Source organism: Cupriavidus sp. FW305-3-2-15-C-LB2 (genome assembly GCF_058787575.1).
Window position 1 is genome coordinate 1 of the sequence record NZ_JBYSZW010000060.1, and the last position, 48,803, is coordinate 48,803.

37 protein-coding genes and 1 pseudogene are annotated in these 48,803 nt (G+C 67.7%); 27 read left to right on the top strand and 11 right to left on the bottom strand.

Annotated features, from left to right (window positions below):
* Positions 1 to 486, bottom strand: a pseudogene (locus tag AC3WRR_RS30605) (carbohydrate porin); the annotation flags it as partial.
* A 415-nt stretch (positions 487 to 901) separates the two neighbouring features.
* On the opposite strand from AC3WRR_RS30605, the gene AC3WRR_RS30610 reads away from it, so the two are divergent.
* From AC3WRR_RS30610 to dinB, 3 genes are all read left to right on the top strand, one after another.
* Positions 902 to 2,038, top strand: coding sequence for a TRAP transporter substrate-binding protein (locus tag AC3WRR_RS30610; protein WP_010811313.1), 1,137 nt, complete (start codon positions 902 to 904; stop codon positions 2,036 to 2,038).
* 151 nt (positions 2,039 to 2,189) lie between these two features.
* Positions 2,190 to 3,095: an EamA family transporter RarD gene (gene rarD, locus AC3WRR_RS30615; RefSeq protein ID WP_010811312.1), complete on the top strand. Its 906-nt coding sequence runs from the start codon at positions 2,190 to 2,192 to the stop codon at positions 3,093 to 3,095.
* A gap of 53 nt (positions 3,096 to 3,148) precedes the next feature.
* The gene (gene dinB / locus AC3WRR_RS30620) at positions 3,149 to 4,228 is read left to right on the top strand and encodes a DNA polymerase IV (RefSeq protein WP_010811311.1); all 1,080 of its coding nucleotides are present in this window, start codon (positions 3,149 to 3,151) and stop codon (positions 4,226 to 4,228) included.
* A gap of 74 nt (positions 4,229 to 4,302) precedes the next feature.
* On the opposite strand, the gene AC3WRR_RS30625 is transcribed toward dinB, so the two are convergent.
* Together AC3WRR_RS30625 and AC3WRR_RS30630 are read right to left on the bottom strand one after the other, a co-directional pair.
* A complete protein-coding gene (locus AC3WRR_RS30625; RefSeq protein ID WP_011616254.1) occupies positions 4,303 to 5,319 on the bottom strand; it encodes a DUF2272 domain-containing protein in 1,017 nt (338 codons plus the stop codon).
* Between the two features lie 239 nt (positions 5,320 to 5,558).
* Entirely contained in the window at positions 5,559 to 5,837 is a 279-nt protein-coding gene (locus tag AC3WRR_RS30630) for an HU family DNA-binding protein (RefSeq protein WP_010811309.1), read from the bottom strand.
* 1,183 nt (positions 5,838 to 7,020) lie between these two features.
* Here AC3WRR_RS30630 and AC3WRR_RS30635 point away from each other — a divergent pair.
* Complete coding sequence (locus AC3WRR_RS30635) at positions 7,021 to 7,536, top strand: SET domain-containing protein (protein WP_010811308.1); 516 nt, start codon at positions 7,021 to 7,023, stop codon at positions 7,534 to 7,536.
* A 43-nt stretch (positions 7,537 to 7,579) separates the two neighbouring features.
* On the opposite strand, the gene AC3WRR_RS30640 is transcribed toward AC3WRR_RS30635, so the two are convergent.
* The 4 genes from AC3WRR_RS30640 to phhA all read right to left on the bottom strand — a co-directional run bounded on the left by AC3WRR_RS30640 (position 7,580) and on the right by phhA (position 11,561).
* Positions 7,580 to 9,190 carry a sensor histidine kinase N-terminal domain-containing protein gene (locus AC3WRR_RS30640; RefSeq protein ID WP_492298949.1) on the bottom strand — a complete coding sequence of 537 codons (1,611 nt, stop codon included), beginning with the start codon at positions 9,188 to 9,190 and terminating at the stop codon, positions 7,580 to 7,582.
* Between the two features lie 128 nt (positions 9,191 to 9,318).
* Positions 9,319 to 10,023 carry a response regulator transcription factor gene (locus AC3WRR_RS30645; protein WP_011616251.1) on the bottom strand — a complete coding sequence of 235 codons (705 nt, stop codon included), beginning with the start codon at positions 10,021 to 10,023 and terminating at the stop codon, positions 9,319 to 9,321.
* A gap of 158 nt (positions 10,024 to 10,181) precedes the next feature.
* Positions 10,182 to 10,481 carry a 4a-hydroxytetrahydrobiopterin dehydratase gene (locus AC3WRR_RS30650; protein ID WP_010811305.1) on the bottom strand — a complete coding sequence of 100 codons (300 nt, stop codon included), beginning with the start codon at positions 10,479 to 10,481 and terminating at the stop codon, positions 10,182 to 10,184.
* Between the two features lie 150 nt (positions 10,482 to 10,631).
* Complete coding sequence (gene phhA, locus AC3WRR_RS30655; protein WP_010811304.1) at positions 10,632 to 11,561, bottom strand: phenylalanine 4-monooxygenase; 930 nt, start codon at positions 11,559 to 11,561, stop codon at positions 10,632 to 10,634.
* Positions 11,562 to 11,731: 170 nt separating this feature from the next.
* Here phhA and AC3WRR_RS30660 point away from each other — a divergent pair, with 170 nt between their 5' ends.
* The 5 genes from AC3WRR_RS30660 to AC3WRR_RS30680 all read left to right on the top strand — a co-directional run bounded on the left by AC3WRR_RS30660 (position 11,732) and on the right by AC3WRR_RS30680 (position 22,340).
* On the top strand, positions 11,732 to 12,217 hold the full coding sequence (locus tag AC3WRR_RS30660; protein WP_010811303.1) for an Lrp/AsnC family transcriptional regulator: 486 nt from the start codon (positions 11,732 to 11,734) through the stop codon (positions 12,215 to 12,217).
* A 109-nt stretch (positions 12,218 to 12,326) separates the two neighbouring features.
* Positions 12,327 to 18,398, top strand: a complete 6,072-nt coding sequence (locus AC3WRR_RS30665; RefSeq protein WP_492298952.1) for an alpha-2-macroglobulin family protein — start codon at positions 12,327 to 12,329, stop codon at positions 18,396 to 18,398.
* Positions 18,395 to 19,099, top strand: a complete 705-nt coding sequence (locus tag AC3WRR_RS30670) for a lysoplasmalogenase (protein WP_011616248.1) — start codon at positions 18,395 to 18,397, stop codon at positions 19,097 to 19,099. The genes AC3WRR_RS30665 and AC3WRR_RS30670 overlap by 4 nt, the downstream gene beginning before the upstream one ends.
* Positions 19,096 to 21,327 (top strand): penicillin-binding protein 1C, encoded by a 2,232-nt coding sequence (pbpC, locus tag AC3WRR_RS30675; RefSeq protein WP_058697416.1) that lies wholly within the window; start codon positions 19,096 to 19,098, stop codon positions 21,325 to 21,327. Before AC3WRR_RS30670 ends, pbpC begins: the two co-directional genes overlap by 4 nt.
* Positions 21,328 to 21,386: 59 nt before the next feature.
* A complete protein-coding gene (locus AC3WRR_RS30680) occupies positions 21,387 to 22,340 on the top strand; it encodes a delta(1)-pyrroline-2-carboxylate reductase family protein (RefSeq protein ID WP_492298954.1) in 954 nt (317 codons plus the stop codon).
* Here the strand turns inward: AC3WRR_RS30680 and AC3WRR_RS30685 are convergent, their stop codons facing one another.
* Positions 22,341 to 22,973, bottom strand: coding sequence for a TetR/AcrR family transcriptional regulator (locus AC3WRR_RS30685; protein ID WP_492298956.1), 633 nt, complete (start codon positions 22,971 to 22,973; stop codon positions 22,341 to 22,343). It lies immediately after the preceding gene.
* 179 nt (positions 22,974 to 23,152) lie between these two features.
* Here AC3WRR_RS30685 and AC3WRR_RS30690 point away from each other — a divergent pair, with 179 nt between their 5' ends.
* Both AC3WRR_RS30690 and AC3WRR_RS30695 read left to right on the top strand, forming a co-directional pair.
* Entirely contained in the window at positions 23,153 to 25,141 is a 1,989-nt protein-coding gene (locus AC3WRR_RS30690) for an alkyl/aryl-sulfatase (protein ID WP_058697415.1), read from the top strand.
* Between the two features lie 270 nt (positions 25,142 to 25,411).
* Complete coding sequence (locus tag AC3WRR_RS30695; RefSeq protein WP_010811296.1) at positions 25,412 to 26,134, top strand: OmpW/AlkL family protein; 723 nt, start codon at positions 25,412 to 25,414, stop codon at positions 26,132 to 26,134.
* Between the two features lie 72 nt (positions 26,135 to 26,206).
* Here AC3WRR_RS30695 and AC3WRR_RS30700 read toward each other — a convergent pair whose 3' ends face one another.
* Entirely contained in the window at positions 26,207 to 26,407 is a 201-nt protein-coding gene (locus tag AC3WRR_RS30700; RefSeq protein WP_010811295.1) for a heavy-metal-associated domain-containing protein, read from the bottom strand.
* A gap of 197 nt (positions 26,408 to 26,604) precedes the next feature.
* On the opposite strand from AC3WRR_RS30700, the gene AC3WRR_RS30705 reads away from it, so the two are divergent.
* From AC3WRR_RS30705 to AC3WRR_RS30715, 3 genes are all read left to right on the top strand, one after another.
* Positions 26,605 to 29,082: a heavy metal translocating P-type ATPase gene (locus tag AC3WRR_RS30705; protein WP_454750763.1), complete on the top strand. Its 2,478-nt coding sequence runs from the start codon at positions 26,605 to 26,607 to the stop codon at positions 29,080 to 29,082.
* A complete protein-coding gene (gene cueR / locus AC3WRR_RS30710; protein WP_010811293.1) occupies positions 29,079 to 29,498 on the top strand; it encodes a Cu(I)-responsive transcriptional regulator in 420 nt (139 codons plus the stop codon). The genes AC3WRR_RS30705 and cueR overlap by 4 nt, the downstream gene beginning before the upstream one ends.
* A gap of 103 nt (positions 29,499 to 29,601) precedes the next feature.
* Positions 29,602 to 30,534 (top strand): alpha/beta hydrolase, encoded by a 933-nt coding sequence (locus AC3WRR_RS30715; RefSeq protein WP_492298959.1) that lies wholly within the window; start codon positions 29,602 to 29,604, stop codon positions 30,532 to 30,534.
* On the opposite strand, the gene AC3WRR_RS30720 is transcribed toward AC3WRR_RS30715, so the two are convergent.
* Positions 30,531 to 31,418: a LysR family transcriptional regulator gene (locus tag AC3WRR_RS30720; RefSeq protein ID WP_010811291.1), complete on the bottom strand. Its 888-nt coding sequence runs from the start codon at positions 31,416 to 31,418 to the stop codon at positions 30,531 to 30,533. The two genes, AC3WRR_RS30715 and AC3WRR_RS30720, sit on opposite strands and share 4 nt — an antisense overlap.
* A gap of 230 nt (positions 31,419 to 31,648) precedes the next feature.
* Between AC3WRR_RS30720 and AC3WRR_RS30725 the strand changes: the two genes are divergently transcribed.
* The 13 genes from AC3WRR_RS30725 to AC3WRR_RS30785 all read left to right on the top strand — a co-directional run bounded on the left by AC3WRR_RS30725 (position 31,649) and on the right by AC3WRR_RS30785 (position 47,592).
* Positions 31,649 to 33,208: a CoA-acylating methylmalonate-semialdehyde dehydrogenase gene (locus tag AC3WRR_RS30725; protein WP_492298961.1), complete on the top strand. Its 1,560-nt coding sequence runs from the start codon at positions 31,649 to 31,651 to the stop codon at positions 33,206 to 33,208.
* A gap of 27 nt (positions 33,209 to 33,235) precedes the next feature.
* Positions 33,236 to 34,903, top strand: coding sequence for a GMC family oxidoreductase (locus tag AC3WRR_RS30730; protein ID WP_492298963.1), 1,668 nt, complete (start codon positions 33,236 to 33,238; stop codon positions 34,901 to 34,903).
* 353 nt (positions 34,904 to 35,256) lie between these two features.
* On the top strand, positions 35,257 to 36,033 hold the full coding sequence (locus AC3WRR_RS30735) for an ABC transporter ATP-binding protein (RefSeq protein ID WP_010811288.1): 777 nt from the start codon (positions 35,257 to 35,259) through the stop codon (positions 36,031 to 36,033).
* Positions 36,034 to 36,049: 16 nt separating this feature from the next.
* Positions 36,050 to 36,775 (top strand): ABC transporter ATP-binding protein, encoded by a 726-nt coding sequence (locus AC3WRR_RS30740; RefSeq protein WP_492298966.1) that lies wholly within the window; start codon positions 36,050 to 36,052, stop codon positions 36,773 to 36,775.
* A 74-nt stretch (positions 36,776 to 36,849) separates the two neighbouring features.
* Positions 36,850 to 38,058 (top strand): ABC transporter substrate-binding protein, encoded by a 1,209-nt coding sequence (locus tag AC3WRR_RS30745; protein WP_010811286.1) that lies wholly within the window; start codon positions 36,850 to 36,852, stop codon positions 38,056 to 38,058.
* Between the two features lie 164 nt (positions 38,059 to 38,222).
* On the top strand, positions 38,223 to 39,107 hold the full coding sequence (locus AC3WRR_RS30750; protein WP_010811285.1) for a branched-chain amino acid ABC transporter permease: 885 nt from the start codon (positions 38,223 to 38,225) through the stop codon (positions 39,105 to 39,107).
* Positions 39,107 to 40,162 (top strand): branched-chain amino acid ABC transporter permease, encoded by a 1,056-nt coding sequence (locus AC3WRR_RS30755; protein ID WP_010811284.1) that lies wholly within the window; start codon positions 39,107 to 39,109, stop codon positions 40,160 to 40,162. Before AC3WRR_RS30750 ends, AC3WRR_RS30755 begins: the two co-directional genes overlap by 1 nt.
* 403 nt (positions 40,163 to 40,565) lie before the next feature.
* Positions 40,566 to 41,030: a hypothetical protein gene (locus AC3WRR_RS30760; protein WP_492298968.1), complete on the top strand. Its 465-nt coding sequence runs from the start codon at positions 40,566 to 40,568 to the stop codon at positions 41,028 to 41,030.
* A gap of 82 nt (positions 41,031 to 41,112) precedes the next feature.
* On the top strand, positions 41,113 to 41,874 hold the full coding sequence (locus AC3WRR_RS30765) for a sulfite exporter TauE/SafE family protein (protein ID WP_010811282.1): 762 nt from the start codon (positions 41,113 to 41,115) through the stop codon (positions 41,872 to 41,874).
* A gap of 349 nt (positions 41,875 to 42,223) precedes the next feature.
* Positions 42,224 to 43,375 (top strand): ABC transporter substrate-binding protein, encoded by a 1,152-nt coding sequence (locus AC3WRR_RS30770; protein ID WP_010811281.1) that lies wholly within the window; start codon positions 42,224 to 42,226, stop codon positions 43,373 to 43,375.
* Between the two features lie 566 nt (positions 43,376 to 43,941).
* The gene (locus AC3WRR_RS30775; protein WP_010811280.1) at positions 43,942 to 44,994 is read left to right on the top strand and encodes a branched-chain amino acid ABC transporter permease; all 1,053 of its coding nucleotides are present in this window, start codon (positions 43,942 to 43,944) and stop codon (positions 44,992 to 44,994) included.
* A 3-nt stretch (positions 44,995 to 44,997) separates the two neighbouring features.
* Positions 44,998 to 46,839 carry a branched-chain amino acid ABC transporter ATP-binding protein/permease gene (locus AC3WRR_RS30780; protein ID WP_010811279.1) on the top strand — a complete coding sequence of 614 codons (1,842 nt, stop codon included), beginning with the start codon at positions 44,998 to 45,000 and terminating at the stop codon, positions 46,837 to 46,839.
* Positions 46,840 to 46,848: 9 nt separating this feature from the next.
* Positions 46,849 to 47,592, top strand: a complete 744-nt coding sequence (locus AC3WRR_RS30785; RefSeq protein ID WP_010811278.1) for an ABC transporter ATP-binding protein — start codon at positions 46,849 to 46,851, stop codon at positions 47,590 to 47,592.
* A 260-nt stretch (positions 47,593 to 47,852) separates the two neighbouring features.
* Here the strand turns inward: AC3WRR_RS30785 and AC3WRR_RS30790 are convergent, their stop codons facing one another.
* Positions 47,853 to 48,788 (bottom strand): LysR substrate-binding domain-containing protein, encoded by a 936-nt coding sequence (locus AC3WRR_RS30790; RefSeq protein ID WP_492298971.1) that lies wholly within the window; start codon positions 48,786 to 48,788, stop codon positions 47,853 to 47,855.
* Between the last annotated feature and the right edge of the window lie 15 nt (positions 48,789 to 48,803).

Consider the following 48,803-nt stretch of genomic DNA (forward strand, 5'->3'; position numbering starts at 1 on the left):
CGGCTGGGGTGGCGGTTCAGGCGGTCCGACGAAGCTCGGGTCGACAGCGGAGCTGGTGCCGGCCAGGGTTGCCGGCGCGCTGCCGTCAGGCTGCACGCCGGGCTGGGCAGCCGGCTCGCCCGTGGTACCTGGCGCCGGTGCCGCTGGCACGGTCACGCTGGCCGCGGGTGCCGCTTCGCCGGCGATCAGCGCCGCCAGTGGATCCTCCGTGCTTGCCGTGGCCGGCGTGGCAGGCTCGGCGGCTTGCGCCGAACCAGCGGTCACCACCGGCGGCACCGCCGGACGCGGTTCGATGCGGGGCGGCGGGGTGGTCGCGCTGGTCGTCGCATCCCCGGTCTGCGCGCACGCGACCAGGCCCCACGCGGCCAGCACGGCAAAACCGAGGCGGCGCAGGGGCAGGCCACCGCGTCCGGCAGGGCCGGGACAAAGCGGGATGGCGGGAATCCGACGAGAGACTGGCGGCAATTCGGACAGCAATTCAGTCAAGCAACATCGATGGCCGGAGCAGGCAAGGGCTCCGGAGGCGGGACTGTTTTTTATCAGCCGACCCATTTGACCGCAAGCCGGGTTACAAAATCCATCACACTGTGCGCCGTCTCACAATGCGAAAAACCCCCGGATATGGCGCGATTGACTAGCGAAAACCCGCACTTGCGCGATACCCCGTGGCGAAAGAGCCACCGCTATAATCGGCTGGCTTGTCTTTCGGGTAAGACAGCCCTTTGCCGTGGCCCGCGTCCGGCGCCAGGCATGCTGGGCACGCCGCCGTGCCCGTTCGCAACAGGCACAGCGTTGCGCAAGCCGCTGTACCCCGGCGGCTGGTGCGTCACGGTCCGGCGCGCGGCATCATGCAAGCCGCGAGCCTGCATCCGAATCAATATCTATAAGAGGAGAAGTGGAGATGGAACGTCGTTCCTTTCTGTTGAAAGCGTCGGCCGTGGCCGCCACCGGGGCACTGGCCGCGTGCGGCAAGGGTGAAGAGAAGGCTGCACCTGCCGCCGCCAGCGGGCCGGCAGCGCCGGCCGTGGTCGGCAGCAACCCGGCCGTGGAATGGCGCCTGGCCTCGAGCTTCCCCAAGTCGCTCGACACCATCTTCGGCGGTTCCGAACTGCTGTCGGCCCGCGTCAAGGAACTGACCGACGGCAAGTTCAACATCAAGGTCTTTGCCGCCGGTGAAATCGTGCCGGGCCTGCAGGTGCTGGACGCGGTGCAGAACAACACCGTGCAGATAGGCCACACCGCCGGCTACTACTACTTCGGCAAGAACCCGACGCTGTGCTTCGACACCACGGTGCCGTTCGGCCTGACCGCACGCCAGCAGAACGCCTGGATGATGCAGGGCAACGGCATGAAGCTGATGCGCGAGTTCTTCAAGGAATACAACGTCGTCAATTTCCTGGGCGGCAACACCAATGCACAGATGGGCGGCTGGTTCCGCAAGGAAATCAAGACCGTGGCCGACCTGCAGGGCCTGAAGTACCGCATCGCCGGCTTTGCCGGCGTGGTGCTGTCGCGCCTGGGCGTGGTGCCGCAGCAGATCGCCGGCGGCGACATCTACCCTGCGCTGGAAAAGGGCACCATCGATGCAGCCGAGTGGGTGGGCCCGTACGATGACGAGAAGCTGGGCTTCTACAAGGTGGCGCCGTACTACTACTACCCGGGCTGGTGGGAAGGCAGCGCGCAGCTGTCGTTCTACGCCTCGGCCACCGAGTACGAGAAGCTGCCGGCGCTGTACAAGCGCGCGCTGGAAACCGCCACCATCGAGGCGCACACCAACATGATGGCCAAGTACGACACGGTCAACCCGCAGGCGCTGGCCCGCCTGCTGGAAAACGGCGTCAAGCTGCGCCCGTTCTCCAAGGAGATCATGGAGGCCTGCTTCAAGGCGACCCAGGAATCCTACGCCGACGAAACCGCCAAGAACCCGTCGTTCAAGAAGATCTACGACGACTGGCGCGTGTTCCGCAACAACCAGGCCGCCTGGTTCAACGTGGCCGAGCAGGGCTTCGCGCAGTTCAGCTTCGCGCGCAAGCTGTAAGCGGCACACTGCCCCGGGCCGCACGGGGCTTGCCGCAAACCCCATGTTCCCTCGGGAGCATGGGGTTTTTTGTTGGCCACGGCAGGCGGGCGCCCGCCGGGCGGGGATCGCGCGGCGCCGGTAGAATCGCCGGCATCTACCGGAAATCCCTATGCAACTCGGCATTCTCTACGCCCTCCTGGCCTACATCATCTGGGGGCTGCTCCCGCTCTATATCAAATCGCTGCCCGGCATTGCGCCGCTGGAGATCCTGCTGCACCGGATGGTGTGGTCGCTGGTATTCCTCGGCCTGATCCTGACCTGGCGGCACCAGTGGGCGTGGCTCGGCCGGGTGCTCAGGGACCGGCGCCTGCTGCTGTCGTTCGGCGCCAGCGCGGCGCTGCTGTGCGCCAACTGGTTCCTCTACATCTGGGCGGTGTCGGCCAACCGCGTGGTCGATGCCAGCCTGGGCTACTTCATCAACCCGCTGTTCAGCGTGCTGCTGGGCGTGGTCTTCCTGCACGAGCGGCTGCGCCTGGTGCAATGGCTGTCGATCGCGGTAGCCGCGGCCGGTGTGGCCTGGCTGACGGTGGCGGCAGGCCAGCTGCCGTGGATCGCGCTGGGGCTGGCGGCCAGCTTCGGCGGCTATGGCCTGCTGCGCAAGACCGGCGCGCTGGGTGCGCTGGAAGGGCTGTCGCTGGAGACGCTGCTGCTGTTCCCGCTGGCCGCGGCGGCACTGGCCTGGCTGTTCGCGACCGGCCAGGACAGCTTCACCCACGCAGCGCCGGGTACGCAGTGGCTGCTGCTGCTGGCCGGGCCGGTCACGGCGGTGCCGCTGCTGTTCTTTGCGGCCGGCGCGCGGCGCATTCCGCTGTCGTTGCTGGGCCTGCTGCAGTACACCGGGCCGACGCTGCAGCTGCTGCTGGGCGTGTGGCTGTGGAACGAGCCGTTCCCGGCGCAGAAGCAGGTCGGCTACGCGCTGATCTGGCTATCGCTGGCCTTGTATGCAGCCGAGGGGCTATGGATGAATACGCGGCAGAAGCCCGCTATCATCCAGTCGATCAATGAAACCAACTAGAAATCAACTCATTTCATTTGTCACACGCATAACTGATACGGTGCCTGGCCACCATGTCTGCCCCGCCTGATGCCACCCCCGCAGTCCAGCGCAAGATCATCCATTGCGACTGCGACTGTTTCTACGCCTCGGTCGAGATGCGCGACGACCCCTCGCTGCGCGGCCGCCCGATGGCCGTGGGCGGCTCGCCCGACCGGCGCGGGGTGATTGCCACCTGCAACTATGAAGCGCGCGCCTTTGGCGTGCGTTCGGCGATGCCGTCGGCGCAGGCGCTCAAGCGTTGCCCGGACCTGCTGATCGTGCGCCCGGCGATGGACAAGTACCGCGAGGTCTCGCGCCGGATCTTCGCGATCTATCGCGAATACACCACGCTGGTCGAACCGCTGTCGCTGGACGAAGCCTACCTGGACGTGAGCCTTTGCACCCGCCACGCCGGCAGCGCCACCCGCATCGCCGAGGAAATCCGCCAGCGTGTGCGCGATGAAGTGGGCGTGACGGTATCGGCCGGGGTGGGGCCGAGCAAGTTCGTGGCCAAGATCGCCAGCGACTGGAACAAGCCCGACGGGCTGTTCGTGGTCAAGCCGGCGGCGGTCGATGGCTTTGTCGCCGCGCTGCCGGTGGAACGCATCCACGGCGTAGGCAAGGTCACCGCGGCCAAGCTGCGGCGCCTGGGTGCCGGGACCTGCGGCGACCTGCGGCCGTGGTCGCCGGACCGGCTGCACCGCGAGTTCGGCGTTTTCGGGGCGCGGCTCTACAAGCTGTGCCGCGGGGTCGACGAGCGCGAGGTCACGCCCGAGCGCGAGCGCAAGTCGATCAGCGTGGAAGAGACCTATGCCGACGACCTGCCCGACCTGCAGGCCTGCATGGCCGAGCTGGAACCGCTCATCGCCATGCTGGAAGCCCGCATTGAGCGGGCTCAGGCACACGACACCATCGACAAGCTGACCGTGAAGCTGCGCTTCTCTGACTTCCGCCAGACCACGGTGGAATGCCGCGGCCACGCGCCGGACCGCACCGTCTACGCGCGCCTGCTGGCCGAGGGCCATGCGCGCCGGGGCTTGCCAGTGCGGCTGCTGGGGGTGGGGGTAGGGACCAGCGACCGGGATACGTCGCAGCTGGAACTGTTCGACTGAGCGCAGGATTATTCTAGCGAATAATCAACACCCCTTAAATCATGGTGTATTGATAAATCGCATCAATAGCCAAGCTATTGCAGGTCGTTGCGCATCACCAGCAGCCACGGCATATGCGAATTGGTGACGCCGTCGAGCCGGCCCGAATCGCCCAGCTCGATCTCCTCCATCGACACCGACTGCTGGACATTGCCGCCGATGGCACGCACCACGCGCGTGGCCGGATCCACGCCGACCACGATGTCGCAGTGCATAGGGGTGGTGCCGAAGCCGATTTCGGCGATGTCCTCCAGATAGCGGTCGCGTCCGCGCCCGGCGCAGATGATGTCGCCGGGCCGGGGCATGGCGGGGACGGGCTCGATATGGAAGGCTGGCCTGGGCAGGATGCCGTCGCGGGCATCGACCACGTACATCGAGTGCGACTGCCCGGTCAGGAACTGGCGCTCGTCCAGCCCCGCCTTGCGCAGCACCCATGAGATAAACACCGCCGACCAGGCCCAGGATCCCTGCGTCACCTGCCGGCAGCCGGGCGCTTCGCCGACGATGCCCCAGTAGCGGCGCGCCAGCGAGCAGCCCAGGGGCGTGGCTTCCATGCCGGTGCCGTCCGGAAAGGACAGGCAGCTGGCGGCCGGTGGCGGATTGCCGTTGGTCTTGGATTCGGTATCGGTGGTGGCGGCAGCGGGTGCCCCGGCCTCCGCGGGGGACGGTGGCTGGGCCTCCGGGATCTCTGGCAGTGGCGCAGGCAGTTCCGGTGCGGGCACCGGGCTGTAGGTGACGCAGGAGGTGTCGTCCCGGCCCAGCCGCACCACCTGCCCGCCCCAGCGGGCCCATTCCTGCGTGGCGATCTCGACGATGCGTTCGCGCGGCGTGGCGCCCGGGCGCGTCACCGGCCTTTCGGTGTCGGGCAGCGCGCGCGCCTGCGGCCGCACTGGCTCGCTGACGGTGGTGCAGGCACTCAGCAGTGCCAGCGCCACGGCAACACAGGCCGCGCGCATGGTGCCTGCAGCCTGTGGAGAAAGCTGTGGAACCGGCTGTGGAAAGCGCTGTGCATAACGCTGTGGAGATCTGCGGCGCGGCGGACGGGCAAGCATGGAGGCCCCATGTGGCACGGCACCCGGTCCGGCCTGTCACGGCCACGGCTGGACGCCTGTTGGAAGACTTCGCGCGCGATCGCTCCGGCGACGGATTCAGCGATGCGGCGGATACTGCAGAAAATCAGCTTACCGCTGTGGATAACGTCCCCCGCCTGGCGCTCGCCAGCGCCCTCGGGCACCGGGCGGCGGCATGGCGGGGTCTGACAATTCGGGCCCTGCAGTGCAGCCCGTCAGGCTCACTGGTTGACAGCGTCCTTGAACTTCTGGCCAGCCTTGAACTTCACGGTCTTGGCTGCTTCGACCTTGATTTCTTCGCCGGTACGCGGGTTGCGCGCCATGCGCTCGCCACGCTCGCCCTTGCTGAACGTGCCAAAGCCGATGAGGCTCAGCGTTTCGCCCTTGGCCACGGCGTCCATGATGGCCGACAGGGTCACGTTCAGTGCCTGTTCCGCCTTGGACTTGGTCAGACCGTCCACCCCGGCTGCGATAGCGTCGATCAGTTCGGTTTTCGTCATGCTTCACTCCGTATCGAGTTGATAAAACACAGGCGTCCGCATGCCGGGCGGCCTGACTGGCACCGCTCCGGCAAAGACACCGCGGGCCACATGATACCGTGTCGGACAAGGCGCACCGGGAACAGATTGTTACCTGGCAGTTTCCGCGAGGCCGCGCCAGGCTGGGCTTCGCGGCAAATCGACGCAGCTGGGTACAGCCATCGCAAGCCGCGGAAGGTGACGAAAGCGTCCTAAGCTGACAGGCAGGGCCCCCAGGTCGCGCAGGCGAGATAGCGGGCGGGCCGCGTACCTAGCCTCTCACCCATCCCTCGCCAGAGGCCCTCAGAGGCCCTCTGCGCACGCGCAGGCGCATTGGACAGGGCTGGAGAGCGAGTGACGGCCAGAAACGCTTGCAGGCGCTCTGGCAGCCTCGGAGGCGCAGACTGCACTATGTTGCATGTTGTCGGATCATTGGGCTGGCGGCGAACCGAGCCGCTATTCGGCGCATGCATGGCACCTTGCCGGGGCGGTTTACGGACCGGCTCCAGATCCTGCGGGCGGCGTATACGCGCAAGTCGGTGTGGTTCGGCGTATACGCCCGAGGTATACGCCGAATCTTCAAATCCAAAACCACAAAGCTTCGCGCTATCGCGACGTTTACAGTCCCGGCCATTTGGATGATGCCTTGGGGGCATTCTTTTGCTGACGCCGTTGGTTCGTTCTTTCGGTTTACCTTTTTCTTTCATGTATACAAATAGTAGTAGTAAGTAAACACCCGCCCCCGCTGTGGAAAACCACGTAAACGTCTTTCGGTTCAACGGTTTACGTAAACGAGAAGTGGTCGTATCCAATGTTGGTCGAGGTGGATGACTCAGCCATCCGGAGGAGGCCAGTGCCGCAAGCCCTCCGACTTATGCCTGAGGCATCCCCATGCCAGCCCCAGGCAGCCCACATCCAATCCGCGTGCTTGTCCACAGTTTGAGGCGGGGTTATCCACACGCGGGGACGTAAACGGGCGTCGCGGCTGAGGCGGAAATGGGGTGCCGTATACGTGTCAATCGCAACCAGGGCGTATACGGTGAGGTCGCCGGAAAGGGGGGTTACGTATACGTGTCACGGTTGCACCGGTATCATCCCCGATCGCGCCGGAACGGCCGGCACAGCGGGCCACTCAGGCAAACAGGCGACGAGCACGGAAAGGCAAATGGCGGACAAGGCAAAGCGCAAGGCAGCGGACGAGGGCAAGAAGAAGACGGCGAGCGACCGGATCGAGGTGCGCCAGTCAGGCGTGCACGGCAAGGGCGTCTATGCGATCGGCCAGATCGCCGAAGGCGAACGCGTGATCGAGTACAAGGGCGAGCACATTTCGTGGAAGAAGGCGCTGGAGCGCCATCCGCACGATCCCAGCGATCCCAACCACACTTTCTACTTCAGCCTGGACGACGGCAGCGTCATCGACGCCAAGTACGGCGGCAACCGCGCGCGCTGGATCAACCACGCCTGCGAACCCAATTGCGAAGCGCGCGAGAAAAAGGGCCGCGTCTTCATCCACGCGCTGCGCGACATTGCCGAGGGCGAGGAGTTGTTCTACGACTACGGCCTGGTCATCGACGCGCGCTATACCGCCAAGCTGAAGAAGGAGTTCGAGTGCCGCTGCGGCAGCCCGCAATGCCGCGGCACCATGCTGGCACCGAAGGAAAAGAAGAAGAAGGCCAAGTAAGGCGCGCGTCCCAACCCGCGCCTCCGCCAGCGCAGCGGCGGGTTCAGGCCACCGATCCTGGCGGTTCGCAGGGGATCCGGATCACGAAGCGCATGGTCGGCCGCCGTTCGGGCGCGCCGTCCGCGGCCGGGGCATCGCCGGCCGCACCTGGAACCGGCGGCACGTCCTCGATGCGGATGGTGCCCTGGTGCAGCGTCACGATCTCATGGACGATGGCCAGCCCCAGCCCGGCGCCGCCGCTATGGGCTGCCCGCCCGCCGCCCGGCTCAGGGGCGCGGTCGCCGCGGAAGAAGCGCTTGAAGACTTCCTCGCGCCGCTGCGGCGGGATGCCGGGGCCGTTGTCTTCCACCATCACCACCGCCATGCCGCGGTGACCCATGGCCTCGCCGCCGGCGCGCACCGTGATGCGCCCGCCCGCGGGCACGTACTTCACCGCGTTGTCGATCAGGTTGGACAGGGCCTCGCGCATCAGCAGCCGGTTGCCGCGCACCACCGCGGGCGCGCTGCCGGTGAAGGTGGGGCCGGGCAGGATCTCGAAGCCCAGGTCGATGCGTTGCGCCAGCGCCTGCGGCACCCACTCGGCGCCGATCTCGAAGGCCAGCTCGGCCAGGTCGAAGTGTTCCACCGGCCCGAGACGCTCCAGCGACAGCCCCGGCTCGGCGCGCGCCAGCGACAGCAGCTGGTTGGACAGCCGCACCGCGCGGTCGGCGGCGGTCTGCACCTCGCGCAGCGCATGCCGGGCAACTTCCAGCGAATCGGCTTCCTGGGCCCGGTCGGCATGCAGCTTGACCGCGGTCAGCGGGGTGCGCAGCTGGTGCGCGGCATCGGCAATGAACTTGCGTTGCGCGTCGAGCGCGTCGCGCAGCCGCGCCAGCAGCGCATTGAGGCCGCGGATCAGCGGCGCCACCTCGGCCGGCACCTGGGTCTCGTCGAGCGCGGCGAGTGAGCGGGCAGTCTGCCGGTTGAGCTTGTCGGCCAGGATCTGCAGCGGCACCAGCTCTTCCTTGAGCACGTGCGACAGGATCAGGCTGCCGACCAGCAGCAGCAGGATCAGCGGCACCGACACCGACAGCAGGATCTCGTTGGCGGCGGTCTCGCGCCGGTCCAGCAGCTCCGCCACCTCCACCACGATCGGCCCGCGCGCGGGTTTGCCGGCCTCGCTGGTGCCGAGTTCGTCCACCGCGGCGCTGGGCAGCATCACCGGCAGCCGCACCGCGCGCACCTGGCGTCCGCTGAACCAGGCGTAGAACAGGCGCGCATCGTGCAGCGTGGTCTGGCCGGTGCCGTAGCCCAGCCAGGTGTCCATGCCGCCGATCAGCCCGTCGGGGCCATGGATGCGCCAGTAGATGCGGTCGGTGCCCTCGGCCTCGACCAGCGTCTGCGCGATCATCGGGATGTCGTGCTCCAGGCGCGGGCCGGCAATGCGGATCTGCTGGGCGATGTTGTTGGCCACGCCATACAGCGCGCGGTCGAACACCTGCGTGGTGTAGTGCGCCGCCAGCCAGTACGACAGCGAGCCGCTGGTCAGCACCAGTGCAAACAGCGGCGTGGCCAGAGCGCGCAGCAGGTGCGCGCGCAGGCTGATGTTGGAGCCGGGGCGGGACGCCTGGCGCGTCGCCGCGGGGGTGTCGCCGGCGGCGGAGGCCGGGGGCACGTTCCGCGTTGCGATGCGGGAGGCCGTGCGCCAGGAAACCCGGGAGGAGGTGCGGGAGCGAGGCCACATTGCCGGCTAGGCCGAAGGGCAGGGCCGCGTGTCGGATGACCGTGGCGGCCGGAGCGGTTTCATTGTCCGGCGCGGATCTGCAGCAGGTAGCCGAAGCCGCGCACGGTGACGATCTCGACATCGCTGTCCTCGAGCTTCTTGCGCACGCGGTGCACATAGACCTCGATCGCGGTGTCGCCCACGGTGTCGCCGCCTTCGCCGGCGGGGTGGGCAAAGGTGGCCAGGTGGTCCTGCAGCTGCGCCTTGCTGACCACGCGGCCCTGGCGCTGCAGCAGCAGTTCCAGCACCGCGAACTCGCGCGGCGACAGCTCCAGCGGGCGGGCGTCGATAAACATGCGGCGGTCGTTGCCCGACAGCCGCAGGCGCCCCAGGCGCACGTCGCGCTCGGGGGCGGCCTCACCGTGCTGGCTGCGGCGCAGCAGCACGCGCACGCGCGCTTCCAGCTCGGGCAGGGCGAACGGTTTGATCAGGTAGTCGTCGGCGCCGGCGTTCAGGCCTGAGAGCTTGTCTTCCAGCTCGTCGCGCGCGGTCAGGATGATGACCGGGGTGGTGCGGTTGCGGGCGCGGTAGCGCGCCAGCAGGGTCATGCCGTCGATGCCGGGCAGGCCCAGGTCGAGGATGACCAGGTCGTGCTGCTCGCGCAGCAGGTGTTCGGTGGCATAGACGCCGTCGTGGACGACGCGCATCTGGTGGCCAGCGCGGGACAGGCCGGCTTCGACGCCGCTGGCAATCTGGCGGTCGTCCTCGATCAGCAGGATACGCATGGCGGCAGCTCGGGCAGGAAGTTGGGCATGGCTGGAGGGAAGGCCTCTTGGCGCACACGGGAGGTGCGGGCCTGCCGCAGATTGTACTAGGCGCGGGCCTCCGCTTCCTTACGGATTGCCTACAGCGGCCCGATCCGGCGCTGCCGCCGCGCCCGCGCTTAGTCGGTCACCGCGTCGGCGGCGCGCTCGATGAAGTGGGCCAGGTCGATATCGCGCTGGGTCAGGCCGTTGGCATCGTGCGTGGACAGCGTGATGTCGACCCGGTTGTAGACGTTGAACCATTCCGGGTGGTGGTCGGCCTTCTCGGCCTGGATCGCCACGCGGGTCATGAAGCCGAAGGCGGCATTGAAGTCATGGAAGGTGAAGCGCTTGAAGATCGCGTCGCGGTCCGGGACGGTGGTCCAGCCGGGCAGGTCTGCCAGCAGCGTGGCACGGGCTTGCGGGGAAAGCGGAGTCATAGGGGGCTCGATCTGGTCGTAACGAAAACGAAGGCCGCAAATCAATGCGGACAGCCGGCCCGCCCGCGCCGTAGCGGCGGGCATGCCGGCATTGTTTCACAAAGCGGGAAGCGGGGCAGGGCGCCCCGGGTTTGCCGGCAAGGGGCCGGATCAGATGTCTTCGGTATCGGCCCAGCCTTCGCGGGTGCCGACATTGAGCACCTGGTCGCCCGGGGCCACGTCGCCCGCGCCCAGCGTCGGCTGCGCGCGCAGTTCTTCGTACAGCGGCGCAAAGTCCGGCCGGGTGGCGTCGAACAGCTGTTCGAAGCTGTCGATCACGAAGTAGGTCTTCTGGAAGGTGTCGATGCGGTAGCGCGTGCGCATGATGCGGCGCACATCGAAGCCGATCCGGTTGGGGCTGGCCGAATCCAGGCTGTAGATCGACTCGCCCTGGCTCGACAGGATGCCCGCTCCGTAGATGCGCAGGCCCTGCGCGGTGCGGATCAGACCGAATTCAACCGTGTACCAGTACAGCCGCGACAGCATGTCCAGCGCGCCCAGCCCGTTCGCCTTCAGGCCGCCCTTGCCGTAGGCCTCCATATAGTCGGCAAAGACCGGGTTGATCAGCAGCGGCACATGGCCGAACACGTCGTGGAAGCAGTCCGGCTCCTGCAGGTAGTCCAGCTGCTCGGGCTTGCGCATCCACCAGCTGGCCGGGAAGCGGCGGTTGGCCAGGTGCTCGAAGAACACCTGGTCCGGCACCAGGCCGGGCACGGCCACGACCTGCCAGCCGGTGGCGCGCATCAGGGTTTCATTGAGCTGGTCGAAATCGGGGACGCGGTCCTTGTCCATGCCCAGCGTGGCCAGGCCCTGCAGGAATTCATCGCTGACACGGCCCTGCAGCATCGCGGCCTGGCGCTCGTACAGCTTGCGCCAGATGGCGTGGTCGGTGCTGGTGTAGCGGTGCACCGGCTGGGCGATGGTGAAGTCCGGGCGCAGTTCCTGGCCGGACAGCAGGCCGGCGTCGAACTGTTCCTTGAGCTTGTCGGTCAGGGTGCCCTGGAAGGCGCCGGGGGCTTCGGTGGCCGTGGCGATGGACATAGGTACGCGTCTCCTTGTAATGCGTGCTTGCTGCATCGGTGGCAGCATCAATGCGGATTTACTGCGTAGTTTAGACACCCAGGCGCGCAGAAAGGCCGCAAAATCCGCTTGTATTGGTCTTGTGACGCATATAATGTGCATTATTCAACTGAAGAATGCGGGATTTGTGTATGACTGCCTCCGGCGTCTCCCTGGACCCCTTCGACCTCGCGCTGCTGGCCGTCCTGCAGGCCGACGGCCGCACCACCCACCAGCAACTGGCCGAACGCGTGCACCTGTCGCCCAGCCAGGTCGGGCGTCGGCTGGCGCGGCTGGAAGCCGACGGCGTCATCACCGGCTACCGCGTCAACCTGTCATCGCAGGCGCTGGGCCTGGGGGTGATGGTCTTTATCAGCGTCAAGCTGGCCCACCATGCCGACACCATCATCGAACGCTTCCGCGAAGAGATCCTGCTGCTGGAAGAGGTGCAGGAGTGCTATTCGGTGGCCGGCGAGGCTGACTACCTGATCCGCGTGGTCGTGCCCGACCTGCCCACGCTGGCCGAATTCACCATGAAGCGGCTGATGCGGGTGCCGGGCGTGGAAAGCGTGCGTTCGAACATCGTGCTGACCGCGATCAAGTGCGACGGCCCGCTGCCGCTGTCGCACCTGCGCTGAATCTTTTCCTGCGGCGCGTTGCAGGTTTGCGTGCCGGTCTTGCGCTCCTGTGGCGTGCGTGTCACCCTCGCCGGGTGCCGCAAACGTGGCGGGAACGGAGGATGGCAGGATGAAGGGAATCGTCGCCCGAGCCGATCGGGGTCTTGGCAGGATGCCAATGCAATTGCATGCGCGGCGCGCAGTCCTGGCCCTGGTGGCCACGCTTGGAATCTTGGCAGCGGGCGGCGCGCAGGCCGCGCAGGTGACGCGCTTCTCCCCTGAAGGCACGGTCGGGCAGGTGCGGCAGGTGGCGATCCGCTTTGACGAGGCCATGGTGCCGATGGGCGACGTCCAGGCCACCGCGCCCGCGGCGGTTTCCTGCACCGGTGCCGGCACCGGCGGGCAGGCCCGCTGGATCGATGCGAAGAACTGGGTCTATGACTTTGCCAGCGACCTGCCGCCGGGCGTGCGCTGCACCGTGCGCATGCGCACCGGCCTGCGCAGCGTGGCCGGCACCGCCTATGCCGGCAAGCCGGAGTACCGTTTCGAGACCGGCGGCCCGACGGTCGTGTCCAGCCGGCCTGCGGGCGGCGAGATCGAGGAAGACCAGGTCTTTGCGCTGCGCTTCAATGGCGCCGCCACCGCGGCCTCGGTGCGCGAGCACGCCTGGTGCCAGGCGCAGGGGCTGGGCGAGCGCATCCCGGTGCGCTTGCTCGCCGGCAAGGAGCGCGATGCCGTGCTCGACGCCATCCACTGGGAGCGCATCGCCAAGCAGGCGCCCGATGCCGTGCACCTGCTTGCCTGCCAGCAGCGGCTGCCGGCCGCGGCGCGGGTGCAGCTGGTGCTGGGCGCGGGCATTGCCACGCCCTCCGGCGTGGCCACGCGCGACGAGCGCCGCTTCGACTACACCGTGCGCGAACCCTTCACCGCCAGCTTCAGCTGCGAGCGTGAACACGCGCAGTCGCCGTGCACGCCGCTGCGGCCGATGTCGGTCAGCTTCTCCTCGCCGGTGCCGCGCAAGCTGGCCGAGAGCGTGGTGCTGAAGACGCCGTCCGGCCCGCGCGCGCCGCAGTTCGGTCCCGACCTGGCGCCGGACGCCAGCGTCAGCGCGCTGACCTTTGCCGCGCCGTTCGCGGAGAAGGCCCAGTTCACCATCGAAGTGCCGCGCAACCTGAAGGACGACAGCGGCCGCACGCTGGCCAATGCCGACCTGTTCCCGCTCAAGGTGGCCACGGCATCGATGCCGCCGCTGGCCAAGTTTGCCGCGGCGCCGTTTGGCGTGGTGGAACGCTTCGGCGAGCTGCCGCGCGGCAAGGCGCCGGCCGACTACCCGCCGCTGCTGCCGGTGACGCTGCGCAACGTCGAGGCCGACCTCGCCGTGCGCGGCGTGCAGGCCAGGGCCGGCACCGTGATGAAGCTGCGCGTGGACGACGACACGGCCGTGATGCAGTGGTTTGGCCTGGTGCGCCGCATGCATGAGGCCAGCTATACCCGGGCCGAGCTCGACGCCGTGCTGGCGGGCCGCTCCCCGTATCGCGTCAACAACCCGCGCAATGCGGTGTCGATCGAGACGCGCTCGGTGTCTCTGCTCGAGCGCGCCCCCGGCGTGCAGAAGCTGGCCGTGCCCAAGCCTTCGGGCGATGCGCCGCGGCCGTTCGAGGTGGTGGGCATCCCGCTGCCGGAACCGGGCTTCCATGTGGTGGAGATCGCCTCGCCGATGCTGGGCGAGTCGCTGCTGGGCAAGCGTGCGCCGATGTACGTGCGCACCGCGGCGCTGGTCACCAACCTGGGCGTGCATTTCAAGCTCGGCCGCAGCGCCGGCAATGAAGACGATGGCAGCCGCAGCGGGCTGGCCTGGGTCACCGCACTGGACGACGGCAAGCCGGTTGCCGATGCCGCCGTGGCGGTGCGCGACTGCAGCGGCCGCCTGCTGGGCGAAGGGCGTACCGATGCCAGCGGCGTGGTGCGCTTTGCCAGGCTGGCTGCCGCGCCCGAGGGCGCCTGCGAGCAGAACGGGCTGTCGGGCTATTTCGTCTCGGCCCGCATCGGCGTCGGCCACCCGCAGGCACGCGGCAAGGCCGACATGGCCTTCGTGATGTCGGACTGGAACCGCGGCATCGAGAGCTGGCGCTTCAATGTGCCGACCGACACCGGCACCGCACCCACGGTGCGCGCCCACACCATCTTCGACCGCACGCTGCTGCGCGCCGGCGAGACCGTGTCGATGAAGCACGTGATCCGCGCCGAGACCGCGCAGGGCTTTGCCCTGCCGCCGGCCAGCCGACCGCTCCCCACGCGCGTGGTGATCCGCCATGAAGGCAGTGGCCAGACCTACGAGCTGCCGCTGCAATGGCGCCAGACCGCGACCGGCGGGCGCAGCGCGGAAAGCAGCTTCCAGGTGCCGGCGGCGGCCAAGCTGGGGGTCTACAGCGTCGAGCTGGAAACGCAGAAGGGCGAAGGCGCGCAGGACAATGGCGGTGCGCGCGGCTACACCAGTGGCAGTTTCCGGGTCGAGGCATTCCGCTTGCCGGTGCTGGCCGGCACGCTACAGGTGGCAGGCAAGGCGGGGCCCATGGTGGCGCCTGCCGAACTGCCGGTCGGCGTGGAGATCCACTACCTCTCCGGCGGCGGTGCGGCCGGGCTGCCCGTGCGCGTGTCCGCGCTGCTGCGCGACAAGTACGTCAGCTTCCCCGGCTATGACGAGTTCTCGTTCAACCCGCCGCGCGCGCAGCGCGAAAGCGCCAGCGGCGACGAGGAGATGGATGAGGACGAGCAGGGCGATGCCAGTGCCGACAGCCAGAAGCTGGTTGCCGACAAGCTGCCGGTGACGCTCGACAAGAACGGCAACGGCACCGTCACGCTGCGCAAGCTGCCCAAGATTGAAGCCCCGCGCGACCTGCTGCTCGAAGCCGGCTTTGCCGACCCCAACGGCGAGATCCAGACGCTGCGCCAGACCGTGCCGGTGTGGCCGGCGGCGGTGGTGGCCGGCATCCGCACCGATGGCTGGGTCTCGGTCAAGCAGAAGCTGGCCGTGCACGGCGTGGTGCTGGACGTCAACGGCAAGCCGGTGGCGGATGCGCCGGTCAAGATCAACGCGCGGGCACGCATCACCACCTCGGCGCGCAAGCGCGTGGTGGGCGGCTTCTACCGCTATGACAACCGCTCCGAAACGCGCGACCTCGGCACCGTGTGCGAGACCCGCACCGATGCGCAGGGCCGTGCGCGCTGCGACGTGGCGCTGGAGCAGGCCGGCCAGATCGAACTGGTGGCGAGCGCGCGCGACAAGGACGGGCGCACCGCGCAGGCGGCCTCGACGGTCTGGGTCACGCGCCAGGGCGAGCTCTGGTTCGGCGGCGAGAACCATGACCGCATCGACCTGCTGCCGGAGAAGAAGTCCTACGCGCCGGGCGACACCGCCGTGTTCCAGGTGCGCATGCCGTTCCGCCATGCCACCGCGCTGTTGGCGGTGGAGCGCGAGGGCATCTACCAGACCCAGGTGGTGGAACTGCATGGCAGCGATCCCACCGTGCGCGTGCAGGTGAAGCCGGAGTGGGGGCCCAACGTCTACGTGTCGGTGCTGGCCTTGCGCGGGCGCCTGCATGAGGTGCCCTGGTATTCGTTCTTCACCTGGGGCTGGCGCCAGCCGGGCGAGTGGTGGCGCGCGTTCCGCAGCGAGGGCCGCGAATACGCCGCGCCGACCGCGCTGGTGGACCTGTCCAAGCCGGCCTTCCGGCTGGGGCTCGCCGAGATCCGCGTCGGCAATGCGGGCCACCGGCTCGACGTTACCGTGACGCCGGACAAGGCCAGCTATCCGGTGCGCGGCAAGGCGCGCGTGGCGATCCAGGTGAAGCTGCCAGACGGCAAGCCCGCCGCCAACGGCGAAGTGGCGCTGGCCGCGGTGGACCAGGCCTTGCTGGAACTGATGCCCAACACCAGCTGGGATCTGCTCGATGCGATGCTGCAGCGGCGCGGCTACGGCGTGGAAACGTCGACCGCGCAGATGGAGATCATCGGGCGCCGCCACTACGGGCGCAAGGCGGTGCCGGCGGGCGGCGGCGGCGGCAAGAGTCCCACGCGCGAGCTGTTCGACACGCTGCTGGTATGGAACCCGCGCGTGCAGCTCGACGCCGAGGGCCGCGCCAGCATCGAGGTGCCGCTCAACGATTCGTTGACCAGCTTCCGCATCGTCGCGGTGGCGGACCTCGGCCTCGGCCGCTTCGGCACGGGCAGCGCCACCATCGCCGCCACGCAGGACCTGCAGGTGATTTCCGGCCTGCCGCTGCTGGTGCGCGAGGACGACCGCTACCGAGCCATGTTCACGCTGCGCAATACCACCAGGCGCGCAATGACGGTGCAGGCCAGCGCGCGCGGCACGCTGCTCGGCAATGAGGCCAGCCTGCCGGCGCAGACCGTGCAGATCCCTGCCGGCGAAGCGCGCGAGATCGGCTGGGACGTGACCGCGCCAGCGTTGCTGGCGTACTCACGCAGCGGCACCGTGATGTGGGAAGTGCAGGCGAGCGAGCAGGGCACGGGGGGCGCGGCCGACCGCATCAAGGTGTCGCAGCAGATCGTGCCGGCGGTGCCGGTGACAGTGCAGCAGGCCACGCTGGCGCAGGTGTCGCCGTCGCTGTCGGTGCCGCTCAAGGCACCGCCGGGCGCGCTGGCGGATCCTGCGGGCAAGGTGCGCGGCGGGCTGCAGGTGAACTTCCAGTCGTCGCTGGCGGGCGGCATGCCGGGCGTGCGCGAGTGGTTCCGCAACTACCCGTTCACCTGCCTGGAGCAGCGCGCATCGAAGGCCATCGGCCTGAACGACACCGCCGCGTGGGACGCGCTGATGACGCAGCTGCCGTCCTACCTCGATGCCAACGGGCTGGCCTCGTACTTCCCGCTGAACGCCGACGGCGACTTCGGCAGCGAAGTGCTGACCGCCTACCTGCTGGCGGTCACCGACGAGGCCGCGCGCGCCGGGCTGGCGCTGCGCATCCCCGACGCGCAGCGCACGCAGATGGAGCGCGGGCTGACCGACTTCGTCGAAGGCCGCATCCGCCGCGACAGCTGGGCCCCGGTGGCCGGCACGCAGTACCTGGACGCGCGCAAGCTGGCCGCGCTAGAGGCGCTGTCGCGCACCGGCCATGCTCAGGCGCGCATGCTGGGCTCGATCCAGATCCTGCCGGCGCAGTGGCCGACCTCGGCGCTGCTGGACTGGACCCTGCTGCTCACGCGCATGCAGGACATCCCGCAGCGCGAGCAACGCCTGGCCGAGGCGCAGCAGCTGCTGCGCTCGCGCCTGACGGTGCAGGGCACGCGCCTGGCGTTCTCCACCGAGCGCAACGACAACTGGTGGTGGATGATGGCCGGCGGCGACACCAATGCCGCGCGCCTGCTGGCGCTGGCGTCGGAACTGCCGGGCTGGAAGGAAGATGCGCCGCAACTGGCCACCGGGCTGCTGGGCCGGCAGGTGCATGGTGCCTGGGGCACCACCACTGCCAACGCGTGGGGCATGCTGGCGGTGACGCGCTTCTCGCAGGCGTTCGAGAAGACACCGGTGGCGGGCACCACGCGGGCGAGCGTGAGCAATGCGGCCGACGCCTCGCGCAGTTTCGACTGGGCGCGCGCGCAGCGCACCGACGGTATGGCTCAGGGCAGCGTCGAGCTGCCGTGGCCGACCGGCGCCGACGGCGGCACGCTGCAGGTGGAGCACGCCGGCGCCGGCCAACCGTGGGCCACGGTGCGGGCGCTGGCGGCGGTGCCGGTGACCGCGCCGCTGGCCGCGGGCTACCGCATCAGGCGCACCGTGACGCCGCAGGAGCAGGCGGTGCAGGGCAAGTGGTCGCGCGGCGATGTGTACCGCGTCAAGCTGGAGATCGATGCGCAGGCCGACATGACCTGGGTGGTGGTCAGCGATCCGGTGCCTGCCGGCGCCACCATCCTCGGCAGCGGCCTGGGCCGTGACTCCACGATCGCCACGCGCGGCGAGCGGCGCAAGGGCGCGGCCTGGCCGGCCTACACCGAGCGCACGCCGCAGGCCTACCGCGAGTACTTCGGCTACCTGCCCAAGGGCACGGTATCGGTCGAATACACGGTGCGGCTGAACAACGCCGGCGACTTCGCGCTGCCGCCCACGCGCGTGGAAGCGCTGTACGCGCCCGACGTGTTCGGTGTGGCGCCCAATGCGCGGCTGGCGGTGGGGGCGCGCCCATGAGCTGGCTGGCAATGATGATGCCGGCACGCGTGCGCGAGTGGTGGCTCGCGGGCACGCTGGCCGGCATCATCTACGGCGCGCTGCTGGTGCAGGTGGCGATCGAGCTGCCTGAAGGCGCGCCGCTGACCGGGCATATCGCCATGCAGCCCGCGTGGAAGACCGCGATGGCGCTGCTGCTGGCACGCGCCGCGTGGTTCCACCGGCCGCTGGTTGAGCGCCGCTGGCTGGTCACTGCGCTGCTGTTCTCGGCCCTGGGCGACCTCCTGCTGGCGCTGCCGACGCTGACGTTTTCGTTCATGGGCGGGCTTGGCGCCTTTTTGCTCGCGCACCTGGCCTACCTGCGCGTGCTGGTGCCGCTGGCGGGCGACACGCGTCCGCACCGGCTGATTGCGTGCGGCGCCATGCTGGGCGTGGCGGGCACCATGCTGGGCCGCTTCTGGCCCAATATGGGCCCGCTGACGGTGCCGGTGGCGGTATACGTGGGCGTGCTTGCGGCGATGGCCTGCAGCGCGCTGGTGGCGCGCCTGCCCACGCCGCTGGCGGCGCTGGGGGCGCTGTGCTTTGCCGCATCGGACATGATGATCGGCATCGCGCGCTTCCTGGTGCCGTTCGAATCTTTCCAGCTTGGCATCTGGTGGACCTACGCCGCGGCCCAGGTGCTGCTGGTGGCGGGCATCGTGGCGGGACGCGAGCAGGCATGAAGCAGCGCTGTATTCGCATGGTGCTGGCGACGGCGTTGATCTGGTCCGCGCCGGCCATGGCGCTGCCGTCCTTCGAGCAAGTCCGTACCGACTGGCGCAGTGCCGACGTGGTGGTGCTGGACCGCCACGGCGATACCGTGGGCCGCGTGCGCGACGACTTCCGCGCGCGCCGCGGCGACTGGGTCGCGCTGGCCGATACCTCGCCCGCGCTGCGCACTGCCATCGTGCTGTCGGAGGACCGGCGCTTCTATGCCCACAGCGGGGTCGACTGGCAGGGCGTGGCGGCCGCGGCCTGGGCCAACCTGTGGAACACACGCACGCGCGGCGCCTCGACGCTGACCATGCAGCTGGCGGGCCTGCTCGATGAGGACCTGCGCCGGCCGGGCGCGCCGGGGCAGGGCCGCAGCTTGACGCAGAAGCTGGGGCAGGCCGCCGGTGCGGCGGCGCTGGAGCGCAGCTGGAGCAAGGACCAGATCCTGGAGGGCTACCTGAACCTGGTGCCGTTCCGCGGCGAGCTGGTGGGCCTGTCTGCGATGTCGCAGGTGCTGTTCGGCAAGTACCCCGAAGGGCTCAACGCGAGGGAATCGGCCCTGGCGGTGGCGCTGGTGCGCGCGCCCAATGCCAAGGCCGCCCAGGTGGCAAGCCGCGCCTGCGGCATCCTGCGCGAGATGCGCCTGCCGCGCGAGTGTGAAGGCCTGGAAGGCTTTGCGCAACTGGCGCTGCTGCGCACCGGGCCGGTCGCACAGCGCGCCGCGGCCGCCACGCCATCGGCGTCGTCGCCGCAGCTGGCACCGCACCTGGCACGGCGCCTGGTCGGCGAAGCGCGCTCGCAACTGGCCGCGGGCGTACCCATGCCTTCTGCGCGCATCGCGTCCACGCTCGATGCCCGCCTGCAGCGCGAGGCTGCCACCAGCCTGGACCGGCACCTGCGCGAACTGGCCGGGCGCAATGTCGAGGACGGCGCGGTGGTGGTGATCGACAATGCCAGCGGCGACGTGCTAGCCTATGTGGGCTCGTCGGGCACGCTGTCAGGCGCCGCGCAGGTGGACCACGCGGCGGCGCTGCGGCAGGCGGGCTCGACGCTCAAGCCCTTCCTGTACGAGCAGGCGCTGGAAGAGAAGCGGCTGACCGCGGCTTCGCTGCTGGACGACCGGCCGGTGAACCTGCCGGTCGGCGGCGGGCTCTACGTGCCGCAGAACTACGACCACCGCTATGCCGGCTGGGTCAGCCTGCGCGCGGCGCTGGCCGCGTCGCTGAACGTGCCCGCAGTGCGCACGCTGGTGATGGTGACCCCGCACCGCTTCCACAAGCGGCTGGTGGCGTTGGGGCTGCCGTTGACCGAGGCCGGCGACTACTACGGGTTCAGCCTGGCGCTGGGCAGCGCCGACGTGTCGCTGCTGGCGCTGACCAATGCGTACCGGGCACTGGCCAATGGCGGGCGCTACGCGCCGCCACGGCTGCGGGAAGGGGCGCCGCCAGCCGCATCGATGACAGTGGTGATGCAACCAGGCGCCAGCTACGTGATTGCCGACATCCTGTCGGACCGCCATGCGCGCGCGCGCACCTTCGGCCTGGACAGCCCGCTCACCACGCGCTTCTGGACCGCGGTGAAGACCGGCACCAGCAAGGACATGCGCGACAACTGGTGCATCGGCTGGTCGCAGCACTACACCGTGGGCGTGTGGGTCGGCAATGCCAGCGGCGCCAGCATGCACGAGGTCTCGGGCGTATCGGGCGCAGCGCCGGTCTGGCACGACATCATGGAAGCGCTGCACCGCACGCGCGCCAGCCACGCGCCCGCCATGCCCGACGGCGTGCAGCGCGTGGCGCTGAGCTTCGACGACGGGCTGGAGCCGGCGCGCGATGAAGTCTTTCTGGCCGGCACGGCGATCCGGCGCGTCAGCGTGAGCGCACCCGCCGCGCGCCCGACCGCACCCGTGATCGCCAATCCCGCCGACGGCACCGTGTTTGCGCTGGACCCCGACATGCCGCCCGCGGCGCAGCGGGTCTGGTTCCATGCCGAGGGCGTGGCCGGCCAGACCGCGCGCACGGTCAGCTGGCGCATGGACGGCAAGCCGCTGGGGCGCGGCGGCGAGGTGGCATGGCTGCCGTGGCCGGGGTGGCACCAGGTGGAGCTGCTCGATGCGTCTGGCAAGGTGGTGGACCGCATCGGCATCGAGGTGCGTGGCGCGTCAGTGCGCGCGCCGGTGCCAGCGGCCAAACGCTGAGGCCGCTGGCGCTCTGTGCGCAATAATGGCGCTTCGCAACGTCTTGCCGGAGCCAGCGCATGTCCCTCGTCCCCCTCGATGCCGCCAGCACCGCGGCGCGCCTGCCGTATCCCGAACTGGCGCAAGCCATCGCCGACATGCTGGCCGAGCTGCGCGACGGCACCGCCATGGCGCCGCCGCGCATTGCGCTGCCGGTGGGCGATGCGCAAGGGGGCGAAGGCACGCTGCTGGTGATGCCCGCGCGCAACCGCAGCCTGGTGATGACCAAGAACATCACCGTCCATCCCGGCAACCCGCGGCGCGGGCTGCCCAATATCCTCGGCGAGGTGGTGGTGGCCGACGCGCACACCGGCGCGCGCATCGCCATGCTCGACGGCCCCACGGTGACGGGACGGCGCACTGCGGCCGTGTCGCTGCTGGCGGCGCAGTGCTTTGCCGCGCGCAAGGATTGCGAGTTGCTGATCGTCGGCGCCGGCGTGCAGGCGCTGACGCACCTGGAGGCCTTCGTGGTCGGGCTGGGCGTGCGCAAGGTGTGGCTGCATTCGCGCACGCGCGACAAGGCCGAGGCACTGGCCGCGCACGCGCGCACGCTGGGCGTGGAAGCGCAGGTAGCCGAGTCGGTCGCTGCAGTATTGCCTCGTGTATCGATGGTGGTCACGGTCACGTCCAGCCGCAGCCCGGTGCTGCCGGACCTGGACAGCGGCCTCTGGCGCGACGATCACTTCATTGCCGCGGTCGGTGCGTTCCGGCCCGACATGTGCGAACTGCCGCCGGCGCTGTGCCATGCGGCCGCGGATAGCGGGCGGCTGCTGGCCGATACCCTGTTCGGGATCGAGGACGAAGCCGGCGACCTGCTGCAGGCCGGCATCGACTGGGCCGACGTGCAGCCGTTCGAGACCGCGATCCTGCAGGCCGATGCCATCCGTGCGCGGGCCGGCAGCCCGCTGGTGTTCAAGAGCGTGGGCTACGCGCTGTGGGACCTGGCGGCCTGCGTGCTGGCCAGCCGCGGGTGACTACCCCGCGCCATCGCGGGCACGCAGCCAGTCGCTGAAAAGCTCGCGCGCCGGTGCCAGGAAGCCGGCGATCGGTTCGCTGCGGTCGCTGGCATACCAGTGGCAGTAGCAGCCGTGGATGGTCGCCACCACCAGGCGCGCCATCGGCGCGGGCAGTGGGCGCCCGGGGGCGGACAGCGCATCGACCAGGTCCTGCACATGCGCGTCCCAGCTGCGGCGGATCTCCTCGCGCACGCTGGGCGGCACGCTGCCTGAGAACAGCAAGGCCAGCACGACACCCTTGGCTTCCGGATTGGCCGTGAAATAGTCGGCCACCCGGTCGAAGGCGTTTTCCAGCCGCCGCGCCGCGGTCTTGCCCCGGTGCGGCTCCGTGCCGAGCTCCTCGCCGATATCCCGGAACAGGCTGGTTGCGGCCTCCGCCAGCAGCATTTCCTTGCTGCCGAAATGCCACAACAGGCTGCTCTTGGCCACGCCGGCCTCGGCGGAAATCTGGTCGAGGGTCACCTCGGCGTAGCCGTGTGCGCTGATCAGTCCGCGCGTCACGGCAAGGACGCGTTCCCGGGTTTCCAGGCCGCGGCGGTTCTTGGTGACGGAGGCTGGAGGCTTTTGTGCGGCCGGGCGGGTCGGTGGCATGGGCGGGGGCGGAAGACAGGTGGTGCCGGCAGCAATTTATGAGTATTCGGGCCGGATGCCTATTTGACAGCGGCCGGGTCTGCCAGCAAACTCCAGTATTGTACTGAATGTTCAGCACAATTACGGAAGTGTTGCAGGCCGGATACGGACATCCGGCCCAGGATTTCCAGGAGACCAGGATGTCGTACCCGACTGCCATTGCCGCAGCCGCCGCCGCGCTGGCTGCAGCCGCCATCAGCCTTGCCGGCACCGCCGGCGCCGCACCTGCCCCGGCCACCGCGGGCAATCCCGCCACCGATGCCACCGCCCGTGCCAATGCGGCCGTGCTGCAACAGCTGCCGTTCCAGGACCGGCGTGACTTCGAGGCCGCGCGCCGTGGCTTTATCGGCACGCTGGATAACACCGAGATCCGCGATGCCAAGGGCAATGTGGTTTGGGCGCTGGCCCCCTATGGCTTCCTCAAGCAAGACCGGGCGCCGGCCACCGTGAACCCCAGCCTGTGGCGCCAGGCGCAGCTGAACATGCACAACGGGCTGTTCCAGGTGACGGATCGGATCTACCAGATCCGTGGCTTCGATATCGCCAACATGACGATCATCGAGGGCGATACCGGCCTGATCGTGATCGACCCGCTGACAGCGATGGAGACCTCGCGCGCCGGCCTCGACCTGTACTTCAAGCACCGGCCCAGGAAGCCCGTGGTCGCGGTGATCTATACGCACAGCCATGGCGACCACTTCGGTGGGGTCAAGGGCGTCGTCAGCGAAGACGACGTCAAGGCCGGGCGGGTCAAGGTGCTGGCCCCGGAAGGTTTCATGGAAGAGGCCGTCAGCGAGAACGTCTTCGCCGGCAACGCCATGAGCCGGCGCGCGCAGTACATGTATGGCTTCAACCTGCCGCGCTCGGCAACCGGGCAGGTGGATGCGGGGCTGGGCAAGGGGGTGGCGCACGGCACGCTGACGCTGATCCCGCCAACGGACCTGATCCACAAGACCGGCGAGACGCGCACCATCGATGGTGTGCAGATCGAATTCCTGATGGCGCCGGGCACCGAGGCCCCGGCCGAGATGCTGATGTACTTCCCGCAGTGGAAGGCACTGTGCGCCGCCGAGGACGCCACCCACAACCTGCACAACCTGTACACCATCCGCGGCGCCCAGGTGCGCGACGCCAACCAGTGGTGGCGCGCGCTGGACGAGACCATCGACCGCTTCGGCGGCCGCACCGAGGTCCTGTTCGCCCAGCACCACTGGCCTACCTGGGGCCGCCAGGACATCGTCACTTACCTGGGCAAGCAGCGCGACGGCTACAAGTACATCCATGACCAGTCGCTGCGGCTGGCCAACATGGGCTATGTGCCGGCCGAGATCGCCGAGCGCGTGAAGCTGCCGCCGTCGCTGGCCGCCGAATGGCATCTGCGCGACTACTACGGCACCGTCAGCCACAACGCCAAGGCGGTATACCAGCGCTACCTCGGCTGGTATGACGCCAACCCTGCCAACCTGAACCCGCTGCCGCCGGAAGAGGCGGGCAAGCGCTATGTCGAATTCATGGGCGGCGCGGCGCGCGTGCTGGAGCAGGCGCGTGCGGCGTATGCGCGTGGCGAATACCGCTGGGTGGCCGAGGTGGTCAAGCACGTGGTCTTTGCCGATCCGTCCAACCAGGCTGCCCGCCGGCTGGAAGCCGACGCGTTGGAGCAGCTCGGCTACCAGGCCGAATCCTCGACCTGGCGCAATGCCTACCTGACCGGTGCCGCCGAACTGCGCAGCGGCCCGCCCCAGGCCGGCCGCCGCGCCGGCAGCCCGGACGTGCTGCGCGCCATGACCGACACCATGTTCCTGGACTACCTGGCGATCAGCCTGAATGGCGACCGCGCCGCGGGCAAGACGCTGGCGCTGAACTGGGTACAGCCGGACACCGGCAAGCGCTTTGCGCTGACGGTGGAGAACGGCGTGTTCCGCTACAAGCCCGACGCGCAGCACGCGTCCCCGCAGGCCACGCTTACCATGCCGCGCGCCGTGCTGATGGGCGTGCTGGCCGGCCAGACCACACTGCAGGCCGAGACCCAGGCGGGCCGCGCCCGTGTGGACGGCGACCCGCAGGCGCTGGCGACGTGGACGGCGCTGATGGACAAGTCCGAGCCGAACTTCAGCATCGTGACACCCTAACCGCACCGAGATGGGGCAGGCGCGCGGCCACTGTTGCGTGCCCGCCCTATAAAACCGCTCTTGCCTGAGGGTTTTTTCCTGCGCGCGGCATAAACCGTTGTGCGGATGCCTCGGTGAACGGCCCTGAGAGCCGCTCCCATGCTGGTTTCTTAGTGGTTAACCCTCCCTTTAGGGGGCGTCCTCTACGAATCAGTGTCATCGGTGAAACAGTCGTGCTCCGGCTGGCCGGATAATGCACACGGCAGTAACCGAAAGAGGAGTAAGAGGATTATGAAATCGACCTATAAGAAGATGCTGGCGGCAGGCGCTGTCATGGCGCTGGCCGGAGCCGCACACGCGCAGTCCGCCGGCAGCAATATCGTCAGTCTGGGCTGGTTCCGCGTGATGCCGAACAGCTCCGCCGATCCGCTGACTGTCGACAGCATCAACGGCCGCCCGGTCGGCATGACCCGGCCGAACACCGGCGCGGAGATCGAATCTGCCGACACGCTGGGCCTGGCCTTCACGCACTTCTTCACCGACAACATCTCCGGTGAAATCGTCGCGGGCATTCCGCCCAAGCATGACGTCAAGGGCACCGGCAACTATGCCCAGTATGGCAAGCTCGGTTCGGTCAAGCAGTGGAGCCCGGCGCTGCTGGTCAAGTACCACTTCTTCGACGCCAAGACCAGGTTCCGTCCCTATGTCGGCATCGGCGTGAACTACACCTGGTTCACCGACGAGACCATCACCAACCAGAACTTCGTGAACCGCGAGTTCTTGCCGGGTGCGCGCATGACCGCCAGCGCCAAGCCGTCGTGGAACCCGGTCTTCAACATCGGCGCCAACTACGCCATCAACGACAACTGGTTCGTCGGCCTGTCGGTCTCGTACGTGCCGCTGTCGACCCGCGCGTCCTTCACCACGCAGGCGGGCCCGGTAACGATCCAGTCACACACCAAGATCAAGATCGATCCGGTGGTGACCTTCCTGAACGTGGGCTACCGCTTCTGAGCGCGGCACACTGACGGCAGAAAGGGCACCCGGGGGTGCCCTTTCTTGTTGGCGCCGGCTGCGGTGGCCAGCTTACGCCACCGACTTGACCGGATAGCCGGCCTCTTCGATGGCATCGCGCAGGGCCTCTGGGTCGGCGCTGCTCTCGACGCGTACGGCCTGGGCGGGCACATCCGCGCTGACACGCGCGGCCGGGTCAACCGCCTGTACGGCACGCGTGATGGCGCCCACGCAGTGGTTGCACGACATGCCTTCGACCTGGAACTGGATCATGGTGGGACTCTCCTGAACGGGATGGGACGGGCGGCGGGTGCCGCGACAGATGCAGTTTGAACCTTCCCATGGTGGGAAGCGCAAGAGGAATTTGTTGGCGCCGATGTGACGGTAACACCCTGTGCATCCGGCCTTGACCTTCCAATGATGGTAAGGTCCATGATGCTGACATCGACACTGTGGATGACTCAGGACCCATGCCAAATTCCAGCGCTGTGCTCGCATCACAACCTGTCCGGCCGGCCGACGAAATGCCCGAATGGCGCCTGCCGGTCGACGGCATGACCTGCGCCTCATGCGTGCGCCGCGTGGAGAACGCGCTGGCCCGGGTGCCGGGCGTGCGCGACGTGGCCGTCAACCTGGCAACTGAAGCCGCAACGCTGCGCGCCGACTCGGGCGCGGTGCTGCCGGCCGCCGCCCGTGCCGTGGCCGATGCCGGCTACACGGTGCCGCAGGACACCATCGAACTGAATATTGCCGACATGACCTGCGCCTCATGCGTGTCCCGGGTCGAAAAGGCGCTGCGCGCCGTGCCGGGCGTGATGGAGGCGCAGGTCAACCTGGCGACCGAGCGCGCCAGCGTCACGCTGCTGCGCGGCGCGGCGGATACTGCGGCGCTGGTGGCCGCGGTCGCGCGCGCGGGCTATGGTGCGACGCCGGTGGCCGATGCCGCATCGCAGGCGCCGCAGGCCGCGCAGGGCACTGCCTTCTGGGATGGCCCCTGGCCGGTGGCGATCTCGGCGGCGCTGTCGCTGCCGCTGGTGGCACCCATGGTGCTGGAATGGCTCGGCGTGCACTGGATGCTGCCGGCATGGGTGCAGTGGCTGCTGGCCACGCCGGTGCAGTTCGTGTTCGGCTGGCGCTTCTACAAGGCTGGCTGGAAGGCGGTGCGCGCCGGCGCCGGCAATATGGATTTGCTGGTGGCGCTGGGCACGACGGCGGCCTATGGGCTGTCGCTGTGGCTGATGTGGCGCACGCCGGCCGACGCCATGCCGCACCTGTACTTCGAAAGCGCGGCGGTGGTGATCACGCTGGTGCGCCTGGGCAAGTGGCTGGAGACCCGCGCCAAGCGCCAGACCGCCGATGCCATCCGCGCGCTCGCGGCGCTGCGTCCCGATACTGCCCGCGTGCGCCGCGGCGGCGTGGAGCAGAGCGTGCCGCTGGCGGCGGTGCGCGTGGGCGACGAGGTGGTGGTGCGCCCCGGCGAGCGCATCCCGGTGGACGCCGAGGTGATCGAAGGCAACAGCCACGCGGACGAATCGATGCTGACCGGTGAAAGCGTCCCGGTGCCGAAGAAGCCCGGCGACCGCATCACCGGCGGCGCCATCAATTTCGAAGGGCTGCTGGTTGCGCGCACCGAGGCGGTGGGCGCCGAGACCGTGCTGGCACGCATCATCCGCATGGTCGAGCACGCACAGGCGGCCAAGGCGCCGATCCAGCGCATGGTCGACCAGGTCAGCGCGGTGTTCGTGCCGGTGGTGCTGGGCATCGCGCTGCTGACGGTGCTGGGCTGGGGCCTCTTTGCCGGCGACTGGGAAACCGCATTGCTCAACGCGGTGGCGGTGCTGGTGATCGCCTGCCCGTGCGCGCTGGGCCTGGCCACGCCCACGGCAATCATGGCCGGCACCGGCGCCGGCGCGCGCGCCGGCATCCTGATCAAGGATGCCGAGGCACTGGAGGTGGCGCACCGCGTCAGCGTGGTGGCATTCGACAAGACCGGCACGCTCACGGTCGGCAAGCCGGAAGTGGTGGCGCTGCATGCGGCCGATCCCGCCGATGCCGACGGCAGCGCGCTGCTGGCGCGGCTGGCCGCGCTGCAGGCCGGCAGCGAGCATCCGCTGGCCCGCGCCGTGCTGGCCGCAGCGCAGGCGCGCGGCATTGCCGCGCCGCAGGCCACGGAAGTGCAGGCCCTGCCAGGCCGCGGCATTGCCGGCGTGGTGGACGGCCAGGCGCTGCAACTGGGCAGCGAGCGCCTGCGTGAGGCGCTGGGCGCAGCGGCAGGCACGCTGGCAACGCTGGCGGAGCAGTTGCGCGCGGACGGCCGTACCGTGTCGTGGCTGGTCGAAACCACGCTGCCGCGCGTGGCCGGGCTGGTCGCGTTCGGCGATGCCATCAAGCCGGGCGCGCCGGCGGCGATCGCCAGGCTGCGCGCGGCCGGTGTGCGCACCGTGATGCTGACCGGCGACAATGCCGGCGCGGCGGCGCGCGTGGCGCAGGCGCTGGGGCTGGACGACGTGCAGGCCGAGGTGCTGCCCGAGGACAAGGCTGCCCGGGTGCAGGCGCTGGGGCGCGATGGCGCGGTGGTGGCGATGGTGGGCGACGGCATCAACGATGCGCCGGCGCTGGCGGCGGCGGATGTGGGCATTGCCATGTCGACCGGCACCGACGTGGCCATGCACGCCGCCGGCATCACGCTGATGCGCGGCGACCCGGCGCTGGTGGCCGATGCGCTGGCGGTCTCGCACCGCACCGTGCGCAAGATCCGGCAGAACCTGTTCTGGGCTTTTTTCTACAACGTGGTAGGCATTCCGCTGGCAGCGGCCGGGTTGCTGAATCCGGTGGTGGCGGGTGCGGCGATGGCTTTCTCCAGTGTCAGCGTGGTCAGCAATGCGCTGCTGCTGCGCCGCTGGCGTCCGCAGGCCGGGGCTGCCACGGCACAGGGAGGCGAGCGATGAATATCGGCGAAGCGGCGCAGGCGTCGGGCGTGTCGGCCAAGATGATCCGGCACTATGAATCGATCGGTCTGGTGGCGGCACCGCCGCGCACCGAGGGCGGCTACCGTCGCTATGACGAACGCGCGGTGCACAACTTGCGCTTCGTGCGGCGCGCCCGTAATCTGGGATTCTCGCTCGACGAAATCCGCAACCTGCTGTCGCTTTGGCATGACCGCGGCCGCGCCAGTGCCGACGTCAAGGCGCTGACGCTGCGGCATGTGGCCGACCTTGAGCTGCGCATCGCTGAACTGGCCGCCATGCGCGACACGCTGCGCGAGCTGGCGCAGCACTGCAGCGGCGACGATCGGCCGGATTGCCCGATCCTCGCCGATATGGCGCAGCCGGAAGCGCAGGGCAGGCTTGCCTGCCACGGTTGAGCGGGACAGAGTGCAAGGCAGGCAGCAGGCAGCACCACAAAGAATAACGACAGCCGGCGCCAGCCTTTTGCTGGCGCTCCGTGCCGGGAGGAGACTTGCGCGAATGGAACAACCGATGACGGACGATCCTGCTATTGCCGGTGTTGCCGGCATGCCTGCCGATACCCCAGCCGGCACGCACGCGCCGGTACAGAGCCGCCAGCGCATGCGCGACGGCACCGAGCTGCTGCTGCGCACCTGGCAGCCCGATCCGGCGCGCTTTGCCGAGCCGCTCGGCTCGGTGCTGCTGGTGCATGGGCTTGCCGAGCATGCCGGACGCTACCAGCATGTGGCCGATGTGCTGTGCGGGCTGGGCCTGCGCGTGCGCGCGCACGACCTGCGCGGCCATGGCGCCAGCGGCGGCGCGCGCATGGTGGCGGACCATCAGGATGCCTACCTCGACGACCTCGCCGAGATCTACGATGCCGCGGTGCCGGGCTGGAACGAGTTGCCGATCCTGCTCGGCCACAGCATGGGCGGGATGATCGCGGCGCGCCTTGCCACCGCGCGCGTGCGCCCGGTGCGCGCGCTGGTGCTGTCCTCGCCTGCGCTGGCGCTGCGCCTGTCGGGCCCGATGCTGGCGCTGCACCGCGTGCTGCTGGCGCTGGCGCCGCGGCTGCGCGTGCCCAATCCGATCGATGCGCGGCTCTTGTCGCACGATCCCGCCGTGGTGGCCGCCTACCGCTCAGACCCGCTGGTGCAGACCACCATCACCGCCAGCGTACTGGAGAGCTTTATCCGCGGCATGGCGCAGGCCCAGGCCGATGCCGCGCTGCTGGAGGCCCCCATGCTGATGCTGGTCGGCGGCGCCGACCGCGTGGTGGACCCGGCCGGCAGCCGCAGCTTCTTCGACCACGCGCCGCCGGAGTTGCGCGAACAGGTCTGGTTCGAGCACGGCTACCACGAGATCTTCAATGAAGCGCAGCCGCTGCGCGGCGAAGTGTTCGCGGCGCTGACCGGCTGGCTGCAGCGTCACCTGCAGCAGCAGGGACACTAAGTCCGGAACACCGACTCGGCCACGCCGAACACTGCCGCGACGACCGGGTCGTCGCGGCGCGTGGCCAGGCATACCAGCGTCAGCTCGGTCTGCACCGAGACCCCTTCAACGATCACCAGCCCGTGCGCATGCGATTCGCGCAGCGCGATCGCGTCGCGCACCAGCGACAGCCCCACGCCGGAGCGCACCAGGTCCAGCATCGAAGCCTCCTGGTCGACATGCGCCACCTTGGGCACGCCGGCCGGGTCGACGCCGGCCTGCGCAAAGCGCGCGGACAAGAGCCGGTTGTGTGCCGATTCGGGCGGCGTCCAGATCCACGGCAGCGTTGCCAGCTGCGCCCATGAGCGCAGCGCGGTGCGCTCTTTCCAGCCCTTGGGTGCCACCACATAGTAGGAGAACGGCGTCAGCGTCAGCGCATGGAAGCCGGCGTCAGGCGGCTGGCCCAGGTAGAAGCCCACGTCGAGCGCGCCGCTGCGTACCTGTTGCAGCACCCAGCCCGACATGCCGTGGCGCAGTTCTGTGCCGATCTGCGGGTGGCGTTCCACCAGCGTGCGCAGCATCGGGCCCAGCCGCGTGAATTCCGGATCGAGGATGGTGCCGATCGCCAGCCGGCCGCGCACGGTGTGATGCATCGCGCTGACGGTGTGCTGCAGGTCGCCCACGCCGTCGAGGATGCGTTCGGCCAGCGGCAGCAGTGCGGCGCCGTCGGCGGTCAGCGTCAGGCCCGCGGCAGTGCGCTCGAACAGCCGGATGCGCCACGCCGATTGCAGCGCCTTCAACTGCAGGCTGACTGCGGGCTGGGTCAGGTGCAGCCGCTGCGCGGCGCGGGTCAGGTTGCCCTCGCGCGCGACGGCAACGAAGGCGCGCAGGTGGTGGAGGTCCAAGGCAGTGTCGGGGCGAAAGGTGGCGCAGGGGCGAGGCGTGGTGCGGCGCAATATTTTGCGCGGCTTATATTGCGATTGACGATAAATCATTGGACGGGGCCGCGCAACTGCACCAAGCTTGCGCTCAATACGGCCCGGCACGCCTTGTGCGGCGCGGCATCGATGCCAGTGCGAGACTGGAGGATGTTTGCGCCAGCGTCTTCACCAGACGCAAAGATCGGGCGAGCCGCATGCCGTCAGCGACCCAGCATTCAGGAGCGGAAGTGGAAGACATCCTTGCAGAAGCCAGCGCGGTGCAGACCATCATCGGCCATAGCATCGCAGGCCGGCAGACACGCGGCGCATCGCAGCGTCTGGCCGATATCTATAACCCCGCCACCGGCGAAGTCGCCGCGCGCGTGGCACTGGCCACCGCGCAGGACGTGGCCGACGCCGTCGCCGCCGCCCATGCCGCATTCCCCGCCTGGGCCGACACCCCGCCGCTGCGCCGCGCGCGCATCCTGTTCAAGTTCAAGGAACTGCTCGACCAGCACCACGACGACCTGGCCGCGCTGATCACGCGCGAGCACGGCAAGGTGTTCTCGGACGCCAGGGGCGAAGTCACGCGCGGCATCGAGGTGGTGGAATTCGCTTGCGGCATCCCCAACCTGCTCAAGACCGACTTCACCGACAACATCGGCGGCGGCATCGATAACTGGAACCTGCGCCAGCCGCTGGGCGTGGTGGCCGGCATCACGCCGTTCAACTTCCCGGTGATGGTGCCGATGTGGATGTTCCCGGTGGCGCTGGCGTGCGGCAATACCTTCGTGCTGAAGCCGTCGGAACGTGATCCGTCGCCGAGCCTGCTGATTGCCGACCTGCTGCGCCAGGCTGGTTTGCCCGATGGCGTGTTCAATGTCGTGCAGGGCGACAAGGAAGCGGTCGATGCACTGCTGGCGCATCCGGATGTGCAGGCGCTGTCGTTCGTCGGTTCGACGCCGATTGCCGAGTACATCTATACGGAAGGCACCAAACACGGCAAGCGCGTGCAGGCATTGGGCGGCGCCAAGAACCACCTGGTGGTGATGCCCGATGCCGATCTCGACCAGGCGGTCGATGCGCTGATCGGTGCCGCGTATGGTTCTGCCGGCGAACGCTGCATGGCGATCTCGGTCGCCGTGGCCGTGGGCGATGTCGCTGACAAGCTCGTGCCGCGCCTCGCCGAACGTGCGAGCTCGCTGAAGATCCGCAACGGCATGGAGTCCGACGCCGAAATGGGTCCGCTGGTGACCGCTGCGCACAAGGCGAAGGTGGAGGGCTATATCGCCAAGGGCGTGGAAGAGGGCGCGACGCTGGTCACGGATGGCCGCGGTCATACCGTACCCGGCCATGAGAACGGCTTCTATGTCGGCGGCACGCTGTTCGACCACGTCAAGCCGGATATGACGATCTACAAGGAAGAGATCTTCGGCCCGGTGCTGTCGGTAGTGCGCGTGCATGACTTTGCCGAAGCGGTGGCGCTGATCAATGCGCATGAATACGGCAACGGCGTGTCGTGCTACACCAGCGACGGCGGCATCGCGCGTGCATTCGCGCGGCAGATCCAGGTCGGCATGGTCGGCATCAACGTGCCGATCCCGGTGCCGATGGCGTGGCATTCTTTCGGTGGCTGGAAGCGATCGCTGTTCGGCGACCATCACGCCTATGGCGAAGAGGGTGTGCGCTTCTACACGCGCTACAAGAGCGTGATGCAGCGTTGGCCGGATTCGATCGCCAAGGGCGCCGAGTTCACTATGCCGGTGGCGAAATAAGCGGCAACTATGATGACAAGAACAGCGATGGAGACATTCGACTACATCATCGTGGGGGCCGGTTCGGCAGGCTGTGTCCTGGCCAACCGCCTGACGCAGGATGCGGACGTCAGCGTGCTGCTGCTGGAGGCCGGCGGCAAGGACGACTACCACTGGATCCATATCCCGGTGGGCTACCTGTACTGCATCGGCAACCCGCGCACCGACTGGCTCTATCGCACCGAGGCCGAGGCCGGCCTGAACGGCCGCTCGCTCGGCTATCCGCGCGGGCGCGTGCTGGGCGGTTGCTCGTCGATCAACGGCATGATCTATATGCGCGGCCAGCGCGAGGATTATGACGAGTGGGCGCGGCTCACCGGTGATGCGGGCTGGCGCTGGGACAATGTGCTGCCGTTGTTCAAGCGCAGCGAGGACCACCACCGCGGCCCGAGCGAATTCCATGGCGCCGGCGGCGAATGGCGCGTGGAAGGCCAGCGCCTGCGCTGGGACATCCTGGAGCGCTTTGCCGATGCCGCCGAAGAGGCGGGGATTCCGCGCACGGAGGACTTCAACCGCGGCGACAACTTCGGCGTCGGCTATTTTGAAGTGAACCAGCGCCGCGGCATCCGCTGGAACACGGCCAAGGCGTTCCTGCGGCGTGCGTCGGAGCGTCCCAACCTGACCATTGTCACCGGGGCGCAGGTGAGCGGGCTGACTTTCGACGGGCGCCGCTGCACCGGCGTGAACTATATCGGCGGCGGCCGGCCGCACACGGTGGCGGCCACGCAGGAAGTGATCCTCGCCGCGGGCGCGGTCAATACGCCGCAGCTGCTGGAGCTGTCGGGCATCGGCCAGGCCGAGCGCCTGCAGGCGCTGGGTATCCCGGTGCGCCATGCGCTGCCCGGCGTGGGCGAGAACCTGCAGGACCACCTGCAACTGCGCTCGGTGGTGAAGGTCAGCGGCGTGCGCACGCTCAACACGCGCGCCGCGAGCCTGTGGGGCAAGTTCTGCATCGGCGTGCAGTACGCCTTCAACCAGAGCGGGCCGATGAGCATGGCGCCGTCGCAGCTGGGCGCCTTTGCGCGCTCGGACCCGGCGCAGGCGCGGCCGAACGTGGAGTACCACGTGCAGCCCTTGTCGCTGGACAAGTTCGGCGACCCGCTGCATGCGTTCAATGCCTTTACCGCGAGTGCCTGCAACCTGCGGCCGACCTCGCGCGGCAGCGTGCATGTCGGCAGCGCGGATTTCCGCCAGGCGCCGGTGATCGCGCCCAATTACCTGGCGACCGACGAGGATCGGAAAGTCGCGGCCGACTCCATCCGGCTCACGCGCCGCATCGTGGCGTCGCCGGCGCTGGCACCGTTCCAGCCCGAGGAATGGCTGCCGGGCCCGGCATTCCAGACCGACGAACAGCTGGCCGAAGCGGCCGGCAATATCGGCACCACCATCTTCCATCCGGTGGGCACCTGCAAGATGGGCCGCGCCGACGACCGGATGGCCGTGGTCGACCATCGCCTGCGCGTGCTGGGCATCGATGGCCTGCGCGTGGTCGATGCCTCGGTGATGCCGCTGATCACATCGGGCAACACCAATTCGCCGACCATCATGATCGCCGAGCGCGCCAGCGACCTGATCCGCGAAGACCGCCGGCAGGGCCTGGCGGCGGCGGAAGTATTGGTGCAACCGGCGCCGGCGGCAGCCGCTGCAGGCGCCTGACATGAGCGCGCCACGGGTCGCAGGCGGGGCCGTGACCGAGTGGCGCAGCCTGCTCATGTGCGCCTGCAAAAAAACTGACACTTGGTTCATGTTTCATAGTGCAAACCCCGATGTTTTGCGATGCAACAGGCGCACACAATAGACGCCTCACAGGGTGCGTCGGCAGCACATCGAAGCCATCGCCGCAACCTTGCGCGGGAGCCGCCCCGCACCAATACAGAAAGCCGCAGGCAGGGCCGCAAGCACGGCCAGCCTGGCGGAACAAGCGGCAGCAAGGGCCTACAAGGCCGGTTCGGACCATTGTCAGTGCCGGGCATCACCCCGGCAGTTCAGCAAGAGGGCGGGCAGGAGACATGAACCAGCAGGAAACCATCCTGGAAACGCGGAACCTCACCAAGGAGTTCAAGGGGTTCACGGCGGTGAGCGACGTCAACCTGCAGGTGCGCCGCGGGTCGATCCATGCGTTGATCGGGCCCAACGGCGCGGGCAAGACGACTTGCTTCAACCTGCTCACCAAGTTTCTGGAGCCGACCACCGGCACCATCCTTTTCAACGGCATCGACATCACCCGTGAAAAGCCCGCGCAGATCGCGCGGCGCGGCGTGATCCGTTCGTTCCAGATCTCGGCGGTATTCCCGCACCTGACGGTGATGGAGAACGTGCGCATCGGGCTGCAGCGCCAGCTCGGCACGGCGTACCAGTTCTGGCGCAGCGAGCGCTCGCTGGACGTGCTTAATGACCGCGCCATGGAGCTGCTAGAGCAGGTCGGCCTGACCGAGTTCGCGCAGACGCTGACGGTGAACCTGCCGTACGGCCGCAAGCGCGCGCTGGAGATCGCCACCACGCTGGCGATGGAGCCCGAGCTGATGCTGCTCGACGAGCCCACGCAGGGCATGGGCCACGAAGACGTGGACCGCGTCACGCAGCTGATCAGGAAGGTCTCGGCGGGCCGCACCATCCTGATGGTGGAACACAACATGAGCGTGGTCTCGTCGATCGCTGACAAGATCACCGTGCTGCAGCGTGGCGCGATCCTGGCCGAAGGCCCGTATGCCGAAGTGTCCAGGGACCCGCGCGTGATGGAGGCCTACATGGGCACCGTCGACGCGGAACTGCAGGGCGCGCACTGAGAGGGCCGGGGAACATATGACGACATCCAACACACCCGCGCTCGAGATCAAGGGCCTGCACGCCTGGTACGGCGAATCGCACATCCTGCACGGCGTGGATTTGACCGTGAACCGCGGCGAAGTGGTCACGCTGCTGGGCCGCAACGGCGCTGGCCGCACCACCACGCTGCGCGCGATCATGGGACTGACCGGCGCGCGCAAGGGCTCGATCAAGGTCAATGGCCACGAGACCATCAGCCTGCCCACGCACAAGATCGCGCACTACGGCATTGGCTATTGCCCCGAAGAGCGGGCGATCTTCTCCAGCCTCTCATGCGAAGAGAACCTGATGCTGCCGCCGGTGCTGAAGGGCGCCGACACCAGCAAGGGCATGAGCGAAACCGATATCTACGAGATGTTCCCGAACCTGAAGGAGCGCCGCCAGAGCCAGGGCACGCGTCTTTCCGGCGGCGAGCAGCAGATGCTGGCGGTCGGGCGCATCCTGCGCACCGGCGCCAACCTGCTGCTGCTCGATGAAATCTCGGAAGGGTTGGCACCGGTGATCGTGCAGGCGCTTGCGCGCATGATCCTGATGCTCAAGCAGAAGGGGTACACGGTGGTGATGGTGGAGCAGAACTTCCGCTTTGCCGCGCCGCTGGCTGACCGCTTCTACGTGATGGAGCACGGCAGCATCGTCGAGCGCTTCGCGGCCAATGAGCTGGAGGCCAAGATGCCGGTGCTGCACGAACTGCTCGGGGTCTGATCCGCACGGATCATGGGTTGATGTTTGGCAGGAACGGGTGGCGCGCACGCCGCCGCAAATCAGGAGACATAGACATGAAAAAGACTCGGCTCGCGGCCGCGATGGCGGCCATTGCCATGGGTGCGGTTTCCTTCAGCGCCGTTGCCCAGGTGTCCGGTGACACCGTGAAGATCGGCTACATCACCGACATGTCGGGCCTGTACGCCGACATCGACGGCCCCGGCGGCCTGGAAGCCATCAAGATGGCGGTCGAGGACCGCGGCGGCAAGGTGCTGGGCAAGCCCATCGAGATTGTCTCTGCCGACCACCAGAACAAGGCCGACATCGCCGCCTCGAAGGCGCGCGAATGGATGGACCAGCAGGGCCTGGACCTGCTGCTGGGCGGTACCAACTCGGGCACCGCGCTGGCGATGAACAAGGTGGCTTCGGAGAAGAAGCGCGTCTACATCAACATCGGCGCCGGCACCGCGCGCCTGACCAACGAAGAGTGCTCGCCGTACACGGTGCACTACGCCTATGACACGGTGGCGCTGGCCAAGGGCACCGGCAGCGCGGTGGTCAAGCAGGGCGGCAAGTCGTGGTTCTTCCTGACCGCCGACTACGCCTTCGGCCATTCGCTGGAAAGCGATACCGCGGCGGTGGTCAAGGCCAGCGGTGGCACGGTGGCGGGCCAGGTGCGCCATCCGCTGTCGGCATCGGACTTCTCGTCGTTCCTGCTGCAGGCGCAGTCGTCCAAGGCGCAGATCCTGGGCCTGGCCAACGCCGGCGGCGACACCATCAATGCGATCAAGGCGGCCAAGGAATTCGGCATCACCAAGTCGATGAAGATCGCCGGCCTGCTGATGTTCATCAACGATGTGCACAGCCTCGGGTTGAAGAACACCGAAGGCCTGCTGATGACCGACAGCTGGTACTGGGACATGAACGACGACACCCGCAAGTTCGCCAACCGCTTCTTCGGCAAGATGAAGAAGATGCCGAGCAGCCTGCAGGCCGCGGACTACTCGGCGGCCAGCACCTACCTGAAGGCGGTGGAAGCGGCCAAGACCGACGATCCGGACAAGGTCATGGCCGAGTTGAAGAAGATGAAGATCAACGACTTCTATACCAAGGGCTATATCCGCCAGGACGGCCGTGGCATCCACGACATGTACCTGATGCAGGTGAAGACCGCGGCAGAGTCGAAGAAGCCGTGGGACTACCTGAAGGTGGTCGCGACCATTCCGGGTGACCAGGCCTTCACCACGGTGGCCGAGTCGAAGTGCGCAATGCTGAAGAAGTAAGCTGATGTGAGATCTGCCGGCGGCGCGCCACCTGCGTGCCGCCGGCATCGGACGCGGTTCCTTGCTGCGGTGTTCGCCAACGGTGTTCGCCGCAGCGTTCGCATTACCTGGCACCAACCGCAGCAATTCCCGCCATACAACGGCGGTATCAACGGCACTCCGCGATGGACATCTTCGGAATCCCCTTGCCGGCCATGCTTTCCCAGCTATTGCTGGGGCTGGTCAACGGCGCCTTCTATGCGATGCTGAGCCTGGGCCTGGCGGTTATCTTCGGCCTGCTCAACGTCATCAATTTCGCGCACGGCGCGCTCTTCATGCTGGGCGCCGTGCTGGCCTGGATGGGCATGGAGTACGCCGGGCTGAACTACTGGATCATGCTGCTGCTGTCGCCGCTGGTCGTCGCCGCACTGGGCGTGGTGATCGAGAAGACCATGCTGCGCTGGATCTACAAGCTCGACCATATCTACGGCCTGCTGCTGACGCTGGGCATCACGCTGGTGATCGAGGGCATCTTCCGCTCGATCTACGGCGTCTCCGGGCTGCCGTACTCGACGCCGGATGCGCTGCAGGGCGCGACCGACCTGGGCTTCATGATCCTGCCCAACTACCGCGCGTGGGTCGTGGTGGCGTCGCTGGTGGTGTGCTTTGCCACCTGGTACGTGATCGAGAAGACAAAGCTGGGCGCCTACCTGCGCGCCGGCACCGAGAACCCCAAGATGGTCGAGGCCTTCGGCGTCAACGTGCCGCTGATGGTGACCCTGACCTACGGCTTCGGCGTGGCGCTGGCCGCGTTTGCCGGGGTGCTGGCCGCGCCGGTGATCCAGATCTCGCCGCTGATGGGCCAGAACCTGATCATCATCGTGTTCGCGGTGGTGGTGATCGGCGGCATGGGCTCGATCATGGGCTCGATCCTGACCGGCCTGGGGCTGGGCGTGGTCGAGGGGCTGACCAAGGTGTTTTATCCGGAAGCGTCGTCGACCGTGGTGTTCTTCATCATGGTGATCGTGCTGCTGCTGCGCCCGGCCGGGCTGTTCGGGAAGGAGAAGTGATGAGCGCACCCTCCACATCATCGACGCCATCCACGGTGGCGGCCAACGCGGGCAACGCAGGAAAGGGACAAGGCGTGCAGAAGAAACTGTTGTACGGATTGCTGCTGCTGGCACTGGTGGCCGCGCCGCTGGCAGGTGCGTATCCGGTGTTCGTGCTCAAGGTGCTGTGCTTCGCGTTGTTTGCGTGCGCCTTCAACCTGCTGATCGGTTATACCGGGCTGCTGTCGTTCGGCCATGCGGCCTTCTTCGGCGGCGCTGGCTACGCGGCCGGCCATGCCATGAAGGTCTGGGGCGTGACCCCGGAAATCGGCCTGATCCTGGGCACCGGTGCGGGCGCGCTGATCGGCTACGTGGTGGGCTCGCTGGCCATCCGCCGGCAGGGCATCTACTTCTCGATGATCACGCTGGCGCTGGCGCAGATGCTGTTCTTTATCTGCCTGCAGGCGCCGTTCACCGGTGGCGAGGACGGCCTGCAGGGCATCCCGCGCGGCAAGCTGTTCGGTGTGCTGCCGCTGTCGGACGACCTGACGCTGTACTACGTCGCGCTGGCGATCATCGTGGCCGCCTTTGCGCTGATCGTGCGCACGGTGCATTCGCCGTTCGGCCAGATTCTGAAGGCGATCAAGGAGAACGAGCCGCGCGCGATCTCGCTGGGCTATGACGTCGACCGCTTCAAGCTGACCGCCTTCGTGCTGTCGGCGGCGCTGTCGGGGCTGGCCGGCTCGATCAAGGCGCTGGTGCTGGGCTTCGAGACGCTGACCGACGTGCACTGGTCGATGTCCGGCTCGGTCATCCTGATGACACTGGTCGGCGGCCTGGGCACATTGTCGGGCCCGATTGTCGGTGCCTTCGTGGTGGTCGCGCTGGAGAACAAGCTGGGCGACATCGGCAACTTCCTGGCGTCGGTCACCGGCATCTCCTGGTTCGGCACGCTGGGCGAGTCGGTGACGATGGTGACCGGCGTGATCTTCGTGATCTGCGTGCTGACTTTCCGCCGTGGCATCATGGGCGAGCTGCTGGCGCGCTTCGGGGGCCACTCGGGCAAGCGGGAGTAACCCGGCAGGAGTGACCGCGGGTCGACATGCCCGATTCTGGGGCTAGGGTTTTTTCTAGCTTGTCCTCGATGCACCGCTTCGTTACATTCCATATACGGTTTTCGCAGGTTAAATGGAGGCGGAAGCGAGGAGACGACAGGCGCGCACCCGGTGTCGGGTAGCAGCGTTATAAATAAAGGGCGTTGCCGGGTGATCCTCGGCAACGCTTTTTTCATTTGGGCCTCCCAATCGCTGCTGTGGCGCTTTCGCCCCATCATGGGGCATCCAGGCTGCACCGGCATCACCTGGCTACCCTCCACATGCGACAATGCGGGCGCTCTCATTGCCCGCCATGCCTGCCGCACCTGATTCCCCCGACTCCCCAGCCGTTCCGGATCATCCCGACGCGCCCGCGCCGCAGGGTTTGGTACGCCTCGGACTGGGCGCCGACGCAGCCACGCTGGAAGCCTGGCTGGCTACGGTGCAGCCACTGCCGGTGCCCGCCGCGCGCGCGCGCCGGCTGATGCTGGACGAGCTGCTGGCCCAGTCCGGTCGCGGCATCTGCCTGCTGGTGGATGATGCGCAGGCTCCGCACGATCTGCTGGCGTGCCTGCCGGTGGCGCTGCTCCCGAGCCTGGAGCTTGCCGGGCTGGCCGCTTGCGGCATGGAGTGGTGGGTACGGCCCGGGCTGGACGGCGGGGCCCGCCGCGCCTGCCTTGAGGCCTGTTGTGCCACGCTGGCCGACTGGGGCCGCGCGCACGGTATCCGTCACGCGCTGCTGGCGCCGGGGCTGGCGGCAGGGCAAGGCGGCGCGCCGCCGGGCTTCAGCCCGCATGGCAACGGCATGTGGCACCGCAGCCTGGTGCCTGCGGCCAAGGTGCTGGGCTGAACTGATACCGCCCGGCAGCGCGCCGGCCCGCCCGCACCGATCTCCTCCGATCCTATCCCTTTTCGCTTCCCTGCTTCCTGCAATGACGGAATTCGCATTCCTGGCGGTTGCCGCCTTTCTCGCCGGCCTGATTGACGCGGTCGCCGGCGGCGGCGGCCTGGTACAGATCCCGGCGATGTTCTCGGCCTATCCCAATGTCGCGCCGGCCACGCTGCTGGGCACCAACAAGATGGGCTCGATCGCGGGCACCGCCAACGCGGCGCTGCGCTACGGCCGCAGCGTGCGCATCTACTGGGGAGCGACCGCGCCCGCGGTGGTGGCGGCCCTTGTCTTCTCGATGGCCGGTGCCTGGGCGCTGACCAAGATTCCGGCCGAACCGCTGCGCAAGGCGTTGCCATTCGTGCTGGTGGTGTTGCTGGTCTACACCGTGGCCAAGAAGGACCTGGGTACGGAACACGCGCCGACGCTGTCGGGGTCGCGCGAGCGCGTCGCGGCGCTGCTGGCCGGTGCCGCCATCGGCTTCTATGACGGCGTGTTCGGCCCGGGTACCGGCAGCTTCCTGATGATCGCGTTCGTGCGGGTGTTCGGCTATGACTTCCTGCACGCGGCGGCCTCGACCAAGGTGGTCAACCTTGCCACCAACCTGGCGGCGCTGCTGTTGCTGGCCAGCAAGGGCCATATCTGGTGGCAACTGGGCCTGGTGATGGCAGTGGCCAACATCGCCGGCAGCCAGGTGGGCAGCAAGCTGGCCCTGCGCCACGGCAGCGCCTTCGTGCGCAAGGTGTTTATCGTGGTGGTGAGCGCGCTGATCCTGAAGACCGCCTGGGACGCGTTCCTGCGCTGACGGCGAAGCCGGGCGGCGCTCGCGATGCGGGTTAATCCTCCCTTTTCGCGCCAAGTCGCTGTGCTAGACTCGATCCGAATTCCCGACCGCACGGTCGGTGAATAGCCGGATCGCGCCGATCCGGGGGAGTGGTGCGGACGGGGAAACTGGGGAGCGGCCTTGCGTCGTTCCTGGCTGTAGCGCAGGTGCCGGCGATGTGCCTGTGTTGACCCGAGGGGTCGATCAAGGCCCACTGAACCGGATGGAATGCGCACCCGCTGGGCTGCGCCTCATCCAGTTCAGTGGACCAGGGCATCCGCCGGTGGACGCCGGACGGATGCCTTTCCGTTTCAGGAACCGAGGAGACAAGATGGATTTCAAGCGCGCCAGCCTGCTGGCAATCGCTGCGGCGAGCCTGGTTGCCGGTGCAGCCCAGGCACAGGTCAAGGTCGGGGTGACGGTGTCGGCCACGGGTCCGGCGGCATCGCTGGGTATTCCGGAGAAGAACACCTTCACGCTGATGCCCAAGGAAATCGCGGGCAAGAAGATCGAGTACATCGTGCTGGACGATGCCTCCGACACCACCACCGCGGTCAAGAACACCCGCAAGCTGATCAGCGAAGACAAGGTTGACGTGGTGGTGGGTTCCACCGTGACGCCGAACTCGCTGGCGATGGTGGACGTGGTGGCCGAGAACGATACGCCGATGATCACCATGGCCGCCTCGGCCCGCATCATCGAGCCGATGGATGCCAAGCGCGCCTGGGTCTTCAAGACGCCGCAGAATGACTCGCACATGGCGACCGCCATTGCCGAGCACATGACCAACAACAACGTGAAGACGGTGGCCTTCATCGGCTTCGCGGACGCCTATGGCGACAGCTGGGCGCAGGAGTTCGCCAAGGTGGCGGAGCTGCGCAAGATCAAGGTGGTCGCCAACGAGCGCTTTGCCCGTACCGATACCTCGGTCACCGGCCAGGTGCTGAAGATGATGAGCGCCAATGCCGACGCCGTGCTGATCGCAGGCTCGGGTACGCCCGCGGCGCTGCCGGCCAAGACGCTCAAGGAGCGTGGTTTCAAGGGCAAGATTTACCAGACCCACGGTGTGGCCAATGCCGACTTCCTGCGCGTGTGCGGCAAGGATTGCGAAGGCACGTTCCTGCCGGCCGGGCCGCTGCTGGTGGCTGAGCAATTGCCGGACAGCAATCCGGTGAAGAAGCCGGCCATGTCCTACAAGACTTCTTACGAGAAGGCCTTCGGTGGCCAGGTCTCGACCTTCGGCGGTCATGCCTGGGATGCGGGGCTGATCCTGCAGCATGCCATCCCTGAGGCGCTGAAGAAGGGCCAGCCGGGTACCAAGGAATTCCGCAAGGCATTGCGGGATGCGATGGAGCAGACCAAGAATCTGCCGGTTTCGCATGGGATCATGAACATGAGTGCTACCGACCACCTTGGCTTTGATCAGAGGGCACGGGTGATGGTGCAGATTGTTGATGGGAAGTGGAAGTTGTTGACTAAGTGAGGGTCGGGGGGCGGCGTGGCGCTATGCGGTTGGGTGTCGCCCTTGGCAAGTGCTGCTGTTTCGCCGGCTTAGCCGGCGAGTCACTTTCTGTCCGAGCGACAGAAAGTAACCAAAGAACGCGTCGCCTATGCGGCTGGCAATAAATTGCACGGTGTTGGTGGTTCGCACGGTGGTGCTTGCCGTTCTGGCGTGGTTGCCCGTTCGACCCTGCTACGCCATGTGAGTCAGGGATAGTGCCTTCGATAACCCACTATTGAACAATCCCCATGCAGGGCGTAGGCCGCCTGCTGCAAACGGCATCGCCTGGACGCCTACGGCTGCTGCGCCGGCTCAAAGTGCGCTGACGGTCATTGGGCGCTTGCGCGAAACGCTACGCCTGCCAAGAGCGACAACCAACCGCATGGCAACAATGCGAAACGCTCACGCCGCCATACACACCTCTCGTTAGGGCTTGCCTGTATTTCCACATTAGGCAATCCGTTTACTATTGCGTAAATCCCGAAGCACACAGCACCCTGTCGGCCCCCATATGATGCAGGCAGGTATTTCCAAGAGACGGGGAGACAATGGACTTATCAATCGCTGCCATCCTGGCCCAGGACGGCATCACCTCGGGCGCGATCTACGCGCTGCTGGCACTGGCCCTGGTGCTGGTGTTCTCGGTGACCCGGGTCATCTTCATCCCGCAAGGGGAGTTTGTTGCCTACGGCGCGCTGACGCTGGCGGCGATGCAGGCCGGTCACGCGCCGCAGACCAGCTGGCTGCTGCTGGCGATGGGGGCGCTGACCTTCATCTATGAAACCGTCACGGTGCTGCGCAGCGCCGAGTTGCGCCGCACGCTGGGCCAGCGGCTGGCGGTGCTGGCAGGCAAATACCTGGTGTTCCCGCTCGCGGTGCACTGGCTGGCGCAGCAGTATGGCGCGCAGCCGCTGCCGATGCTGGCGCAGATCGCGCTGACGCTGCTGATCATCATCCCGCTGGGGCCGATGCTGTACCGGCTGGCCTACCAGCCGCTGGCCGAGGCCAGCACGCTGGTGCTGCTGATCGTCTCGGTCGGCGTGCACTTTGCGCTGGTGGGGCTGGGCCTGGTGATGTTCGGGGCGGAGGGTTCGCGCACCAATGCGTTCTCGGATGCGCGCTTCGACGTGGGGGCGCTCAGCATCTCGGGCCAGAGCCTGTGGATCGTGGGCGTGTCGGCGCTGCTGATCGGCGCGCTGTACTTCTATTTCGAGCGCACGCTGCAGGGCAAGGCGCTGCGCGCGACCGCGGTAAACCGGCTGGGCGCGCGCCTGGTCGGTATCGGCACCACGCAGGCGGGGCGGCTGTCGTTCACGCTGGCCGCGGCGATGGGCGCGCTGTGCGGCATCCTGATCGCGCCGCTGACCACCGTGTACTACGAGTCGGGCTTCCTGGTGGGCCTGAAGGGCTTTGTCGGCGCCATTGTCGGCGGGCTGGTGAGCTACCCCGTGGCGGCGCTCGGTGCGCTGCTGGTGGGCCTGCTTGAATCCTATTCGTCCTTCTGGGCCAGCGCGTTCAAGGAGGTCATCGTCTTCACACTGATCATTCCGGTGCTGCTGTGGCGCTCGCTGACGAGCAAGCATGTCGAGGAGGAGGAATAAGCCATGACCATGCTGACCGACAAGCAGGCGCGGGTGGCCAGTGCCGAGGCAGGCAGCCGTGCGCGGCTGAACCGCAACCGGGTCCTGGTGCTGGCTTTCATTGTGGTGCTGGTGTTGCTGCCGGCGCTGCCGACGCCGGAGTTCTGGATCACGCTGGGCAATTACATCGGCCTGTACAGCATCGTGGCGATCGGGCTGGTGCTGCTGACCGGGGTGGGCGGCATGACCTCGTTCGGGCAGGCCGCGTTCGTGGGGCTGGGCGCGTACAGCACTGCGTACCTGACCACGCAGTTCGGGCTGTCGCCCTGGTTCGGGCTGATGGTGGGGCTGGTGATCACGATGGCATCGGCCTATGTGATCGGGCTGATCACGATGCGCATGTCCGGCCACTACCTGCCGCTGGCGACCATTGCCTGGGGCCTGTCGCTGTTCTTCCTGTTTGGCAACCTGGAGTTCCTGGGCAAGTATGACGGCCTGAACGGGATCCCGGTGCTGTCGCTCTTCGGCATCGAGCTGCAGTCGGGCCGCTCGATGTTCTACCTGATCTGGGCGGTGGTGCTGCTGGCCGTGCTGGCGATGCAGAACCTGCTGAACTCGCGCCCGGGGCGCGCCATCCGCGCGCTCAAGGGCGGTGGCGTGATGGCCGAGGCCATGGGTGTGAACACCGCATGGATGAAAGTGGTGATCTTCGTGGTGGCGGCGGTTTTGGCGTGCGTGTCGGGCTTCCTGTACGCGCACCTGCAGCGCGCGGTGAACCCGACGCCGTTCGGCCTGAACTACGGCATCGAGTACCTGTTCATGGCCGTGGTCGGCGGCGTGGGCCATGTGTGGGGCGCGGTGCTGGGCGCGGGCATCCTGACCATCCTGAAGGATGTGCTGCAGGGCGTGCTGCCCAAGCTGCTCGGTGCCAACGGCAACTTCGAGATCATCGTCTTCGGCGTGCTGCTGGTATTGCTGCTGCAATACGCGCGCGATGGCATCTGGCCGTTCCTGCGGCGTCTGGTGCCTTCTGGTCCACCGGTGCTGGCGCCGGCGCAGGCTGAGGCCCTGGCCGTGCGCCAGAAGCCCGAGGCGGGCGACCTGATTCTGGATGTGCGCGCCGCGCGCAAGGAGTTCGGCGGGCTGGTGGCGGTGAACGATGTCAGCTTCCAGGTGCGCGCGGGCGAGATCATCGGGCTGATCGGTCCCAATGGCGCGGGCAAGTCCACCACCTTCAACCTGGTGACGGGCGTGCTGCCGGTCACGCGTGGGGAGGTGCGTTACCGCGGTGAAGTGATCTCGGGCCTGCCGTCGCGCGAGATCGTCAAGCGCGGCATCGGCCGCACCTTCCAGCATGTGCACCTGCTGCCGACCATGACGGTGCTGGAGAACGTGGCCATAGGCGCGCACCTGCGCGGTGATTTCCGCGCCCAGGGCGGCGTCTCGGCAGCGATCCTGCGCATGAACAAGGCCGAGGAAGAGAAGCTGCTGTTCGAGGCGAAGCGCCAGCTTGAACGCGTGGGCCTGGCCGATTGCATGTACATGGAAGCCGGCAGCCTCGCGCTGGGCCAGCAGCGGATTCTTGAAATCGCGCGTGCGCTTTGCTGCGACCCGGCGCTGCTGCTGCTCGACGAGCCGGCAGCGGGCCTGCGCTACAAGGAGAAGCAGGCGCTGGCCGAGCTGCTGCGCAAGCTCAAGGGCGAGGGCATGAGCGTGCTGCTGGTCGAGCACGACATGGATTTCGTGATGAACCTGACCGACCGGCTGGTGGTGATGGAATTCGGCACGCGCATTGCCGAGGGCGTGCCCGAGGAAGTGCAGAAGAACCCCGCAGTGCTGGAAGCCTACCTGGGTGGCGTGGAGTAAGGACCGGACATGAGCCTGATTCTCGAAGTGAAGGACCTCCACGTCCGCTACGGCAAGGTGGAAGCGGTGCACGGCGCCAACCTGAAGGTGGAGGCCGGCAAGATCGTCACGGTGATCGGCCCCAACGGTGCCGGCAAGTCGACCATGCTCAATGCGGTCATGGGTGCGCTGCCGGTGACGGGGTCGTCGAGCGGCTCGGTCAACTACCTCGGCCACGACATGGCCGGCATCCCGGTGGAAGGGCGCGTTGCGCGCGGCATGTGCCTGGTGCCGGAGAAGCGCGAGCTGTTTGCGTCGATGACGGTGGAAGACAACCTGCAGCTGGGTGCCTTTCGCCGCAAGCGCGCCGGCGAGAAGAACTACCTGGACCAGATGGACGTGGTCTACGACCTGTTCCCACGCCTGCGCGAGCGTGCCCGCCAGGACGCCGGCACGCTCTCCGGGGGCGAGCGCCAGATGCTGGCGGTGGGCCGCGCGCTGATGGCCAAGCCGCAGCTGCTGATGCTGGACGAGCCCAGCCTTGGCCTGGCGCCGCTGATCGTGAAGGAGATCTTCCACATCATCAGCAATCTGCGCCAGACCGGCGTGGCCACGCTGCTGATCGAGCAGAACGCACGCGCTGCGCTGCAGGTGGCGGACTACGGCTATGTGATCGAGACCGGGGATATGGCGATGGAAGGGCTGGCCGACGAACTGGCGGCGAATCCGAAGGTGATCGAAACCTATCTTGGATTGGCAAAAAAGGCGGCTTAACCCGCCCGGTTTTCGCCAGAGGAATGAGGGTCTGCGGATGCAGGCCCTTTTCTATTGGTGGTGTGAATAACTTTGGGGATAACCCAATTCAGAGGCGCTTCGGGCGGATGTCGCTATCGGTGCGCTGATGTAGGTACGCAAATATCTACTGGGGTAATTTTTAGCAATCAAATTTACCGGATAACATCCATACAGATAATAATTTTTAGGAATTTTATCTGTGGAATGAATGTATCTTTGCATAATTTTTTCCATATTAGTCATCCGGCGAATAAAGCGTTGGTGCCGCTGCCTGTATCCTTCGCTGCGGTTTCCAGCAGCCAATCCCGGAAGCAGTTCAGCGCCGGATGATCGCGCCGTTCCTTCGGCGCACACAGGAAATAGCCCCGTTGCAGCGTAATTGGCAGGTCAAACGGCGCCGTTACGCGTCCGGCGGCAATTTCGTCGCGCACCAGGCAACGCTGCAGCACGGCGACGCCGATGTCGGCGCGCACCGCCTGGATCAGGATCGAGACCTGGTCGAACGCTGTGGATAACCTTGGCGCAGCGTTGGGTACGCCGGCGGCCTGCAGCCAGTTTTGCCAGTTCGCCGGTGCGGTGGTGTGGTAGAGCAGGGGCTCGTCCAGCAGCTCCGCAGGAGACTGCCAGCGGCCGGCCTCGCGCCGTGCCCGGGCGCGGTCCGGATGGCAGACCGGCACCAATTCACGTCCCACCACATAGTCGGCCTGCAGGCCGGGCCATTTGCCGGCTTCACCCGCCAGGATGGCGGCGTCGGGGGAGGGGCCGGAGAGGTCCTCGTCGCGCTGGTACGGGACGAAGTCCAGCCGGATTTCCGGATGGCGGCGATGGAAGTCCGGCAGGCGCGGCACCAGCCAGACGCTGGCCAGCGTGGGCACGACGGACAGCGTCAGGTGGTGCCGGCGGTTGCCGGCGCGCAAGGTGGCGCTGGCATGCTCGATCGTGGCCAGCGGCTCGGCCACGGCCTCAAGCAATTTCCGGCCGGCATCTGTCAGCACCAGCCGGTGGGCATTGCGCTGTAGCAGCGGCTGCCCGAAATGCGCCTCCAGCCGCGCGATGGCGCGGCTGATGGCACCCTGGGTCACGCACAGTTCGTCCGCCGCACGCGTGAAGCTGCCCAGCCGCGCCGCGGTGGCAAAGGCGTGCAACTCAGACATCGATGGGGAATGCAGCCGCATGGCGGGGGAGGGGAG

Coding starts and splice junctions, on each gene's coding strand:
- pbpC (WP_058697416.1), top strand. CDS start 19,096: ATGAAGCAGCGCTGTATTCGCATGGTGCTGGCGACGGCGTTGATCTGG.
- AC3WRR_RS30780 (WP_010811279.1), top strand. CDS start 44,998: ATGACCATGCTGACCGACAAGCAGGCGCGGGTGGCCAGTGCCGAGGCA.
- AC3WRR_RS30740 (WP_492298966.1), top strand. CDS start 36,050: ATGACGACATCCAACACACCCGCGCTCGAGATCAAGGGCCTGCACGCC.
- AC3WRR_RS30665 (WP_492298952.1), top strand. CDS start 12,327: ATGAAGGGAATCGTCGCCCGAGCCGATCGGGGTCTTGGCAGGATGCCA.
- AC3WRR_RS30685 (WP_492298956.1), bottom strand. CDS start 22,973: ATGCCACCGACCCGCCCGGCCGCACAAAAGCCTCCAGCCTCCGTCACC.
- AC3WRR_RS30745 (WP_010811286.1), top strand. CDS start 36,850: ATGAAAAAGACTCGGCTCGCGGCCGCGATGGCGGCCATTGCCATGGGT.
- AC3WRR_RS30645 (WP_011616251.1), bottom strand. CDS start 10,023: ATGCGTATCCTGCTGATCGAGGACGACCGCCAGATTGCCAGCGGCGTC.
- AC3WRR_RS30775 (WP_010811280.1), top strand. CDS start 43,942: ATGGACTTATCAATCGCTGCCATCCTGGCCCAGGACGGCATCACCTCG.
- AC3WRR_RS30765 (WP_010811282.1), top strand. CDS start 41,113: ATGACGGAATTCGCATTCCTGGCGGTTGCCGCCTTTCTCGCCGGCCTG.
- AC3WRR_RS30785 (WP_010811278.1), top strand. CDS start 46,849: ATGAGCCTGATTCTCGAAGTGAAGGACCTCCACGTCCGCTACGGCAAG.
- AC3WRR_RS30750 (WP_010811285.1), top strand. CDS start 38,223: ATGGACATCTTCGGAATCCCCTTGCCGGCCATGCTTTCCCAGCTATTG.
- cueR (WP_010811293.1), top strand. CDS start 29,079: ATGAATATCGGCGAAGCGGCGCAGGCGTCGGGCGTGTCGGCCAAGATG.
- AC3WRR_RS30700 (WP_010811295.1), bottom strand. CDS start 26,407: ATGATCCAGTTCCAGGTCGAAGGCATGTCGTGCAACCACTGCGTGGGC.
- rarD (WP_010811312.1), top strand. CDS start 2,190: ATGCAACTCGGCATTCTCTACGCCCTCCTGGCCTACATCATCTGGGGG.
- AC3WRR_RS30770 (WP_010811281.1), top strand. CDS start 42,224: ATGGATTTCAAGCGCGCCAGCCTGCTGGCAATCGCTGCGGCGAGCCTG.
- AC3WRR_RS30735 (WP_010811288.1), top strand. CDS start 35,257: ATGAACCAGCAGGAAACCATCCTGGAAACGCGGAACCTCACCAAGGAG.
- AC3WRR_RS30660 (WP_010811303.1), top strand. CDS start 11,732: ATGACTGCCTCCGGCGTCTCCCTGGACCCCTTCGACCTCGCGCTGCTG.
- AC3WRR_RS30790 (WP_492298971.1), bottom strand. CDS start 48,788: ATGCGGCTGCATTCCCCATCGATGTCTGAGTTGCACGCCTTTGCCACC.
- AC3WRR_RS30610 (WP_010811313.1), top strand. CDS start 902: ATGGAACGTCGTTCCTTTCTGTTGAAAGCGTCGGCCGTGGCCGCCACC.
- AC3WRR_RS30670 (WP_011616248.1), top strand. CDS start 18,395: ATGAGCTGGCTGGCAATGATGATGCCGGCACGCGTGCGCGAGTGGTGG.
- AC3WRR_RS30680 (WP_492298954.1), top strand. CDS start 21,387: ATGTCCCTCGTCCCCCTCGATGCCGCCAGCACCGCGGCGCGCCTGCCG.
- AC3WRR_RS30755 (WP_010811284.1), top strand. CDS start 39,107: ATGAGCGCACCCTCCACATCATCGACGCCATCCACGGTGGCGGCCAAC.
- dinB (WP_010811311.1), top strand. CDS start 3,149: ATGTCTGCCCCGCCTGATGCCACCCCCGCAGTCCAGCGCAAGATCATC.
- AC3WRR_RS30650 (WP_010811305.1), bottom strand. CDS start 10,481: ATGACTCCGCTTTCCCCGCAAGCCCGTGCCACGCTGCTGGCAGACCTG.
- AC3WRR_RS30630 (WP_010811309.1), bottom strand. CDS start 5,837: ATGACGAAAACCGAACTGATCGACGCTATCGCAGCCGGGGTGGACGGT.
- AC3WRR_RS30625 (WP_011616254.1), bottom strand. CDS start 5,319: ATGCTTGCCCGTCCGCCGCGCCGCAGATCTCCACAGCGTTATGCACAG.
- AC3WRR_RS30635 (WP_010811308.1), top strand. CDS start 7,021: ATGGCGGACAAGGCAAAGCGCAAGGCAGCGGACGAGGGCAAGAAGAAG.
- AC3WRR_RS30715 (WP_492298959.1), top strand. CDS start 29,602: ATGGAACAACCGATGACGGACGATCCTGCTATTGCCGGTGTTGCCGGC.
- AC3WRR_RS30705 (WP_454750763.1), top strand. CDS start 26,605: ATGCCAAATTCCAGCGCTGTGCTCGCATCACAACCTGTCCGGCCGGCC.
- AC3WRR_RS30725 (WP_492298961.1), top strand. CDS start 31,649: ATGCCGTCAGCGACCCAGCATTCAGGAGCGGAAGTGGAAGACATCCTT.
- AC3WRR_RS30690 (WP_058697415.1), top strand. CDS start 23,153: ATGTCGTACCCGACTGCCATTGCCGCAGCCGCCGCCGCGCTGGCTGCA.
- AC3WRR_RS30730 (WP_492298963.1), top strand. CDS start 33,236: ATGGAGACATTCGACTACATCATCGTGGGGGCCGGTTCGGCAGGCTGT.
- phhA (WP_010811304.1), bottom strand. CDS start 11,561: ATGTCCATCGCCACGGCCACCGAAGCCCCCGGCGCCTTCCAGGGCACC.
- AC3WRR_RS30695 (WP_010811296.1), top strand. CDS start 25,412: ATGAAATCGACCTATAAGAAGATGCTGGCGGCAGGCGCTGTCATGGCG.